General features: G+C 61.1%; 55 protein-coding genes and 4 tRNA genes (1 of these 59 cut by a window edge). 24 read left to right on the top strand and 35 right to left on the bottom strand.

Going from position 1 to position 56,014, the window contains the following annotated elements:
• The 5 genes from pgi to ACOZJV_RS28875 form a co-directional block, all read left to right on the top strand.
• Positions 1-1,458 carry the 3' portion of a glucose-6-phosphate isomerase gene (pgi, locus tag ACOZJV_RS28895; protein WP_078471785.1) on the top strand. It extends 207 nt beyond the left edge of the window, so the window shows 1,458 of its 1,665 coding nt (coding positions 208-1,665); the start codon falls outside the window, past its left edge; its stop codon occupies positions 1,456-1,458.
• Between the two features lie 218 nt (positions 1,459-1,676).
• Positions 1,677-3,614: an acetate--CoA ligase gene (acs, locus tag ACOZJV_RS28890; protein WP_421549021.1), complete on the top strand. Its 1,938-nt coding sequence runs from the start codon at positions 1,677-1,679 to the stop codon at positions 3,612-3,614.
• Positions 3,615-3,665: 51 nt separating this feature from the next.
• Positions 3,666-4,532, top strand: a complete 867-nt coding sequence (locus ACOZJV_RS28885) for an oxygenase MpaB family protein (protein WP_020296484.1) — start codon at positions 3,666-3,668, stop codon at positions 4,530-4,532.
• Between the two features lie 146 nt (positions 4,533-4,678).
• Entirely contained in the window at positions 4,679-5,695 is a 1,017-nt protein-coding gene (locus ACOZJV_RS28880) for a class I SAM-dependent rRNA methyltransferase (RefSeq protein ID WP_421549020.1), read from the top strand.
• A gap of 108 nt (positions 5,696-5,803) precedes the next feature.
• The gene (locus ACOZJV_RS28875; protein ID WP_078471781.1) at positions 5,804-8,725 is read left to right on the top strand and encodes a DUF748 domain-containing protein; all 2,922 of its coding nucleotides are present in this window, start codon (positions 5,804-5,806) and stop codon (positions 8,723-8,725) included.
• A gap of 184 nt (positions 8,726-8,909) precedes the next feature.
• Here ACOZJV_RS28875 and ACOZJV_RS28870 read toward each other — a convergent pair whose 3' ends face one another.
• Positions 8,910-9,266, bottom strand: coding sequence for a BON domain-containing protein (locus ACOZJV_RS28870; RefSeq protein ID WP_078471780.1), 357 nt, complete (start codon positions 9,264-9,266; stop codon positions 8,910-8,912).
• Positions 9,267-9,597: 331 nt separating this feature from the next.
• The gene (locus tag ACOZJV_RS28865) at positions 9,598-10,014 is read right to left on the bottom strand and encodes a pilin (protein WP_020296480.1); all 417 of its coding nucleotides are present in this window, start codon (positions 10,012-10,014) and stop codon (positions 9,598-9,600) included.
• A 346-nt stretch (positions 10,015-10,360) separates the two neighbouring features.
• Between ACOZJV_RS28865 and ACOZJV_RS28860 the strand changes: the two genes are divergently transcribed.
• From ACOZJV_RS28860 to yacG, 4 genes are read left to right on the top strand one after another with little or no spacing between them, the layout of a single operon-like run.
• The gene (locus ACOZJV_RS28860) at positions 10,361-11,578 is read left to right on the top strand and encodes a type II secretion system F family protein (RefSeq protein ID WP_421549019.1); all 1,218 of its coding nucleotides are present in this window, start codon (positions 10,361-10,363) and stop codon (positions 11,576-11,578) included.
• 2 nt (positions 11,579-11,580) lie between these two features.
• Positions 11,581-12,453 carry a prepilin peptidase gene (locus tag ACOZJV_RS28855; protein ID WP_201128034.1) on the top strand — a complete coding sequence of 291 codons (873 nt, stop codon included), beginning with the start codon at positions 11,581-11,583 and terminating at the stop codon, positions 12,451-12,453.
• Entirely contained in the window at positions 12,450-13,073 is a 624-nt protein-coding gene (gene coaE, locus ACOZJV_RS28850) for a dephospho-CoA kinase (protein WP_078471777.1), read from the top strand. The genes ACOZJV_RS28855 and coaE overlap by 4 nt, the downstream gene beginning before the upstream one ends.
• Positions 13,070-13,273: a DNA gyrase inhibitor YacG gene (gene yacG / locus ACOZJV_RS28845; protein WP_020296476.1), complete on the top strand. Its 204-nt coding sequence runs from the start codon at positions 13,070-13,072 to the stop codon at positions 13,271-13,273. The genes coaE and yacG overlap by 4 nt, the downstream gene beginning before the upstream one ends.
• Before the next feature lie 17 nt (positions 13,274-13,290).
• On the opposite strand, the gene ACOZJV_RS28840 is transcribed toward yacG, so the two are convergent.
• The 3 genes from ACOZJV_RS28840 to ACOZJV_RS28830 form a co-directional block, all read right to left on the bottom strand.
• Positions 13,291-13,506, bottom strand: a complete 216-nt coding sequence (locus ACOZJV_RS28840) for a hypothetical protein (protein WP_020296475.1) — start codon at positions 13,504-13,506, stop codon at positions 13,291-13,293.
• Positions 13,507-13,568: 62 nt separating this feature from the next.
• Positions 13,569-14,258 (bottom strand): energy-coupling factor ABC transporter permease, encoded by a 690-nt coding sequence (locus ACOZJV_RS28835; protein ID WP_078471776.1) that lies wholly within the window; start codon positions 14,256-14,258, stop codon positions 13,569-13,571.
• Positions 14,255-14,722 carry an FAD/FMN-containing dehydrogenase gene (locus tag ACOZJV_RS28830; RefSeq protein ID WP_421549018.1) on the bottom strand — a complete coding sequence of 156 codons (468 nt, stop codon included), beginning with the start codon at positions 14,720-14,722 and terminating at the stop codon, positions 14,255-14,257. The genes ACOZJV_RS28835 and ACOZJV_RS28830 overlap by 4 nt, the downstream gene beginning before the upstream one ends.
• Positions 14,723-14,839: 117 nt before the next feature.
• Between ACOZJV_RS28830 and ACOZJV_RS28825 the strand changes: the two genes are divergently transcribed.
• The 3 genes from ACOZJV_RS28825 to ACOZJV_RS28815 all read left to right on the top strand — a co-directional run bounded on the left by ACOZJV_RS28825 (position 14,840) and on the right by ACOZJV_RS28815 (position 17,107).
• Positions 14,840-15,469 carry a DUF1780 domain-containing protein gene (locus ACOZJV_RS28825; protein ID WP_020296472.1) on the top strand — a complete coding sequence of 210 codons (630 nt, stop codon included), beginning with the start codon at positions 14,840-14,842 and terminating at the stop codon, positions 15,467-15,469.
• A 105-nt stretch (positions 15,470-15,574) separates the two neighbouring features.
• Complete coding sequence (locus ACOZJV_RS28820; RefSeq protein WP_020296471.1) at positions 15,575-15,748, top strand: DUF3094 domain-containing protein; 174 nt, start codon at positions 15,575-15,577, stop codon at positions 15,746-15,748.
• A gap of 60 nt (positions 15,749-15,808) precedes the next feature.
• On the top strand, positions 15,809-17,107 hold the full coding sequence (locus tag ACOZJV_RS28815; protein WP_421549017.1) for an NAD(P)/FAD-dependent oxidoreductase: 1,299 nt from the start codon (positions 15,809-15,811) through the stop codon (positions 17,105-17,107).
• Positions 17,108-17,221: 114 nt separating this feature from the next.
• Here ACOZJV_RS28815 and ACOZJV_RS28810 read toward each other — a convergent pair.
• From ACOZJV_RS28810 to rluD, 7 genes are all read right to left on the bottom strand, one after another.
• A tRNA-Pro gene (locus tag ACOZJV_RS28810) sits at positions 17,222-17,298 on the bottom strand.
• Between the two features lie 95 nt (positions 17,299-17,393).
• A tRNA-Lys gene (locus tag ACOZJV_RS28805) sits at positions 17,394-17,469 on the bottom strand.
• A 5-nt stretch (positions 17,470-17,474) separates the two neighbouring features.
• Positions 17,475-17,551 (bottom strand) — tRNA-Pro (locus ACOZJV_RS28800).
• Positions 17,552-17,560: 9 nt separating this feature from the next.
• A tRNA-Asn gene (locus ACOZJV_RS28795) sits at positions 17,561-17,636 on the bottom strand.
• A 301-nt stretch (positions 17,637-17,937) separates the two neighbouring features.
• Positions 17,938-20,502 carry an ATP-dependent chaperone ClpB gene (gene clpB / locus ACOZJV_RS28790; RefSeq protein ID WP_020296469.1) on the bottom strand — a complete coding sequence of 855 codons (2,565 nt, stop codon included), beginning with the start codon at positions 20,500-20,502 and terminating at the stop codon, positions 17,938-17,940.
• Positions 20,503-20,632: 130 nt separating this feature from the next.
• Positions 20,633-21,358 (bottom strand): peptidoglycan editing factor PgeF, encoded by a 726-nt coding sequence (pgeF, locus tag ACOZJV_RS28785; protein ID WP_421549016.1) that lies wholly within the window; start codon positions 21,356-21,358, stop codon positions 20,633-20,635.
• Positions 21,355-22,317: a 23S rRNA pseudouridine(1911/1915/1917) synthase RluD gene (gene rluD, locus ACOZJV_RS28780; RefSeq protein WP_020296467.1), complete on the bottom strand. Its 963-nt coding sequence runs from the start codon at positions 22,315-22,317 to the stop codon at positions 21,355-21,357. The genes pgeF and rluD overlap by 4 nt, the downstream gene beginning before the upstream one ends.
• A gap of 150 nt (positions 22,318-22,467) precedes the next feature.
• Here rluD and ACOZJV_RS28775 point away from each other — a divergent pair, with 150 nt between their 5' ends.
• The 3 genes from ACOZJV_RS28775 to ACOZJV_RS28765 all read left to right on the top strand — a co-directional run bounded on the left by ACOZJV_RS28775 (position 22,468) and on the right by ACOZJV_RS28765 (position 25,581).
• On the top strand, positions 22,468-23,490 hold the full coding sequence (locus ACOZJV_RS28775) for an outer membrane protein assembly factor BamD (RefSeq protein WP_078471771.1): 1,023 nt from the start codon (positions 22,468-22,470) through the stop codon (positions 23,488-23,490).
• 128 nt (positions 23,491-23,618) lie between these two features.
• Complete coding sequence (locus ACOZJV_RS28770; RefSeq protein ID WP_421549015.1) at positions 23,619-23,852, top strand: PP0621 family protein; 234 nt, start codon at positions 23,619-23,621, stop codon at positions 23,850-23,852.
• A gap of 409 nt (positions 23,853-24,261) precedes the next feature.
• Positions 24,262-25,581: a sigma-54-dependent transcriptional regulator gene (locus ACOZJV_RS28765; protein ID WP_421549035.1), complete on the top strand. Its 1,320-nt coding sequence runs from the start codon at positions 24,262-24,264 to the stop codon at positions 25,579-25,581.
• Here the strand turns inward: ACOZJV_RS28765 and thiO are convergent.
• The 7 genes from thiO to ACOZJV_RS28730 are packed head-to-tail and all read right to left on the bottom strand — an operon-like array spanning position 25,578 to position 29,693.
• Complete coding sequence (thiO, locus tag ACOZJV_RS28760) at positions 25,578-26,678, bottom strand: glycine oxidase ThiO (RefSeq protein WP_421549014.1); 1,101 nt, start codon at positions 26,676-26,678, stop codon at positions 25,578-25,580. The genes ACOZJV_RS28765 and thiO overlap by 4 nt on opposite strands.
• A gap of 52 nt (positions 26,679-26,730) precedes the next feature.
• Positions 26,731-27,132, bottom strand: coding sequence for a type IV pilin protein (locus tag ACOZJV_RS28755; protein WP_421549013.1), 402 nt, complete (start codon positions 27,130-27,132; stop codon positions 26,731-26,733).
• Between the two features lie 13 nt (positions 27,133-27,145).
• A complete protein-coding gene (locus ACOZJV_RS28750; RefSeq protein ID WP_421549012.1) occupies positions 27,146-27,532 on the bottom strand; it encodes a hypothetical protein in 387 nt (128 codons plus the stop codon).
• Between the two features lie 58 nt (positions 27,533-27,590).
• Positions 27,591-28,067: a pilus assembly PilX family protein gene (locus ACOZJV_RS28745; protein WP_421549011.1), complete on the bottom strand. Its 477-nt coding sequence runs from the start codon at positions 28,065-28,067 to the stop codon at positions 27,591-27,593.
• A gap of 5 nt (positions 28,068-28,072) precedes the next feature.
• Positions 28,073-28,783, bottom strand: coding sequence for a PilW family protein (locus tag ACOZJV_RS28740; RefSeq protein WP_421549010.1), 711 nt, complete (start codon positions 28,781-28,783; stop codon positions 28,073-28,075).
• A complete protein-coding gene (gene pilV / locus ACOZJV_RS28735) occupies positions 28,780-29,223 on the bottom strand; it encodes a type IV pilus modification protein PilV (protein WP_421549009.1) in 444 nt (147 codons plus the stop codon). The genes ACOZJV_RS28740 and pilV overlap by 4 nt, the downstream gene beginning before the upstream one ends.
• Entirely contained in the window at positions 29,220-29,693 is a 474-nt protein-coding gene (locus ACOZJV_RS28730; protein WP_078471764.1) for a GspH/FimT family pseudopilin, read from the bottom strand. Before ACOZJV_RS28730 ends, pilV begins: the two co-directional genes overlap by 4 nt.
• 132 nt (positions 29,694-29,825) lie before the next feature.
• Here ACOZJV_RS28730 and ACOZJV_RS28725 point away from each other — a divergent pair, with 132 nt between their 5' ends.
• Positions 29,826-30,350: a GspH/FimT family protein gene (locus tag ACOZJV_RS28725; protein WP_421549008.1), complete on the top strand. Its 525-nt coding sequence runs from the start codon at positions 29,826-29,828 to the stop codon at positions 30,348-30,350.
• Here the strand turns inward: ACOZJV_RS28725 and ispH are convergent, their stop codons facing one another.
• The 6 genes from ispH to murJ all read right to left on the bottom strand — a co-directional run bounded on the left by ispH (position 30,351) and on the right by murJ (position 37,815).
• Positions 30,351-31,298, bottom strand: coding sequence for a 4-hydroxy-3-methylbut-2-enyl diphosphate reductase (ispH, locus tag ACOZJV_RS28720; RefSeq protein ID WP_020296455.1), 948 nt, complete (start codon positions 31,296-31,298; stop codon positions 30,351-30,353).
• Between the two features lie 109 nt (positions 31,299-31,407).
• Positions 31,408-31,845 carry an FKBP-type peptidyl-prolyl cis-trans isomerase gene (gene fkpB, locus ACOZJV_RS28715; RefSeq protein ID WP_178102971.1) on the bottom strand — a complete coding sequence of 146 codons (438 nt, stop codon included), beginning with the start codon at positions 31,843-31,845 and terminating at the stop codon, positions 31,408-31,410.
• Positions 31,846-31,852: 7 nt separating this feature from the next.
• Positions 31,853-32,365 carry a signal peptidase II gene (lspA, locus tag ACOZJV_RS28710; RefSeq protein ID WP_020296453.1) on the bottom strand — a complete coding sequence of 171 codons (513 nt, stop codon included), beginning with the start codon at positions 32,363-32,365 and terminating at the stop codon, positions 31,853-31,855.
• Positions 32,358-35,189 (bottom strand): isoleucine--tRNA ligase, encoded by a 2,832-nt coding sequence (ileS, locus tag ACOZJV_RS28705; RefSeq protein ID WP_421549007.1) that lies wholly within the window; start codon positions 35,187-35,189, stop codon positions 32,358-32,360. The genes lspA and ileS overlap by 8 nt, the downstream gene beginning before the upstream one ends.
• A 13-nt stretch (positions 35,190-35,202) precedes the next feature.
• Entirely contained in the window at positions 35,203-36,147 is a 945-nt protein-coding gene (gene ribF / locus ACOZJV_RS28700) for a bifunctional riboflavin kinase/FAD synthetase (protein WP_020296451.1), read from the bottom strand.
• 129 nt (positions 36,148-36,276) lie between these two features.
• A complete protein-coding gene (gene murJ, locus ACOZJV_RS28695) occupies positions 36,277-37,815 on the bottom strand; it encodes a murein biosynthesis integral membrane protein MurJ (RefSeq protein ID WP_078471759.1) in 1,539 nt (512 codons plus the stop codon).
• 252 nt (positions 37,816-38,067) lie between these two features.
• Between murJ and rpsT the strand changes: the two genes are divergently transcribed.
• A complete protein-coding gene (gene rpsT / locus ACOZJV_RS28690) occupies positions 38,068-38,346 on the top strand; it encodes a 30S ribosomal protein S20 (RefSeq protein ID WP_003215870.1) in 279 nt (92 codons plus the stop codon).
• Between the two features lie 116 nt (positions 38,347-38,462).
• Here the strand turns inward: rpsT and ACOZJV_RS28685 are convergent, their stop codons facing one another.
• From ACOZJV_RS28685 to rplU, 5 genes are all read right to left on the bottom strand, one after another.
• Complete coding sequence (locus ACOZJV_RS28685) at positions 38,463-38,927, bottom strand: CreA family protein (RefSeq protein ID WP_078471758.1); 465 nt, start codon at positions 38,925-38,927, stop codon at positions 38,463-38,465.
• 32 nt (positions 38,928-38,959) lie between these two features.
• The gene (gene proB / locus ACOZJV_RS28680; RefSeq protein WP_078471757.1) at positions 38,960-40,078 is read right to left on the bottom strand and encodes a glutamate 5-kinase; all 1,119 of its coding nucleotides are present in this window, start codon (positions 40,076-40,078) and stop codon (positions 38,960-38,962) included.
• A 123-nt stretch (positions 40,079-40,201) separates the two neighbouring features.
• On the bottom strand, positions 40,202-41,425 hold the full coding sequence (cgtA, locus tag ACOZJV_RS28675; RefSeq protein ID WP_421549006.1) for an Obg family GTPase CgtA: 1,224 nt from the start codon (positions 41,423-41,425) through the stop codon (positions 40,202-40,204).
• A 193-nt stretch (positions 41,426-41,618) separates the two neighbouring features.
• Complete coding sequence (gene rpmA, locus ACOZJV_RS28670; protein ID WP_003215862.1) at positions 41,619-41,894, bottom strand: 50S ribosomal protein L27; 276 nt, start codon at positions 41,892-41,894, stop codon at positions 41,619-41,621.
• A 35-nt stretch (positions 41,895-41,929) separates the two neighbouring features.
• On the bottom strand, positions 41,930-42,244 hold the full coding sequence (gene rplU, locus ACOZJV_RS28665; protein WP_003230856.1) for a 50S ribosomal protein L21: 315 nt from the start codon (positions 42,242-42,244) through the stop codon (positions 41,930-41,932).
• A gap of 241 nt (positions 42,245-42,485) precedes the next feature.
• On the opposite strand from rplU, the gene ACOZJV_RS28660 reads away from it, so the two are divergent.
• The 3 genes from ACOZJV_RS28660 to ACOZJV_RS28650 all read left to right on the top strand — a co-directional run bounded on the left by ACOZJV_RS28660 (position 42,486) and on the right by ACOZJV_RS28650 (position 44,370).
• Positions 42,486-43,454 (top strand): polyprenyl synthetase family protein, encoded by a 969-nt coding sequence (locus ACOZJV_RS28660; RefSeq protein WP_020296445.1) that lies wholly within the window; start codon positions 42,486-42,488, stop codon positions 43,452-43,454.
• 115 nt (positions 43,455-43,569) lie between these two features.
• Positions 43,570-43,911, top strand: coding sequence for a zinc ribbon domain-containing protein YjdM (locus ACOZJV_RS28655; RefSeq protein WP_020296444.1), 342 nt, complete (start codon positions 43,570-43,572; stop codon positions 43,909-43,911).
• 201 nt (positions 43,912-44,112) lie between these two features.
• A complete protein-coding gene (locus ACOZJV_RS28650; protein WP_020296443.1) occupies positions 44,113-44,370 on the top strand; it encodes a hypothetical protein in 258 nt (85 codons plus the stop codon).
• Between the two features lie 114 nt (positions 44,371-44,484).
• Here ACOZJV_RS28650 and ACOZJV_RS28645 read toward each other — a convergent pair whose 3' ends face one another.
• Positions 44,485-45,102: an FKBP-type peptidyl-prolyl cis-trans isomerase gene (locus ACOZJV_RS28645; RefSeq protein WP_020296442.1), complete on the bottom strand. Its 618-nt coding sequence runs from the start codon at positions 45,100-45,102 to the stop codon at positions 44,485-44,487.
• A 133-nt stretch (positions 45,103-45,235) separates the two neighbouring features.
• The gene (locus tag ACOZJV_RS28640) at positions 45,236-45,538 is read right to left on the bottom strand and encodes a DUF6482 family protein (RefSeq protein WP_020296441.1); all 303 of its coding nucleotides are present in this window, start codon (positions 45,536-45,538) and stop codon (positions 45,236-45,238) included.
• A 239-nt stretch (positions 45,539-45,777) separates the two neighbouring features.
• On the opposite strand from ACOZJV_RS28640, the gene ACOZJV_RS28635 reads away from it, so the two are divergent.
• Positions 45,778-47,559 (top strand): hypothetical protein, encoded by a 1,782-nt coding sequence (locus tag ACOZJV_RS28635; protein WP_421549005.1) that lies wholly within the window; start codon positions 45,778-45,780, stop codon positions 47,557-47,559.
• A gap of 92 nt (positions 47,560-47,651) precedes the next feature.
• On the opposite strand, the gene ACOZJV_RS28630 is transcribed toward ACOZJV_RS28635, so the two are convergent.
• On the bottom strand, positions 47,652-48,140 hold the full coding sequence (locus ACOZJV_RS28630; protein WP_020296439.1) for a TIGR00645 family protein: 489 nt from the start codon (positions 48,138-48,140) through the stop codon (positions 47,652-47,654).
• A gap of 162 nt (positions 48,141-48,302) precedes the next feature.
• Between ACOZJV_RS28630 and ACOZJV_RS28625 the strand changes: the two genes are divergently transcribed.
• Complete coding sequence (locus ACOZJV_RS28625) at positions 48,303-50,135, top strand: hypothetical protein (protein WP_421549004.1); 1,833 nt, start codon at positions 48,303-48,305, stop codon at positions 50,133-50,135.
• Positions 50,136-50,138: 3 nt separating this feature from the next.
• Here the strand turns inward: ACOZJV_RS28625 and ACOZJV_RS28620 are convergent, their stop codons facing one another.
• A complete protein-coding gene (locus ACOZJV_RS28620) occupies positions 50,139-50,480 on the bottom strand; it encodes a hypothetical protein (protein WP_020296437.1) in 342 nt (113 codons plus the stop codon).
• Positions 50,481-50,692: 212 nt separating this feature from the next.
• Positions 50,693-53,131 (bottom strand): Lon protease family protein, encoded by a 2,439-nt coding sequence (locus ACOZJV_RS28615; RefSeq protein ID WP_421549003.1) that lies wholly within the window; start codon positions 53,129-53,131, stop codon positions 50,693-50,695.
• A gap of 276 nt (positions 53,132-53,407) precedes the next feature.
• Here ACOZJV_RS28615 and ACOZJV_RS28610 point away from each other — a divergent pair, with 276 nt between their 5' ends.
• Positions 53,408-53,896: a DUF3015 domain-containing protein gene (locus ACOZJV_RS28610; protein ID WP_078471752.1), complete on the top strand. Its 489-nt coding sequence runs from the start codon at positions 53,408-53,410 to the stop codon at positions 53,894-53,896.
• Between the two features lie 94 nt (positions 53,897-53,990).
• Entirely contained in the window at positions 53,991-55,844 is a 1,854-nt protein-coding gene (locus ACOZJV_RS28605) for a DUF4105 domain-containing protein (RefSeq protein WP_020296434.1), read from the top strand.
• Positions 55,845-56,014: the final 170 nt, after the last annotated feature.

Genomic DNA, 56,014 nt, shown 5'->3' with positions numbered 1-56,014 from the left:
GTGGGCCTGGCTGACGAAGTCGGCCTGCAGGACGCGATCAGGGCGCTGTTCAATGGCGAGTTGGTCAACTCTTCCGAAGGGCGCCCGGCCCTGCATACCGCCCTGCGCCGCCCGGTAGGCGACAAACTGTCGGTCAATGGCGTCAACGTGATGCCTGACGTGCACAAGGTGCTGAATCAGATCACCGACCTGGTGGGTCGCATTCACGACGGCCTGTGGCGTGGCTACACCGAAAAACCGATCACCGACGTGGTGAACATCGGTATCGGTGGCTCGTTCCTGGGCCCGGAACTGGTTTCCGAAGCCCTGCTGTCCTATGCCCAAAAAGGCGTGCGCTGCCATTACCTGGCGAACATCGACGGCAGTGAGTTCCATGAGCTGACCCTCAAGCTGCGCGCCGAGACCACGCTGTTCATCGTCTCGTCGAAATCCTTCAATACCCTGGAAACCCTGAAAAACGCCCAGGCCGCACGCGCCTGGTACCTGGCCCAGGGTGGTTCGGAAGCCGAGCTGTATCGGCACTTCATTGCGGTTTCCAGCAACAACGCCGCTGCCGTGGCGTTCGGTATCCGCGAAGAAAACATCTTCCCGATGTGGGATTGGGTCGGCGGCCGCTATTCGCTGTGGTCGGCCATCGGGTTGCCGATCGCCCTGGCCATCGGCATGTCGAACTTCAAGGAACTGCTGTCCGGTGCCTACACCATGGACCAGCATTTCCAGAGCGCGCCATTCGAACAGAACATGCCGGTACTGCTGGCGTTGCTGGGCGTCTGGTACGGCAACTTCTGGGGCGCGCAGAGCCACGCGATCCTGCCGTACGACCACTACCTGCGTAACATCACCAAGCACTTGCAGCAGTTGGACATGGAGTCCAACGGCAAGAGCGTGCGCCAGGACGGTACCCCGGTGTCCACTGATACCGGCCCGGTCATTTGGGGCGGCGTCGGCTGCAACGGTCAGCACGCTTACCACCAGTTGCTGCACCAAGGCACCCAACTGATTCCGGCCGACTTCATCGTGCCGATCGTCAGCTTCAACCCGGTCTCCGACCACCACCAGTGGCTGTACGCCAACTGCCTGTCGCAAAGCCAGGCGCTGATGCTGGGCAAGACCCGCGCCGAAGCCGAAACAGAACTGCGCGACAAAGGCCTGAGCGAAGACGAAGTGCAGAAGCTTGCGCCGCACAAGGTGATTCCGGGCAACCGCCCAAGCAACACCCTGGTGGTCGAGCGCATCAGCCCGCGTCGCCTGGGCGCACTGGTGGCGCTGTATGAACACAAGGTGTTCGTGCAGAGCGTCGTGTGGGGCATCAACGCCTTCGACCAATGGGGCGTGGAGCTGGGCAAGGAGCTGGGTAAAGGCGTCTACAACCGCCTGGTTGGCAGCGAGGAAACACCGGCTGACGATGCCTCCACTCAGGGTTTGATCAACTACTTCCGCGGTCGCCACCGCGGCTGACGGGTTGTTCGGCGTGGCCTGTTCAACGGGCCACGCTTTCACCTCCTGTAACAAAGGCAACGGCCAACCGGCGATGCACCCGCAAGCCGCGCACGGCCTAACCTGCTGCGACCCAGGCCAACCCCGCCTCGACCTCGACGGCGGGCCTGCCTCTTGAACCCTCCCCCCGCTCGGCGCATCTTTATTACTTGTCGCAAAAACAAGAATAAGGAACCGTCATGTTCGATATCAGCACGTTCCCCAAAGCCGATGCCGTCCGCCGGGCAGCACAACTGAGCCAGGACGATTACCAGCGCCTGTACCGACAATCCATCGAACACCCCAGCGTCTTCTGGGCCGACCAGGCCAACCGTTTTCTCGACTGGAGCAAACCGTGGCAGACCGTCCAGCGCTATGACCTGAAAACCGGTGCCGCCAGTTGGTTTGCCGGTGCCGAGCTGAACGTCAGCTACAACTGCATCGACCGTCACCTGGAACAGCGTGGCGACCAGGTGGCCATTCTCTGGGAAGGCGACGATCCGGCCGAGTCGCTGCAGATCACCTATAAAAAGCTCCACCACTACGTGTGTCGCCTGGCCAACGTGTTGAAAAGCCGTGGCGTGAAGAAGGGCGACCGGGTGTGCATCTACATGCCGATGATTCCCGAAGCCGCTTACGCCATGCTCGCCTGCACGCGAATCGGCGCCGTGCACTCGGTGGTCTTTGGTGGCTTCTCCCCGGATGCCTTGCGCGACCGGATTCTGGATGCGGATTGCCGCACCGTCATCACCGCCGATGAAGGCGTGCGCGGCGGCAAGTTCGTACCGCTCAAAAACAACGTCGACCAAGCCCTGCTCAACTGCCCCGGAGTCAGTACCGTCGTGGTGGTCGAGCGCACGCAAAACCCGGTGAACTGGGTCGAAGGCCGCGACCTCTGGTATCACCAGGCCCTGCGCAGCGTCGACGATGACTGCCCGCCAGAGCCCATGGACGCCGAAGACCCGCTGTTTATCCTCTATACCTCGGGCAGCACCGGCAAACCCAAGGGCGTGCTGCACACCACCGGCGGTTACCTGCTGCAGGCGGCCATGACCTTCAAGTACGTGCTCGACTACCGCGACGGAGAAGTCTTCTGGTGCACTGCGGATGTCGGCTGGGTCACCGGCCACAGCTACATCGTCTACGGCCCGCTGGCCAATGGCGCCACGACCCTGATCTTCGAGGGCGTGCCCAGCTACCCGAGCAGCTCGCGGTTCTGGGAGGTCATCGACAAACACCAGGTGAATATTTTCTACACCGCGCCAACCGCTCTGCGGGCCTTGATGCGCGAAGGCCCCGAACCCTTGCAGCAAACCTCGCGCAGCAGCCTGCGCCTGCTTGGCAGCGTCGGCGAACCGATCAACCCGGAAGCCTGGGAGTGGTATTTCAATGTGGTAGGCGAGCAACGCTGCCCGATCGTCGATACCTGGTGGCAGACCGAGACCGGCGGCATCATGCTCAGCCCCCTGGTAAGCGCAACCCGGATCAAGCCCGGCTGCGCCACCCAGCCCATGTTTGGCGTACAACCCGTGCTGCTGGACGAACAGGGCAAGGAAATCACCGGCGCCGGCAGCGGCGTGCTGGCCATCAAAGCCAGCTGGCCTGGGCAGATCCGCAGCGTCTATGGCGATCCGCAGCGCATGGTCGACACCTATTTCAAACCTTACCCCGGCTACTACTTCACCGGTGACGGCGCACGCCGCGACGAGGACGGCGATTACTGGATCACCGGGCGCATCGATGACGTGATCAATGTCTCCGGCCATCGCATCGGCACCGCCGAGGTCGAGAGCGCGCTGGTGCTGCATGACAGCGTTGCCGAAGCCGCCGTGGTCGGTTACCCCCATGACCTCAAGGGCCAGGGCATCTATGCCTTCGTCACCCCAATGAACGGGGTCGAAGCCAACGATGACCTGAAGAAACAACTGCTGGCCCTGGTCAGCAAGGAAATCGGCAGCTTCGCCAAGCCGGAACTGCTGCAATGGGCGCCGGCCTTGCCGAAAACCCGGTCGGGCAAGATCATGCGGCGTATCCTGCGCAAGATCGCCTGCAACGAGCTGGACAGCCTGGGCGACACCTCGACCCTGGCCGACCCCAGCGTGGTCGAGGGGCTGATCGACAAACGCCTGAACCTCTGAATCGGCGCGGCCCAGGCCGCGCTTCTCTCATGAAGACATCACCGAGCTGTCATGGAATTCATTCGTAGCCGCATCGAAAACCAAGTCATGAGCCTGTCCGGCCTGTCGCTGGGCAAACTCGACCTGGAAAACCCCAAGGGCGACCCGGGCCTGTTCGGCCCGGACTCGGTCAGTTGGCAAGTGCATGGCGATTTCAGCAGCATGCTGATCGGCGGCATCAGTGCCCTGTTGATGCAGGCTCTGCACCCACTGGCCCTGGCCGGGGTCTGGGACCATTCAAACTTTCGCCAGGACATGCTCGGCCGCCTGCGCCGCACCGGCCAGTTCATTTCCGGCACCACCTTCGGTTCGCGCCAGGATGCTGAATGGCTGATCGACAAGGTGCGCACCATTCACCTGCAGGTGGTTGGCACCGCGCCCGACGGCCGCCCCTACGCCGCCAGCGACCCTGACCTGCTGACCTGGGTGCATGTGGCTGAAGTCAGCAGCTTCCTCGCGGCCCACTTGCGCTACCGCAACCCGAACTTGTCGCCCGCCGATCAAGACCGGTATTACGCCGAGATCGCGCTGGTTGCCGAACGCCTCGGCGCCCGCGATATCCCGCGCTCGCGCCGGGAGGTCGGCGATTACCTGGCCCGCATGCAACCGCAGTTGTTGTGTGACGAACGCAGTCGAGAAGTGCTGCGCCTTTTACTGGCGGCCCCCGCTCCCAGCCGTCTGGCCAAGCCTTTTGGCGCACTGATGATGAAGGCCGGAATCGATCTGCTGCCGGACTGGGCCAGTGCGATGCTCGACGTCAGCCAGAACCCGCTGCAACGCCAGTTGATCCGCGCCAGCGTCAACCGCAGTGCGCCCATGCTGCGCTGGGCGGTGCGTAATGGCTCGGTACAACGGGCGAAACGGCGCATGGGGCTGTAAGACCGAAGCAGTGAAGGACGCAGAACTGATGGGTTGCCCGGGGGCGGTTGAATAGGTTGCGCTCCCAGGGCGCAGGCCAGCAGGAACAAGCCCTCTGGCGACATAGCTGGTAAACTGCCGCGCCCAATCATTCGCAAGGCGCCCGCATGTCTTCCTTGAATCAGGCGCTGCGCGCCGCCCTCGATCATCGCCAGGAACTGCTCGCCGAATTGCATCAGCAAGGCACCGATTGCTATCGCCTGTTCCACGGCAGCCAGGAAGGGGCCGGCGGCCTGACCGTCGACCGCTATGGCCCGCAACTGCTGGTGCAGAGCTTTCACCAGAGCCTGGAACGCGACACGCTGCTGGAACTGCACCAGGCCATCAACCAACACCTGGGCCTGGACACCCTGCTGGTCTACAACGACCGCTCTCGGGGCAACTCGCGGATCGACCGCGAAGACACGGTGTATCGCGCCGATGAGGCCGCGCTGCAAGACCTGGTGGGCCATGAATGGGGCCTGAACTACCGGGTCCGCGGCCGACATGCGGGGCAGGATCCCCTGCTGTTTCTCGACCTGCGCAACGCCCGCGGCTGGGTCAAGGCACACAGCGCCGGCAAAAGCGTGCTCAACCTGTTTGCCTATACCTGTGGCGTCGGCCTGAGTGCCGCAGCCGGTGGCGCCCGCGAGGTCTGCAACCTGGACTTCGCCGAAGGCAACCTGGCGGTGGGCCGGGAGAACGGTGCGCTGAACCCGCAGTTGCCGACCATGGAGTTCGTGCAGTCCGATTACTTCCCGGCCATTCGCCAATTGGCCGGACTGCCCATCAGCCAGCGTCGCGGGCAGAAACTGCCCAGTTATCCGCGCCTGGAACAGCGTCAATACGACCTGGTATTGCTCGACCCGCCCGCCTGGGCCAAGAGCGCCTTCGGCACCGTCGACCTGTTGCGCGATTACCAGAGCCTGCTGAAGCCGGCGTTGCTGGCCACCGCCGAGGATGGGGTGCTGATCTGCTGCAACAACCTGGCAAAGGTATCGATGGACGACTGGCGTGGACAGGTGCTGCGTTGCGCCGAAAAGGCCGGGCGCCCGGTGCGTGACTGCCAGGTACTGACCCCCGGCGCGGACTTCCCGTCGCAGGACCAACAGCCACCGCTCAAGACCCTGGTCCTGCAACTCTGACCCGGTAGCGGCAAATCTGAACAATCCTGTATCCACCGATTGTTTCGGAACCGGAAACGCGTGCCATACTCCAAGGCACTTCCGATATCAGATAGATGAAGCCCTCGCATGACCAAAGGATTGATTCGCGCTATCGGCGCCCTGTTGACTGCTCTTGCCCTTTACAGTCTGTTGGGCTTTCTGATCTTGCCGGGCATTGCCTTGCGGGTGGCCAATCAGCAACTCGCCAACTACGCCACCACCCCGGCCCATATCCAACGTATCGAATTCAATCCGTACAGCCTGGAGCTCACGCTCTGGGGGCTGAATATCGGTGCGCCAGGTAAAGAGCAGGTAGGCTTCGAACGCCTCTATCTGAACCTGCAACTGGACAGCCTGTGGACCCGCGCGCTGCATCTGGCGGATATCGAACTGGATAAACCCAAGACCGAGATCCTGTTTGACAAGGAAGGCAAACTCAATCTGCTGGGGCTATTCAAGATCCCCGCCAGCGAACCGACCCCTGCCGATCCCGACGCCAAGCCGTTCCCACTGCGTATCGAGCGCATCAAGCTGGCGAGCGGTTATGTGCACTTCCAGGACCTGCGCCCGAGCGAGCCGATCGAGTTCCTGTACGACAAACTCGACTTCGAGTTGAAGAACCTCAGCACCCTGCCCGATGACAACGCCGACATGACCCTGGTCGCGGCCGGGCCCGAAGGCGGACAGATCGACTGGTCCGGTAACTTCAGCCTGATCCCGCTGACTTCCGAGGGCAACCTGAAGGTCACTGACGGCAAGATGAAAGTCTGGTGGCCCTACGTTCGCGACGCCGTGCCGCTGGTTCTCGAGGACGGCATCCTCAACCTCAGCACGCACTACACGCTCAACCTGTCCAAGGAAACCGAGTTGCTGCTCAGCGATACTTCGCTGAGCGTCGCGCCCTTCGCCATCAAGGCCCCGGACGGCCGTCCCCTGGCCCGCCTGGAGCGCCTGGATGTCAGCGAAACCACGATAGACCTGGCCAAGCAGCAGGTGGTGGTCGGCAAGATTCGCAGCCAGAAGCTGGAAACCTGGGCCGCCCTCGAAGCCGATGGCCAGCTGGATTGGCAAAAACTGTTCGCCAGCCAACCGGCCAAACCGGCACCGGCCCCAGCGCCCGCGACTGCCGACACCCCCAAGGCGCAGCCGGCAGCACCGAGCAAACCCTGGCAGGTGTTGCTCAAGGATGTGCAACTGCGCAACTACCAGGTGCACCTCGCAGACCGTAAAGCCAAACCTGCGGTGGCCCTGGAAGTCGGTCCGCTGAACCTGGACCTGCAAAATTTCGACAGCCTCAATCAGTCGCCCTTTACCCTCAAGCTCGACAGCGGGCTGGGCAAACAGGGCAAGCTCCAAGCGAACGGCGAGGTCAACCTGAACCCGGTCACGGCCAAGCTCCAGGTGCAGACCCGGGATATCGACCTGCGGGTCGCGCAGTCCTATATCAGCCCGTTCATTCGCCTGGAACTGCGCAGCGGCATGCTCGACAGCGACCTGGCGGTCAACCTGAAAAAAGTCGACCCGCTGACACTCGCCATCACCGGCCGCGCCGAAGTGAACCAGTTGCACACCCTCGACACCCTGAAAACCCGCGACTTCGTGAAGTGGCAAAAGGTCGTGGTCGAAGGTCTCAACTATCAACACGGCGACAGCCTGTCGATCGACAAGGTCAACCTGTACCAGCCTTATGCGCGGTTCATGATCAACGATGACCGCACCACCAACGTCGACGACTTGCTGATTCCGCAACCGGCCAACAGCGGCGCCAAGCCTGCTGCCAAACCCGCGCCAGGCAAGGACAAACCGCTGGGGATTCACATTGGTGCGATTGCCATCAATGACGGTTCGGCCAACTTTGCCGACTTCAGTCTGACGCCCAACTTCGCCACCGCGGTGCAACAACTCAACGGGCAGATCGGCACCATCGACAGTCGCCAGGCAAAACCGGCCAGTGTCGACGTCAAGGGCAAGGTCGATCGTTATGCGCCGGTCACCATCAAGGGCAGCGTCAACCCGTTCGACCCCATGGCCGCGCTGGATATCGCCACCAGCTTCAAACGCGTGGAGTTGACCACCCTCACCCCCTACTCGGGCAAGTTCGCCGGCTACCGCATCCGCAAGGGCCGACTCAACCTCGACCTGCACTACCTGATCACCAACGGCCAACTCAAGGCCGAGAACAAGGTGGTGGTCGAGCAGCTGCAACTGGGTGAAAAAGTCGACAGCCCGGACGCGGTGAGCCTGCCGCTGAAACTGGCGATTGCCTTGCTCAAGGACGTCGATGGCAAGATTTCCATTGAGCTGCCCGTGACCGGCGACCTCAACAACCCACAGTTCAGTGTCATGCCGATTGTCTGGCAGACCCTGCGTAACCTGATCGTCAAGGCTGCCGCTGCGCCCTTCAAACTTATTGGCGGGCTGATCGCGGGAGGCGGTTCGGAAGACCTGGGCAGCGTGTCGTTCGCCCCTGGCTCAAGCGATCTGGGCAAGGACTCGGAAGCCGCGCTGGTAAAACTTGCCAACGCACTCAAGGAGCGTCCGGCCCTGCGCCTGGAGATCGAAGGCACTGCGGCGCAGAGCAGCGATGGCCCACTGCTGGCCCAGCAACGACTGGAACGGGAATACCAGTACAACTACTACAAGATGCTCCAGCGTCGTGGGGACAAGGTGCCCGCCCAAGCGTCGCTGCTGCAAGTACCCGACAGCGAGAAGAGCCCGCTCCTCGAAGGCATTTATCGCACTCGCCTCAAGACCCAGCCGCCGGCCGAGTGGAAGGACCTGGGCAAGGAAGAACGCAGCGCAAAAATGCGTGAAGCGGTGATCAAGTTCTGGAGTGGCAGCGATGTACTGTTGCGCCAACTGGGCCAGGAGCGCGCCAGCAGCATCAAGGACTTCCTGGTGGACAAGGGCCAACTGGCCGATGACCGCGTCTACTTCATCGACGCCAATCTCGGTGAAGCCGAAAGCGATGGCCGAGTCATCACCCCGATGCACCTGGATGCGGAATAACCCCTGACTGCGCCGCAGCCTGAAGGCCGCGATCTTTTCCCGCCGCAATAGAACAGGCCCCGACACAAAGTGCCGGGGCCTGTAATGACCACATCCTTGTGGTCTTCCGCATGAACCTTCAGGAAGCGCCAGGCGTGTTACTCAGCTCGCCCTACACCTCATCTCCCAGTCCAGGCAAGAACTCTTACTGGGCTTTCAGGCCGTCAGCGGAAACCGCTTTAACGCCTTTGATTTTCTTGGTGATGGCAACAGCGGTGGCTTTCTGCGCATCGGTCACCGCGACGGTGGACGACAGCGACACTACACCTTTGTTGGTTTCGACTTTGATGTCGGTGCCTGGGATGCCTTTTTCGGTAACCAGGTCGCTTTTAACTTTGGTGGTGATCCAGGTATCGGAGGTAGCTTCTTTAGCCTTGGTCACTTCACCGGCAGCCACAACCATCGGTGCCTGGGTGTTTTGAGTGGTCTGCGCAAATGCTGCGTTGGCCATGGTCAGGGTCAGAGCGGTAGCAGTTGCGGCAGCGATAGCGAACTTCTTCATACGAGTAACTCCTGTTTTTCTGGAAAGCCTGCGCCGTGTCCTGGCAACAGGGTTACCAGAGATATTGCAGGCGCTGTGCCAACTTCTGATAACAGATAAAACCCTTATAAAACAATAAGTTATTAAAACAGCAAAAATCCGGAATCATGCAATTTGCATGACACCCTGCGGATCTGCGTGCAAGTTGCGGTTTCTCGCTCAACCTTAACCGTCTGAAATCGCGAAACTTTCCCTGCGCCCTGGATTCCGGCCGTATCTGAACCGGAAGACCGGCTTGGCGCGCCCCACACCCCAGCGGGCGCGACATCCGCAGTTCGTTCCCGGCGTTACATCATGCGCCGCCGGCCGTGCAGCCCTTGGGCGCGTAGTCCGCCCCTACCGTGGTGTTGCACAGCCACCCGGACGTGTTGGTACGACTCAGGGTCAGGGTCTGGTTCAGTACCGGGCCCGGCGCGTTGAGGATGGTGCAGGCAATCACGCCCTCGCCGCTGGCCGCCGTGCCGCTGGCGGTCATGCGGCAATTGGTGGTCAGGGCCGTACCGCCGACCAGTTCAAGGGTCGGATCACTGCCCTGGTTGAGCTGATCTTCGAAATTGACCTTCAGCGCCGAGGCTTCGGCCAATGCCGCCACCACCTTGGCCCGAGCCTGGTATTTGGAATACAGCGGCAGGGCAAAGGTGGCGAGGATGCCGATGATGGCGACCACCACCAGCAATTCAATCAGGGTAAAGCCCTTCTGACTCTTCATGGACAAGCTCCAAGCATGAACGGGAATGTCATGACCTGAAGTGCTTGAAGCATGGCCTGTGCCAGCCCCTGAAAGCCCGTAGATCAAGGCTTGCAGCGGAGATGGCCGATGGCTTTCATCACAAGGAGTCGCACAAACTGACAATTTTCGTCAGCCGCCAGCCTGGGGCCGAGGGTATTTGCTGGCTAGGCTTGTACAGGAAAACGGCCCAGGGAGGCGCCGTTCCCCAGCGCTCAGGAACATCTCGGGGCAATCACGATCTATCAGGCGGTCGGCGCGACCTTAAAGGCGTCAAACCATTGCCTGCGGCCCGGAATAGTCCAAAGGCGCCAGCAAGGACCGAACCATGGCGGTAAAAGCAGCAAGAGTCAGTGTCTACGCCTGGGAAGGCAGCGACCGAAACGGACGCAAGCTGAGCGGCGAATTGACCGGACACAATCCGGCACTGATCAAGGCGCAATTGCGTCAGCAAGGAATCAACCCGGGGCGGGTGCGGAAAAAGCCAGTGGCGCTGCTCAGCAGCGGCAAAGCCATCGTTGCGCGAGATATCGTGCTGTTCACCCGGCAGATGGCGACCATGATGAAAGCCGGGGTACCGCTGCTGCAGTCGTTCGATATCATCGCCGAGGGCTTCGACAAGCCGCGCATGCGCAATCTGATCCACGCGCTCAAGCGTGAAATCGAAGCCGGCAACAGCTTTGCCGGGGCCCTGCGCAAACATCCCCGGCAGTTCGACGAGCTGTATTGCAACCTGGTGGATGCCGGCGAGCAAGCCGGCGCCCTGGACACCCTGCTGGAGCGGGTAGCCACCTACAAGGAAAAAAGCGAAAGCCTCAAGGCCAGGATCAAAAAGGCCATGACCTATCCCTTGGCGGTCATCTGCGTCGCCTTGATCGTCAGCGGCATTTTGCTGGTCAAGGTGGTGCCGCAATTTCAGTCGATGTTCGCCGGGTTGAATACCCAACTGCCGGCTTTTACCCAGGCCGTCATCGGGCTCTCGCAGTTTATGCAGGAGCGCTGGTGGCAAATGCTGCTGGCTGGCGCCCTTGCGTTGCTCGCGGCGCGCTACGGCTATCGGCGTTTCCAGGGGCTGCGCGACTGGTTGGATGTCAGCCTGCTAAAGCTGCCACTGGCCGGGCCGCTGTTGTACAAGTCGGCGGTGGCGCGTTACGCCCGGACCCTGGCCACCACCTTTGCTGCCGGCGTGCCCCTGGTGCAGGCCCTGGATTCGGTAGCCGGCGCCACCGGCAACAGCCAGTTCAAAAAAGCGGTGCAGCAGGTCAGGGAGGATGTGGCCAGCGGCATGCAACTGAACTTCGCCATGCGCACCTGTGGAATGTTCCCTACTATGGCGATCCAGATGACGGCGATCGGCGAAGAATCCGGCGCCCTGGACTCCATGCTGGAAAAAGTGGCGACCTACTATGAAGCCGAGGTCGACAACTTGGTCGACACCCTCACCAGCCTCATGGAGCCCTTTATCATGGTGATTTTGGGCAGCATCGTCGGCGGCCTGGTGGTGGCCATGTACCTGCCCATCTTTCAACTCGGCACAGCGATCTGAGCATGTCTTTGACTGAAGTTCTGGCCATCTACCCATTGGCCTTCGTGTTATCCGCGCTGATTCTCGGGCTGCTGATCGGCAGCTTCCTCAATGTGCTGGTCTGGCGCCTGCCCAAAATGCTCCAGCGCGACTGGCAGGCCCAGGCCCATGAAGTGCTGGGTCTGCCCGAGCAGTCGCCAGCGCCGACCTATAACCTGCTGTTGCCGCACTCCCACTGCCCGCACTGCGCCCACCAGATCCGCGCCTGGGAGAACATCCCGCTGCTCAGCTACCTGCTGCTGCGCGGGCGTTGCTCACAGTGCGCAGCCAGGATCAGCCCACGCTATCCGCTTACCGAGCTGGCTTGCGGCCTGCTGTCGGCCTTTATTGCCTGGCATTTCGGGTTTGGCTGGCAGGCTGGTGTGGTGCTGCTGCTCACGTGGGGGCTGCTGACGCTGAGCCTGATCGACGCCGAGCATCAACTGCTGCCTGACGTGCTGGTATTGCCTCTGTTGTGGCTGGGGCTGATCGTCAACAGTTTCGGGCTGTTCGTCAGCCTGGACGATGCGCTGTGGGGCGCCGTGCTTGGTTATATGTGCCTGTGGTCGGTGTACTGGCTGTTCAAACTGCTGACCGGCAAGGACGGCATCGGCCATGGCGACTTCAAGCTGCTGGCCATGATTGGTGCATGGGGCGGCTGGCAGAGCCTGCCACTGACCATCATGCTGGCGTCGCTGGTGGGAGCCTTGGTGGGGGCGCTGATGCTGCGCTGGCGCAATGCGCAAACCTCGACCCCGATCCCCTTCGGGCCTTTTCTGGCAATTGCCGGCTGGATTGCCTTGCTCTGGGGTGGTCAAATAACCGACCTCTATTTGCAGTTTGTCGGGCTCCAATGACTAACCCTGTAACCAAACCCTGGATTCTTGGCCTCACCGGCGGCATCGGCAGTGGCAAAAGCGCTGCGGCGCAACATTTTATCGACCTGGGCATCCATGTCGTGGACGCCGATCACGCCGCTCGTTGGGTGGTGGAGCCCGGACGTCCGGCCCTGGCGCGCATCGCTGAACATTTCGGCGCAGGCGTGCTGCAGGCTGACGGCCAGTTGGACCGAGCCGCCCTGCGCAAGCTGATTTTTGAAGTCCCGGAGCAGCGACGCTGGCTCGAAGCCCTGCTGCACCCGTTGATCGCCGAGGAAATCGTCGTCCACTTGGCGCGTGCACAATCGCCCTATGCAATCCTGGTGTCGCCGCTGCTGATCGAGTCCGGCCAGGCGGCAATGACTCAGCGGGTGCTGGTGATCGATGTCCCGCAACAGCTGCAAATCGAGCGCACCCTGCAGCGCGACCAGATCAGCGAACAGCAGATCCAGGCGATTCTCAAGGCCCAGGCCAGCCGCGAAGAGCGTCTGCGCCATGCCGACGATGTGCTGGCCAACGACCGCGACCTTGCCTGGTTGCACAGTGAGGTCGAGCGCCTGCACCACTTTTATCTAACTTTGCGTGGAGGCCAGTCATGAGCCAACCCCTGACCGTAGAATGCCCAACCTGTGGCGCCCCCGTTGAATGGACCGCCGAGAACAGCAACCGGCCGTTCTGCTCGGACCGTTGCAAACTGATCGACCTGGGTGCCTGGGCGTCCGAAGAACACAAGATTCCGGTCAGCCCGGACGCCGAAGACGAATTGTTCTCCGAAGACCTGCCGCCCCGCGCCCACTGAACCCCGGCTGCATCGTTCTAAGGACGCATAAACCCGTAATCCTGCTGGTCGTCGAGGTTCTCCGCGAGAAACTGCAATTCGTCGGCCAGGTCCTCAATACTGCGTACGCTCTTGCTCTGCTGCACCACCGCGCTGAGCAGGGCGCGCAGGCTCAGGCCCGGCTCAAAGCCCTGCTCCTGGGCCTGCTCCAGATTCTTGCGCATTTCCTGCCTTGCCCATTCGTAGACACTCATGACCGTACTCCAGAAATTTTCCAGAGCATGAGACGGCGCCTGGCCGACGTAATTGATATGGATCAAGAACGTGGATCGTCGTCCTTCCACGGTGCCGAGAGGTAGCGGGTACGGTTGAAGGTTTCCAGCCACTCGGGGCAGAACACCACCAGCGCGCTGATCACCATGCCGTTGATAAAGGCCTCGGGGAAAATGATCAGCCAAAGGTAGCCGACGAAATCCTCCAGCCACTCAGGCATGGCAAAACGCTCGTCGAACCACAGCAGGCCCAGCCCGACCAACAGGCACAGCAAGGCCGAGAGTGCCGCAGCAAAAAAGCCGGAGCAAAAGATGTACACAAAGGGGTTACGCGGTTGCGCCCGCTCCACGAGGATCGCGCAGCATTCGGTGACCAGCACCGGCAACAGAATCAGCAACGCCCCGTTGACCCCCATGGCGGCCAGGTCCTGACGCCCGAGCAGCACCAGCCCCAACTGGGCCACCAACCCGCCGACCACTGCCAGCGGCCAGTCCAGAAGCAAGGTCACGGCGGTCATGCCGATAAAGTGATAAGACACGCCGGTGTCGAAGTCCCGGCGCACCAGCCACAACATAAACAGCGCGAACACCGTGCCAAACAGCAAATGCTGACGTCGACGGTCGGAGAACAACTCGACCCAGGGCGACCGCGCTATCGCCCAGATCAACACCGGCACATACAGCAGCCAGCCGACCACCAGGGTCGGCGCCGACAGCACGGCCGCACTGATCATGGCTGCAGTTGCTCCAGCGCCTCGCGCAGTTCGGCAGCGGTGGCGTACTCACGTTGCGCAACCAGCCGCCCTTCATTGAGCTGCAACCACAAGACCTTATTCTCGGCGCCGGGATAACGCGGTGCGACTCGTCCTTCGCGGTCGAGCAGAACCCGGTAGGAGTAATCGCGCATGGCCGGGACCGCGAACATTTTCGCGATCAGCGTCGGCATGCGCTGGATATCCGCGACGAATACCGTGTGTCGCGCCTCCAGATAGCCCTTGGGGCGATCTTCCAGCGCGGCCTTGACCAGCTTGGCCGCGTCCATGCCGCGCGCCACCAGCAACGTATGGGTCTGCTGATCCAGGCTGTAGGGTTGGTCGAACTGGTCGAGCAGGGTCCAGGGCGCCAGGCGCTCCCCGATTTCAGTCGCCTGTGCCCCCAGGCACAGCACACTCAGCAACAGCATCACGCCATACTTCACCGCATTCTCTCCTCTGGGCATCGCACATTGTTCAGGCCAGCAGTCTACACCGCCCTTCGCAGCCCTCCAGTCAAACGAACCTTTCAGCAATCGGCGTTTGGACGCTAAGCTTGGCCTATGGATGACTCAGATTACTTGCGCCTGCTCACCATTCAGGCCGAACAAGCCAATGCGTTCCTGTCCAATGCCCGCAAATGGGAGCGTGAGCGTTGGGTCTGCCAACGCCTGCTGCAAGGCTTGAACATCAGTTACCGCGCCGACGAGTTCACCCCAGCCGGGCAGGAACCGCCGGACGTATTGTTTCGCGAGGCCAGCTTCGAGGTGTTTTTCGTCCTCGATGAAGGCCGGCGCCTCAACGACGAATGGCGGGACGAACTGCAACGGCGCCGCAGCGCTTTCTCCCTGAGCCAACTGGTGCGTCGCGAAGCCAAGCCCAAGCGCATTCCGGCCAGCGAACTGCTGCTGCGCCTGGCGCCTACCCTGCGCAAGAAAGCCCACAACTATAAAGAGCGCGGCATGGACCTGGGCGAGCTGGACATCATTGCCTTCGCCAGCCTCAAGCGTGAAGTGCTGGACCTCAACAGCCACTTCCCGCCGCCCACCGAGTATCTGCGCCAAGGCTGGCGCTCGCTGTCGCTGGTCGGCCCGACCTTCGCCCGAGTCCTGTTTGCCCACCCGGACGCCCCGGACTTTTTACGCAGTAACCTGGGACGCAGCATCCTGTTCGACGTCGGGATCAGCCTGTGAGAACCTGGCACCCTGCGGCACGCACCTGTTCCCGGGGGCCCTGCAAACCTTCGGCTGGAGCTGTAGCTTCCCCACATTTCGCAACGTCTACCTGACGAGGCCTTTATGAGCAGCCGCCTGAACCCCGACGACCAAAAACATGTCGAAGAGTATCTGCAACTGACCCAACACCGTGTCGAGCGCCGGCCCTTTCGGCCGTGGATGCTCCTGGTGGTGGTGCTGGCAGTGACCATCGGCCTGGGCCTGCTGAGCCGTTTTATCAGTTACCTGACGCTATGAGCTGCCTTGCGCTCGCTCGGGTAACTGCACCGATTTCTTTTAGCCTTGCGAGATATCCCCATGACCCATCGTATTGTTATCGTCGGCGGCGGCGCCGGCGGCCTGGAGTTGGCTACCCGCCTGGGTAAGACTCTGGGCAAGCGCGGCACCGCCAGCGTAATGCTGGTCGACGCCAACCTCACCCACATCTGGAAACCGTTGCTGCATGAAGTGGCCGCCGGCTCCCTGAACTCCTCCGAAGATGAACTCAACTATGTTGCCCAAGCCAAATGGAACCACTTCGAGTTCCAGCTGGGCCGCATGAGCGGGCTCGACCGCGAGCGCAAGAGAATCCAGCTGGCCGCCACCTACGATGAAAGTGGCGTAGAGCTGCTGCCTGCCCGGGAACTGGGCTACGACACCCTGGTGATCGCCGTTGGCAGCACCACCAATGACTTCGGCACCCAGGGCGCGGCCCAGCATTGCCTGTTCCTCGACACCCGCAAACAGGCAGAGCGCTTCCACCAGCAATTGCTCAACCACTACCTGCGCGCCCACGCAGGGCAAACAGATGCGATTGAACAGATCAGCGTGGCGATCGTAGGTGCCGGCGCCACCGGGGTCGAACTGGCCGCCGAACTGCACAACGCCGCCCACGAGCTGGCCGCCTATGGCCTGGACAAGATCAAGCCGGAAAACATGCACATCACCCTGATCGAAGCCGGCCCACGGGTGCTGCCTGCCCTGCCGGAGCGCATCGGCGGGCCTGTGCATAAAACCCTGGAGAAACTCGGGGTCAGGGTCATGACCAACGCTGCCGTGAGCGAGGTCACCGCCGAAAGCCTGATTACCGCCGACGGCCAGGTGATCCCCGCCAGCCTGAAAGTCTGGGCTGCCGGGATCCGCGCACCGGGGTTCCTCAAGGACATCGACGGCCTGGAAACCAACCGGATCAACCAACTGCAAGTGCTGCCCACCCTGCAAACCACCCGCGATGAAAACATCTTCGCCTTCGGTGACTGCGCGGCCTGCCCGCAACCCGGTAGCGATCGCAACGTGCCACCGCGGGCCCAGGCGGCTCACCAGCAGGCCTCACTGCTGGCCAAATCGCTCAAGTTGCGCATCGAAGGCAAGGCCCTGCCTGAATACAAGTACACCGACTACGGCTCACTGATCTCGCTGTCGCGCTTTTCGGCTGTGGGTAACTTGATGGGCAACCTGACCGGTAGCGTCATGCTCGAAGGCTGGTTGGCGCGGATGTTCTACATCTCGCTCTACCGCATGCACCAGATGGCGCTCTACGGCGCGTTCCGCACCGCCATGCTGATGCTCGGCAGCCGGATCGGACGCGGGACGGATCCGCGGTTGAAGTTGCACTGATCCATATAAAAAATGCCCCGAACTGATCGGGGCATTTTTTTGCCTGCCGGTAGATGGCGAGCAAATTCGAGGCAAAAAAAATCCCCGTATCTTGCGATACGAGGACTTTAAATATGGTCGGGGTAAGGGGATTCGAACTCCTGACATCCTGCTCCCAAAGCAGGCGCGCTACCGGACTGCGCTATACCCCGGTAAAAAAAAGGCGACCTATCAAGTCGCCTTCTTCGATCATGGCTTTTGGCCTCTGATCTTAAGATTCGATTCCAGTGTTAGCTGGTCTCAAAAATGGTGGGTCGTGTGGGATTCGAACCTACGACCAATTGGTTAAAAGCCAACTGCTCTACCAACTGAGCTAACGACCCAAAAATGGTCGGGGTAAGGGGATTCGAACTCCTGACATCCTGCTCCCAAAGCAGGCGCGCTACCGGACTGCGCTATACCCCGGTTTGAAATTGGCTCCGTGACCAGGACTCGAACCTGGGACCCAATGATTAACAGTCATTTGCTCTACCGACTGAGCTATCACGGAACTACATATTTCAATTTGAAACATTTACTGCGTATTTCACTCTCTTCGACCCTGTCAGCATCGCTGCGTTCATGTCTCTGAGGCGCGCTATTCTACAATCTTAAAAACCCCTGTCAACCCTTTAAATTGCTTTTAAGACAATGATTTGCGACTTGTTTCAGATTTCTTCTTGGGGAGAAGGAACCGTTGGGCTGACATACTGCGGGGCGCACTTTACAAGCCTTTGCCTTTCAGTTCAACGCCCTATCGAAAAAAAAGGCCTCGCAATGCGAGGCCTTTTTCACAGCAACGTCCGTGTCGGTCAGGCAAAGACGATTTCGTCGTTTTCCACCGTTCCCTTGACCGTTGCTCCCGGCAAGAAGCTGCCAGAGAGAATCAACTGCGCCAGCGGGTTCTCGATCCAGCGCTGGATCGCCCGTTTCAACGGCCGTGCACCATAGACCGGGTCGTAACCCACGGCGATCAGCTTGTCCAACGCCTCGTCGCTCAGTTCCAAGGTCAGCTCGCGCTCGGCCAGGCGGCTGCGCAGACGGCCCATCTGGATCTGGGTGATGCCAGCGATCTGATCCCGGGCCAATGGCTCGAAGATCACCACTTCGTCGATCCGGTTGATGAACTCCGGACGGAAGTGGGTCGACACCGCATCCATCACCGCTGCACGCTGCGCTTCACGATCACCGACCAGTTCCTGGATCTGCGCCGAGCCCAGGTTGGAGGTCATGACGATCACCGTATTGCGGAAGTCCACGGTACGGCCATGGCTGTCGGTCAAGCGACCGTCTTCGAGCACCTGCAGCAACACGTTGAAGACATCCGGGTGGGCCTTCTCGACCTCGTCCAGGAGGATCACCGAGTAAGGCTTACGCCGTACCGCCTCGGTCAGGTAACCGCCTTCTTCATAGCCCACATAGCCTGGTGGCGCACCGATCAGGCGAGCGACCGAGTGTTTCTCCATGAATTCGGACATATCGATCCGCACCATGGCCTCTTCGGTATCGAAGAGGAACTCGGCCAAGGCCTTGCACAGCTCGGTTTTACCCACACCGGTCGGGCCGAGGAACATGAACGAGCCGCTTGGCCGATTCGGGTCGGACAACCCGGCACGGGAACGCCGCACTGCGTTGGCCACTGCCACCACCGCTTCGTTCTGGCCGATCACACGTTGGTGCAACAGGCTTTCCATTTTCAACAACTTGTCACGCTCGCCTTCGAGCATTTTCGAGACCGGAATCCCGGTCCATTTGGAAACCACTTCGGCGATTTCTTCCTCAGTGACCTTGCTGCGCAGCAACTGATTTTCGCTGTGACCGTGCTGGTCGACCATCTGCAGGCTGCGCTCCAGGTCCGGGATGACCCCGTACTGCAACTCGGCCATGCGATTCAGGTCACCCTTACGGCGTGCGGCTTCCAACTCCTGACGCGACTGCTCGATCTTCTGCTGGATCTGCGCCGAACCTTGCACTTCGGCTTTCTCCGAGGTCCAGATCTCCTCCAGGTCCGCGTATTCGCGCTCCAGCCGGACGATTTCTTCCTGGAGTTTCTCCAGGCGCTTGATCGCGGCTTCGTCGTCTTCTTTCTTCAGCGCCTGGGACTCAACCTTGAGTTGAATCAAGCGCCGCTCCAGACGGTCCAGCACTTCCGGCTTGGAGTCGATCTCCATGCGGATGCGGCTGGCGGCCTCGTCGATCAGGTCGATGGCCTTGTCCGGCAATTGCCGATCAGTGATGTAGCGGTGGCTGAGCTTGGCCGCGGCAATGATCGCACCATCGGTAATCGCCACTTTATGGTGAACCTCATACCGCTCCTTGAGGCCACGCAGAATGGCGATCGTGTCTTCTTCGCTCGGTTCTTCCACCAGTACTTTCTGGAAGCGCCGCTCAAGGGCTGCATCCTTCTCTATATATTGGCGGTACTCGTTGAGCGTGGTGGCGCCGACGCAATGCAGCTCGCCACGGGCCAGGGCCGGCTTGAGCATGTTGCCCGCATCCATGGAGCCCTCGCCCTTACCGGCGCCCACCATGGTGTGCAGCTCGTCGATAAACAGAATGATCTGCCCTTCCTGTTTCGACAGCTCATTGAGCAGGCCTTTGAGGCGCTCCTCGAACTCGCCGCGATACTTGGCACCGGCAATCAGCGCGCCCATATCCAGCGAGAGCAGACGCTTGCCTTTGAGGCCGTCCGGCACTTCACCATTGATGATGCGCTGGGCCAGGCCCTCGGCGATGGCCGTCTTACCCACGCCTGGCTCACCGATCAGCACCGGGTTGTTCTTGGTCCGCCGCTGCAGGACCTGGATGGTCCGGCGAATTTCGTCATCACGGCCGATTACCGGGTCGAGCTTGCCTTCTTCGGCACGCTTGGTCAGATCGACGGTGTATTTATCCAGGGCCTGGCGCGACTCCTCGACATTGGCGTCATTGACTGCCTCGCCGCCGCGAAGATTGTTGATGGCGTTTTCCAGGGCCTTTTTGCTCACGCCCTGGCCAAGCAACAACTTGCCAAGCTTGCTGTTCTCGTCCATGGCTGCGAGCAGCACCATCTCGCTGGAGATGAACTGGTCGCCTTTCTGCTGCGCCAGGCGATCGGCCTGATTGAGCAGACGCGCCAGATCCTGGGACATATTGACGTCGCCAGTAGGATTTTGGATTTTCGGCAGTTGGTCGAGCTCTTTGCTCAACTCCTTGCGCAGGCTGTTGATGTCGAAGCCCACTTGCATCAGCAGGGGTTTGATCGAACCACCCTGCTGCTCAAGCAATGCTTGCATCAAGTGCGCCGGCTCGATCGCGGGATGATCGAGACCGACCGCCAAAGATTGAGAATCGGACAGCGCCAACTGCAATTTGCTGGTTAAACGGTCTATACGCATTAGTCACCTTCCTTTTGAGCAGGCCGGAGCGATGGACACACCTAAATAAAGAAACCTGCCAGATACCCCTATAGATGCGGTCGATTCTGGGAGTTTCAAGCGCCTGACAATTGACGCAGGTCAGAAGAGTCTAGCGCTCGAGCCAGATAAGGGAGGCAAACCGTCCTGTACGAGGACTGCGACGGTAAGAATAGAAACGCGCGTCACTGACTGTGCAGTAATCGCCACCGTACACCGCCATGACGCCGCGAGCCGCCAGGCGCAAGCGGGCCAGACTATAGATGTCGGCCATGAACTTGCCGGGATTGTGGCTTGGGACAAATGCCTGCTCGGCTTGCGCCAGTTGGCTGACGAAGGTTTCCCGCACCTCGGGGCCGACCTCGAAAGCGCGCGGACCGATAGCCGGTCCAAGCCAGACCAGCACCTCGGCCGGCGCAACGTCCAGCGTGTCGAGGGTGGCTTCCAGCACGCCGGCAGCCAGCCCGCGCCAACCGGCATGGGCCGCCGCGACACGGGTCCCGGCGCGATCGCAGAACAGCGCCGGCAGGCAGTCAGCGGTCATCGAGGCGCAGGCGATACCTGGCGTGGCCGTCCAGCTGGCATCGGCAGTGGCGATGACGGACGGATCCGCCTCGACCACGTCAATACCGTGGACCTGTCGCAGCCAGGCAGGCCTTATAGAAAAGTGATCTGTCAGGCGACGACGATTCTCGGCAACGGCTTCGGGGCTGTCATCGACGTGGTCGCCCAGGTTGAGGCTGTCGAACGGCGCCAGGCTGACGCCGCCCGCACGGGTGGTGACACAGGCTTTCACCCCGGCCGGCGCAGGCCAGTCAGGAATCAGCCATTCACTCATCCGATGAACGCCTCGCGGTCTTGCTTGAGCAGGGTCAGCAACCAGACGAAGTCGTCCGGCAGTGGCGACTCCCAGCTCATACGCACGCCGGTGGTCGGATGATCCAGCTCCAGGAACCGCGCATGCAGCGCCTGACGCGGGAACGCCTTCAACGACTCGACCATGGTCACACTGGCCGCAGGCGGAATGCGGAAACGACCGCCGTAGGCCGGATCCCCGACCAACGGGAAGTTGATGTGAGCCATGTGCACCCGAATCTGGTGGGTACGGCCGGTTTCCAGCTTGACCCGCACGTGGGTGTGGGAGCGGAAACGCTCGAGCACGCGGTAATGACTGACCGCCTGCTTGCCGCCTTCCATCACTGCCATGCGCTGGCGCTGCTGGCCGTGACGACCGATGGGCGCGTTGATCTTGCCACCCGCCGTCACTACGCCAATCACGATGCACTCGTAGATCCGGCTGACGCTGCGGCTTTGCAGCTGGGTCACCAATTGGGTCTGGGCCTGAATGGTCTTGGCCACCACCATCAAACCGGTGGTGTCCTTGTCCAGGCGGTGGACGATGCCGGCGCGCGGCACATTGATGATGTCCGGGACATGGTGCAGCAAGGCATTGAGCAAGGTGCCATCAGCGTGCCCGGCAGCAGGGTGTACCACCAGGCCCGCGGGTTTGTTGATGACCAGGATATCGTCGTCTTCATAGACAATATCCAGCTCGATGTCCTGAGCGACCCATTCTCCCTGAGCTTCCTGCTCGGCGGTCAGCTCAAGAATCGCACCGCCATGCACAATGTCACGCGGCCGAATAACGGCTCCGTCCACAGTCAGGCGGCCGTCTTTGATCCAGGCGGAAAGGCGCGAGCGTGAATGCTCAGCGAATAATTGGGCGGCGACTTGATCGAGGCGTTGGCCGCCCAGTTCGGACGGCACCTCTGCGCGAAGTTCAATTTTATCGGACATGCTCAGACTAGGCGTCGGCACAGCCTTTGGTTTCGGCTGCGCGCTTGTGGTTAAATACGGCGTCTTTTGCCCCGAGGCTTTCAACGGGGCGCTCATCATAACAGGACGGCCCCGCCCAAGACAGCGGCCGTCATAGGGACGCAAGCCGCCATGCAAGTGAAACACCTGCTGCTGATCGCCATCCTCGCACTGACCGCTGCTTGCTCATCGAAGGAAGTCGTTGACGAAAACTTGAGCGAAGTCGAGCTGTACCAGCAGGCACAGGCCGACCTGGACAACCACAGCTATACCAGCGCTACCGCCAAGTTGAAGGCCCTGGAGTCGCGTTATCCGTTTGGTCGCTATGCCGACCAGGCACAGCTCGAGCTGATCTACGCCAACTACAAGAACGCCGAGCCGGAAGCCGCCAAGTCCGCCGCCGAGCGTTTCATTCGCCTGCATCCACAGCATCCGAACGTGGATTACGCCTATTACCTCAAGGGTCTGACCTCCTTTGACCAGGACGTCGGCCTGCTGGCTCGCTTCCTGCCCCTGGACATGACCAAGCGTGACCCGGGTGCTGCCCGCGACTCCTACAACGAGTTCGCCCAACTCACCAGCCGCTTCCCGAACAGCCGTTACGCTCCAGACGCCAAGCAGCGCATGATTTATCTGCGCAACCTGCTGGCCGCCTACGAGATCCACGTGGCTGACTACTACCTGACCCGTCAGGCCTATGTAGCGGCTGCCAACCGTGGCCGCTATGTGGTGGAGAACTTCCAGGAAACCCCTTCGGTCGGTGACGGCCTGGCGGTGATGACTGAGGCTTACCAGCGTCTGCACCTGGACGAACTGGCCGCCACCAGCCTGGAAACCCTGAAGCTCAACTACCCGAACCACCCGAGCCTGGTTGATGGCCAGTTCGTGCCGCAAGTGGCCGAAGCCGACAACCGTTCGTGGCTGAGCAAGGCCACCCTGGGCCTGATCGAGTCGCGTCCGCCGCTGCCGCCGGGCGAAACTCGCGCCAACCAGGACGTGGTCAAGCAGTTCCAGGACGCCAAGGACGCGATCCCTTCCGACCTCAAGCCTAAAGATGCCAACGGCGACGTGATCGAAGAAGAGCAGCATGAAGCCGAAGGCAACAACGACGATCGTTCGTGGTTCAGCTACATGACCTTCGGTGTGTTCGACTGATAGCACCGAGGCCGTCAAGAAAAGGGAGACTTTCGAGTCCCCCTTTTTCATGCCTGTGTTTTATTGTTCTGTGCGCCCGCAAGGTCCTTGGCTAAACTGCGCCATCTTTCCTGATAAAGCTGGTTGCCATGGTTCGTCTACTGTTCTGGATCGCCCTGATTGCCGCTGCGGTATGGTTCTGGCGCAAATTCAAGCGCCAGGCATCCACTGACAGCCCTCCCCCTGAGCAAAGCGCCACCCCCATGGTCCGCTGCGCCCAGTGCGGCCTGCATCTGCCCCGTGACCGAGCGCTGAGCCAACAGCAACAGTGGTACTGCAGCCAGACTCATCTGGAACAAGGGCCTGGACCCGGCCACCGCTGAGGCCTCTGCGCCAGGGACAGTGCCGGTTCGCTGGCACAATGCCTGCGCAGCCACTGGTCCCACCCCGCCCTATTTGAGGAACAAAGCACCCGAATGGGCGTCTGACGCTGATTATTCAAGGCCTTAATCAGCGCATGAATCGGGTGATCGATAACTTTCCCACGCCTTCTTACCCATTACCTGACGAGCCCCAGAGCATTGGCCTGACGAGTCAGCGGCAACGCGCTGTCAGCCCCCTCTGGCCATCGAACAATTGGCTACACAAAAGCCGCCTCTGCCCCCGCCTCCCGAGCGTTTACAGGGCCTCGCCCCCCGGCGAACCCCGCAAGCAGCTCCTAGACTTCAACTCTCGCCAGGATGGCGAGCGCCCATGCCCTACCTGCGTTCACGGATGAAGTTTCAAGCAAACATGAGCCCACGGCACAAAGTACTGGTGGTCGATGATCAAGCGGAGGTTCGCGCGCTCCTGGAAATCAATCTGGGCCGCATGAACCTTCACACTCAGAGCGCCTGCAGCCTCGGCGAAGCTCGTCGGTGGCTGGCCGCCGGCCCCTTCGACCTGTGCCTGAGCGCCAGCCAGCTGCCGGATGGCACCGGCCTAGAGTTGTTGCAACACATTCAACAGCATCACCCCCAGGTCCAGACCGCAATGATCAGCGCCTGCGGCACCCCGGCCACTGTCATCGAGGGGGTCAAAGGCTCCAACAGCGATGGCTTGCCTACCCCGCTGGACCTCACACACCTGCGCGCCCTGATCAATCGCACCCTGCACCGAGCCGGTGACAGTGGCGACAGCCCATTGCTTGGCGATTCGGAGCCCATGCGCACGCTGCGCCGACACATCGGCAAACTGGCCCAGAGCCAGGCTCCGGTTTATATCAGCGGCGAATCCGGCAGTGGCAAAGAGCTGGTGGCCCGGCTGATCCACGCCCAGGGTCCGCGGGCCGAGCAGCCGTGGGTGCCGGTGAACTGTGGCGCGATCCCGACGGAGCTGATGGAGAGCGAGTTTTTCGGCCACCGCAAGGGCAGCTTCAGCGGCGCTGTCAGCGACCAGCCCGGATTGTTCCAGGCGGCCCATGGCGGCACGCTGCTGCTGGATGAGGTGGCCGACCTGCCGCTGTCCATGCAGGTCAAGCTGCTCCGGGCACTTCAGGAGAAGGCCGTGCGTCGGGTCGGCAGCCAACAGGAGGTGGCGGTCGATGTGCGGATTCTCTGCGCCACCCACAAGAACCTGCAGGCCGAGGTCAGCGCTGGGCGCTTTCGCCAGGACCTCTATTACCGATTGAATGTGATCGAATTGCGGGTCCCGCCCCTGCGGGAACGCAAAGACGACATCGAGCCACTGGCCAGGCGTGTTCTGCAAAGACTGGCCGCCGAGCACGGCGCGCTAACGACGCAGCTGCACGCCAATGCGCTGGCAGCGCTCAAGGACTATCACTTTCCCGGCAACGTGCGAGAACTGGAAAACCTGCTGGAGCGCGCCTACACCCTGTGCGACAACCGGCTGATCGAGCCACGGGACCTGGGACTGGATGACCACCGGCCAGCCGGCGCCAGAACTGACCTGGCCCAGGTGACCCACCTTGACCAGCACCTGCAACAGGTTGAGCGCGAGCTGATCCTCCTGGCCCTGGAAGACACTCGCTGGAACCGCACGGCAGCGGCCCAGCGCCTGGGCCTGTCGTTTCGTTCGATGCGCTACCGGATGCAGAAACTCGGTCTGGATTAAAGCCGTCCGCTTGGCGCGTACGGCGCAGGATCGATGATCGGCTCGCGACCCAGCATCAGGTCGGTGAACAGCTGGCAGGAAGCCGGTGCCAGCACCAGGCCATTGCGGTAATGCCCGCAATTGAGCCACAAGCCACTGAACCCCGGCACCGGCCCGATGTAGGGAATACCTTCCGGCGACCCTGGCCGCAGGCCCGCCCAATGCCCCACCACCTCAGCCTCGGCCAGGGCGGGAATCAGCTCGACGGCAGACGCCTTGAGGCTCTCCAGCGCTGACTCGGTCGGGGTCTTGTCGAAGCCTTCATGCTCCAGCGTGCTGCCGATCAGGATATGCCCGTCCCGCCGCGGGATCGCATAACGACCCTTGGCCAAGACCATGCACGACAGGAAGTCCTCAGCGCACTTATAGAGGATCATCTGCCCCTTGACCGGCTCCACCGGCAGCGTCAGGCCCAGGCTGCCCAGCAACTCGCCGCTCCAGGCACCGGCGGCCAGCACCACCTGGTCGCCATGAACATCGCCGTTGGCGGTATGCACGCCGACAATCCGCTGCCCATCACGAATAAAACCACTGACCGCGCACTGTTCATGCACGGTGACGTCGGGCAGCGCCAGCAACGCCGCCCGAAGCGACTTCAGCAGGCGCGGGTTGCGCACATTGGCCACGTTGGCCATATAGATCGCCCGCGAAAAACCGGGGCCCAGCACCGGCACCGCACTATGGGTCGCGTCGATGTCCACCACGCTCAACGGCCGATTTTCACGCCGCGCCCACTCCAGCGCAGCGCTTTCATCATCCAGGTCCAGCCAGTAGAGCCCGGTGGTGTGAACTTGCGGATCAACGCCAGTACTGGCGAACAGACGCTCGGCCAGCTGTGGATAAAAATCCTGGGACCAGTGGGCCAGCGCGGTGACGGCAGGGCTGTAGCGCCAGGGATAAAGCGGCGAGACGATGCCGCCACCCGCCCATGACGACTCCTGCCCCAGGTTCGAACGGTCCAACAGCACCACTCGCTGCCCGGCCGAAGCCAGATTGAACGCTGTCAGCAGGCCGATCACCCCGCCCCCAACCACCACCACTTGCTGTTGCTTAGCCATAGCCGATCCAGTCATTAAAAAGACGCCGGGCGCAGCACGCCCACCCAAAGGCTCAACGACCCCAGCAATCCTTGGCCGTTACACCCTCGGCCTGATTGCTGATGGTGGTGGCGCCGGTTTCGCTGATGCTGAAGCTGCCGCATTTATCCCCGGCCATTTTGCTCTCGGCCTTGGGCGTCGCGGTCAGCAGGAAGGTTTTGTCGGCCAGGGTCGCGGTGATGCTGTAGTCATCGTTACCGCTACTCAGGTCAGCAGCACCGGTATAGACGCCGCTTTTCGAATAGAAACGCTCAAGCAACTGCGCCTGGTCGGAGAGCAGGCCGGCGATCTCAGTGCGGTGCGGCTTCTTGGTGTATTCGGTAATGGCCGGAAGGCTCAAGGTGAGGACTAGCCCGATGATCGCAATCACGATCATGATTTCGATCAGGGTAAAACCTTGGTTGGATCTGCGCATGGGTGAATCTCGCTTACTGTATTTGTCGCCACATGATGCGGCGGCCGGCACTTCCCGGCGGTTGCGGCTGCGAGGCCAAAGGGTCATCGGCGCGGTTCAGGGGCTCGCCAGACGTGCCCGGGGCACTGCCATCCGGGCCTGGAACCTCACCCACAAACACCACCTCATCAGAGAGCCGGTCCGGGTCGCGAACTGCGTGGTCGAGCATCTTACCGCCGAACGGGCCGAGCTCCAGCAGTTTCCCGCGATCATTAGTCGAACAGGGGTCAACGGGATCAGGCAGACGGCGATGCTGCCCGCGCTCATAGGGCATCGGTACCGACCAGCCACTCGGCACCGGGTCCAGAGGCTGCACGCAAGGCGCAGCAGCGCCGCGCGCCTGAACAGGCAGCGCAAGCACCAGGCAGCAACCTGCCATGACCCGCCAGCGCGCCTTTCGCCAGCTCCGCACATGAGGCTCAATATTTGGCATAAATACTCTCCAGCACCGTGCGCGAATGCCCGGCCACACCCACCGCCGTGACCCGATACAGGGTGGCTGCGGTATGGGGCGGCAGGTTGACTGCATCAAGGGTTGCCCCCAGGTTCTGCACCCCGTAAAACCCCTGGTCGGTGGCAACCCAAGTCACGCCGGAATGGCTGTTGGCACCAGCGGCGGTCACGCCGGAAGACTCCGCAGGGGGTGGGCAACGTGCACAGGCAGGCAGCGTGTAATGCCCTTGCTGGACCGCCCCCTCACCGACCCGCAGGGCCGACTCCGCGGCCTGGAACGACTGATTGCGCAAACTCAGGCTGGCGGCCATTTTTTCCTGCAGCGTCGCGTTACGCAGGGACGACACCCCGATCAAGGTGAGCAATAACAGGAACACCAGGCTGACCAGCAATGCCATGCCCTGCTGACGGCCACGCCCAAGCCGTGGTGGCTCTCTGCGCATCGCCATCACCGCAGCCGGTTGCGCAAGGCAGCCACCACGGTGAACGTCTGGCTAGCAACCCGCTGCAAAGGATCAGCGAGGGTCAGGCTCAGGCGCACACTGCGAATCAACTGCGGGTCTTCAGGGTTGGGACTGTAGCGGGAAGCGCCTGTGTCCGACGCCGAACGGGCCATGCCAAAGCTGACCTCGAACGCTTCGACATCGCTCACCAGTACCGCCTGATCGTTGCCGGTACCGGTGCCCATCACCAGTTGGCGGTTGTCCAGGCGGTAGGACAGTCGACGGATCGCAAACGCCTGCTGCCCCACTCCCGCGACCCGGGCCCCGCTGTACGCGGTGGAGGTGTCACGGCAGTCGGACAGCACCGTCCAGGTCGGCACCCCGCCATCCAGGCCGACGTCAGCGGTGACTAAAGTCAGGCGCCGACTGGCATTGTCCCAGCGCACCGGAGTCGCCGCATTGGCGGTAAAGTCCCCAGCCGCACTGGCATCAACCACCGTTGCCAGGCATCCGAACATCCCGACCATACGCACCTCCTGCATCAGCTTGCTCAGGACAAAACGCCCATCCTCCTGCAGGGTCGCCGCGGCGTTCTGGCTGAGGTAGGTGTTCTTGGCCGAAATGAAAATCCGTGTCACACCCAGCACCACCACCAGGCTCAGGGCCAGGGCCAGCATCATTTCGATCAGGCCGAAGCCGCGCATCGGCCCCTTCATGGCTGACCAGGCTCGTCGGCCGCGACTCGGCTGCTCAGGACGAAGCTGCGTTGCGCCTCGTCAGCACCGCCCGCGCGGGTGTCATCCCAGGTCACGGTGATGGTGTACAGCCGCTGGTTTACGCTGATGCTGCCAGTGGCCGTCGGCCCGCCAAAACTGGCGATATTGCTCGCGAAGTCATAGAGGTCCTGATCCCGGGCCTGCTCCAGGTTACCCGCGGCCGGCGTCGGCACGCTGTAGTCGGCGCCGGCATTGGCGCGAATCCGGTCCAGCATGTCGTAAGCCACAAAGCTGGCCTGGCTGGCCATCCGTGCACTATCGGTGTACTTCAGCGCCTTGAGTTGGACCGCTGCCGCTCCCAGCAGCCCCACGCCCAGAATCAACAGCGCAACCAGCACTTCGATCAGGCTCATGCCGCGTTGCACACGCCTGTCAGTCATTGGCAGCTCCCTGCAAAAATAATCCGTCCATTGAGGCAGACGCTGATCGAGCGCTGCAGCGCCCCGCGTTCATAGCGGATCAGCAACGGTCGATCCGCCCCAGCCAGCCCCCCAAGCGGACTGAAAGCCACAGCGTCGATGCCTGAGGGTAGCGCCAGAATCGCACCCCGAGAGAGCGCGGGAACAACCCGCAATACATTCGCCTGGGGCGCTGCGCCGTCATACACGCCGAGGGCAGCCGCCCATTGCCGCGAATCATCCATGGGCCGGAGGTGGGTGGTAATACCGCGCTCAATGGCCTCGAAACGCGCGTAATTGAGGGCTCGCAGTAACTCATTGAGCTCGCTGTCGGCCTGGCTGCGCTGCAACGATTGGCTGAATGCCGGAAGGATCAAGGTCAACAACAGCCCACCAATGGCCAGGGTCACCAACATCTCGATCAGGGTGAAACCCTTTGTACGCAAATTCATTGCCTGTCCTGCAAACGCCTTCGGCTATAACGGGCTACAACCTCGAACACTCATAGACCGGCTGTTTGCCGTTTTGCTCAATGCTCGCGCACGGATAGCGTTGGCATTCACCTTTCCAAGGAGGGAAAACCCATGGATCAAAGAGGTTTCAGTTTGATGGAGCTGCTGGCGGCGCTGGCCCTGCTCGGCATGCTGCTGCAGTTTGGCGCCGCGTCATTGGGCCAGTTGTTGATCTCGAACCGCCAACAGGAGATGGCTCAAGGGCTCGCCAGCGGCCTGCGCCAAGCCCGCAGCGAGGCCATCCTGCGTCATACCACGACGGTGATTCAGGCACAGGACGACGACTGGGGCCAGGGCTGGCGGATCATCCTGGATGTCAGTGGCCGAGGGCCGCAGGACAGCGACAACCCGGTGCTGGTGGAGCACCTGGCGGGAGGAAAGGTCGTGGTGGTGGGCAATCGCCCGGTGAAGAGTTTCGTGCGTTTCAGCAGCCAGGGCCAGCCACTGTTACCCAGCGGAGCCTTCCAAGCCGGCACTCTGCATATCTGTGCCAGCGAGCAATCGACCAGCCAGTATCAGGTGGTGCTAGCCCGAACCGGGCGAGTCAGCCTGCGCAGCGAACAGGCCGGGCAGGCCGTGTGCGCAGGCAGCGACTGATCAGAGCAGCGAGCGAACCCGCAGTTCCTTGGGCATGGAGAACGTGATGTTCTCCTCGCGGCCGGCCAATTCATCGGCACCGGTGGCGCCCCAGGCCTGCAACTGCTGGATCACGCCCCGTACCAGCACTTCCGGGGCCGATGCACCGGCGGTGATGCCGATCCGCTCGACACCGTCGAACCAGCTGCGCTGCATGTCTTCGGCACCGTCGATCAGGTAGGCCGGGGTGGCCATGCGCTCAGCCAGCTCACGCAGGCGGTTGGAATTGGAACTGTTGGGGCTGCCCACCACCAACACCACATCGCACTCGTTCGCCAGTTGCTTGACCGCATCCTGGCGGTTTTGCGTGGCGTAGCAGATGTCGTCCTTGCGCGGGCCACCAATAGCCGGGAAACGCGTACGCAGCGCGTCGATCACCCGACTGGTGTCGTCCATGGACAGGGTGGTCTGGGTCACGAAGGCCAGTTTCTCGGGGTTGCGCACCTGCAGGGCGGCGACGTCCTTCTCGTCTTCGACCAGGTAGATCGCGCCGCCATTGCTGGCATCGTACTGGCCCATGGTGCCCTCGACTTCCGGATGCCCGGCGTGGCCGATCAAGATGCACTCACGGCCGTCGCGGCTGTAGCGCGCGACCTCGATATGCACCTTGGTCACCAACGGACACGTGGCATCGAACACCTTGAGGCCACGGCCGGCGGCTTCGGTGCGCACGGCCTGGGAAACACCGTGGGCACTGAAGATCACAATGACGTCGTCCGGAACCTGTTCCAGCTCTTCGACAAAGATCGCGCCGCGAGCACGCAGGTCTTCGACGACAAATTTGTTGTGCACCACTTCATGACGAACGTAGATCGGCGGTCCGAAAACCTCCAGGGCACGATTGACGATTTCGATCGCGCGGTCCACGCCGGCGCAGAAGCCACGGGGGTTGGCGAGTTTGATTTGCATGCTGTGCCTCGTGTCTTGCGCGCAAGAAGTTAGATCGTTGCCACTGTAGCGATGAATCCCCGGCAAGCGGGCGCCTAAAGCATAGGCGCCCACTTGCCGGGGATTACGTTTAAAGCGCCTTGACGTCGATGATCTCGACATCAAAGGTCAAGGTCTTGCCCGCCAGCGGGTGGTTGAAGTCGATGGTCACCTCAGTGTCATCGAAAGCTTTGACCACGCCGGGTAGCTCGGTATTCGCCGCATCGTTGAAAATCACCAGCAGCCCTTCAGACAGCTCCATATCCTGGAACTGCGAGCGCGGGATGATCTGCACATTCTGCGGGTTCGGCTGGCCGAAGGCGTTTTCCGGCTCGATCGCCAGAGTCCGCTTGTCGCCCGCCTTGAAACCGAACAACGCCGCTTCGAAACCTGGCAGCAGGTTGCCGTCGCCGACCTTGAAGGTCGCCGGGGCCTTGTCGAAGGTGCTGTCTACCGTATCGCCATTCTCCAGGCGCAATGCGAAATGCAAAGTGACTTCCGTGTTCTGGCCAATGCGTTGTTCAGCCAATACCTGCTCAGTCATGAACGGCTTCTCCGGTCTTCTTGCCTTTGAACATATCCAGCGCAAGCATCACTGCACCGACGCTGATGGCGCTGTCGGCAAAGTTGAACGCTGGGAAATACCAGCGGTTTTGCCAATGCACCAGGATGAAATCGATCACATGGCCCAGGGCAATGCGGTCGTAGAGGTTACCCAGGGCGCCGCCGAGTACCAGCGCCAGGGCCACGGCCAGCCAGGTTTCATTACGCCCCAGACGCTTGAGCCAGACCACCAGCACCGCACTGACCACTACCGCGATCAGGGCGAACAGCCAGCGCTGCCAGCCGGAGCTGTCAGCCAGGAAGCTGAAGGCCGCACCGGTGTTGTAGGCCAGGGTCCAGCTGAAGTAATCCGGGATCACCACGATCTGCTGGTACATCGACAACGAGCTTTCGAAGTGGAACTTGCTGGCCTGGTCAATGACCAGGACCAGCAGGCTCAACCACAGCCAGCCCAGACGGCCGAAACGGCCCGCGGCGTTAGGCATAGTGACGAACCTCGCCCGCACCGCTGATGTTGTCGACGCAGCGACCGCAGATTTCCGGGTGCTCAGGGTTCACGCCGACGTCTTCACGGCAGTGCCAGCAACGGGCGCACTTGGCGAAGGCCGACTTGACCACCTTGAGTTTCAGGCCAGGTACTTCGGTGGCCACCGCATCAGCCGGAGCCTGGGCGAAAGGTGCCAGGCTGGCGGTCGAGGTGATCAACACGAAGCGCAGTTCGTTGCTCAGTTTGCCCAGGTCAGCGGTCAGGCCGTCCTCGGCATACAGGGTGACTTCGGCCTGCAGGTTGCCACCGACGGCCTTGGCTGCACGCTGGTTCTCCAGTTCCTTGTTCACGGCGACCTTGACGGCCATCACGCCTTCCCAGTACTCGCGGCCCAGTTCGAAGTCGGCTGGCAATTCGCTCAGGCCTTCGTACCAGGTGTTGAGCATGACCGATTCGTTGCGCTCGCCCGGCAGGTACTCCCACAGTTCGTCGGCGGTGAAGGCCAGGATCGGTGCGATCCAGCGCACCAGCGCTTCGGAGATGTGATACAGCGCGGTCTGCGCCGAGCGGCGTGCCTTGCTGTTGGCGCCGGTGGTGTACTGGCGGTCCTTGATGATGTCGAGGTAGAAACCGCCCAGCTCCTGCACGCAGAAGTTGTGGATCTTCGAGTACACGTTCCAGAAGCGGTATTCGCCGTAATGCAGCTCCAGCTCGCGCTGCAGCAACAGGGTGCGGTCCACGGCCCAACGGTCCAGGGCAAGCATGTCCTCGGCCGGCAGGATGTCGGTGGCCGGGTTGAAGCCGGTCAGGTTCGACAGCATGAAGCGCGCGGTGTTGCGGATCCGCCGGTAGGCGTCGGCACTGCGCTGCAGGATCTGCTCGGAAACCGCGATCTCGCCGGAGTAGTCGGTGGAGGCCACCCACAGGCGCATGATGTCGGCGCCCAGGGTGTCGTTGACTTTCTGCGGCGCGATCACGTTGCCCAGGGACTTGGACATCTTGCGACCGCTTTCATCCACGGTGAAACCGTGGGTCAGCAGCTCGCGATACGGCGCGTGGCCGTCGATGGCGCAACCGGTCAGCAACGACGAGTGGAACCAGCCACGGTGTTGGTCCGAGCCTTCCAGGTACAGGTCGGCACGCGGGCCGGTGTCGTGGCCCATCGGGTGCGAGCCGCGCAATACGTGCCAATGGGTGGTGCCCGAGTCGAACCAGACGTCGAGGGTGTCGCTGATCTTGTCGTACAGCGGCGCTTCGTCGCCCAGCAGCTCGGCGGCGTCCAGCTTGAACCAGGCTTCAATGCCCTCTTCTTCAACGCGCTGGGCCACGACTTCCATCAGCTCGACGGTACGTGGGTGCAGCTCACCGCTTTCCTTGTTCAGGAAGAACGGGATCGGCACGCCCCAGTTGCGCTGGCGGGAGATGCACCAGTCCGGACGGTTGGCGATCATCGAGTGCAGGCGCGCCTGGCCCCAGGCCGGCACGAACTGCGTCTCTTCGATGGCCTCAAGGGCACGCTTGCGCAGGGTTTCGCCGCTGGTCGGTTCCTTGTCCATGCCGATAAACCATTGCGCGGTGGCGCGGTAGATCAGCGGGGTCTTGTGGCGCCAGCAGTGCATGTAGCTGTGGACGATGGTTTCGGTGTGCATCAGCGCGCCGACTTCCGAGAGTTTCTCGACGATCGCCGAGTTGGCTTTCCAGATGAACTGGCCACCGAAGAACTCCAGGGACGGCACGTAGACGCCGTTGCTCTGCACCGGGTTGAGGATGTCGTCGTTGACCATGCCGTAGGCTTTGCAGGTCACGAAGTCGTCCACGCCGTAGGCAGGCGCGGAGTGAACCACGCCGGTGCCGGCGCCCAGTTCGACGTACTCGGCCAGGTACACCGGCGACAGGCGGTCGTAGAACGGGTGGCGGAAGTTGATCAGTTCCAGTGCCGAGCCGGTAGTGGTGGCAATCACCGAGCCTTGCAGGTTGTAACGTGCCAGACACGACTCGACCAACTCTTCAGCCAGCACCAGCAGCTTGTCACCGACGTCCACCAGGGCGTAGGTGAATTCCGGGTGCACGTTGAGCGCCTGGTTGGCCGGGATGGTCCAGGGGGTCGTGGTCCAGATCACGATCGAGGCCGATTTGGCCAGGGTCGCCAGGCCAAAGGCTTCGGCCAGCTTGTCGGCGTCGGCGATCGGGAAGGCGACGTCGATGGTCGAGGACTTTTTGTCTTCGTACTCGACTTCCGCTTCAGCCAGGGCCGAACCGCAGTCGAAGCACCAGTTCACGGGCTTGAGGCCCTTGAACACGAAACCGCCCTTGACGATTTCGGCCAAGGCCCGGATTTCACCGGCCTCGTTCTTGAAGTTCATGGTCTTGTAAGGGTTGGCGAAATCGCCCAGCACGCCCAGACGGATGAATTCGGACTTCTGGCCTTCGATCTGCTCGGTGGCGTAGGCACGGCACAGTTCGCGGGTTTTATCCGCGCCCAGGTTCTTGCCGTGAGTCACTTCGACCTTGTGCTCGATCGGCAGGCCGTGGCAGTCCCAACCCGGAACATAAGGTGCGTCGAAACCCGCCAGGGTCTTCGAGCGGATGATCATGTCTTTCAGAATCTTGTTCAGCGCATGACCGATGTGAATCGTGCCGTTGGCATACGGAGGACCGTCGTGCAGAACGAACTTCGGACGATCCTTGCCAATCTCGCGCAACTTACCGTACAGGCCAATGCTGTCCCAGCGCTGCAGAATCTGCGGTTCGCGCTGAGGCAGGCCGGCCTTCATTGGGAAGGCGGTGTCCGGAAGGTTTAGCGTGGCTTTATAGTCGGTCATTTAAGGCTCTTCATTAGCGATTGGCGCTATGGATACGTGCAACTTGGGCACGGGCGGCGGCAACATCCGCATTGATCGCCGTCTTCAACGCCTCCAGAGAGGCGAAACGCTGCTCTTCACGCAGCTTGTGGTGGAAAACCACCGTCAAACGCCGGTCATACAAATCGCCGGCAAAATCTAAAAGATGGACTTCCAGGTGGGCCTTGCCATCACCTGCAACCGTAGGCCGAACGCCGATATTGGCGACGCCGGGCCAAGGCTGGCCGTCGATTTCGACACTCACCAGGTACACCCCGGAAAGCGGCACGCGACGGCGCTTGAGCTGCACATTGGCGGTAGGCGTACCCAATTGGCGCGCCAGCTTCTGACCATGCAGAACCCGTCCGGCAATACGGAACGGGCGACCCAGCAAACGCTCGGCCAACTCAAAATCAGCCGCGGCCAGGGCGTTACGGACCTGGGTGCTGCTGACACGTAAACCGTCCAGTTCCACGGTCTGCGCCGCTTCGACGGTAAACCCCCGGGCGCTCCCGGCCTGTTGCAGGAAATCGAAATCCCCTACCCGGTCGCAGCCAAAACGGAAGTCGTCGCCGACTTCCAGATGCTGCACTCCCAGGCCATCCACCAGAATGGTATCGACGAATTCACTGGCGCTGAGCTTGCTGAGGCGCTGATTGAATGCCAGGCACAACACGCGGTCGACGCCCTCGTCAGCCAGCAGCTGCAACTTGTCACGCAGGCGTGCCAGGCGGGCTGGAGCGGTGTCCGGCGCAAAGAACTCGCGGGGCTGCGGCTCGAAAATCACCACGCAGCTGGGCACGCCCAACTCGAGCGCGCGCTCGCGCAGCCGGCCCAGGATAGCCTGGTGGCCACGGTGAACACCGTCAAAGTTGCCAATAGTGGCGACACAGCCCCGATGCTGGGGGCGCAGGTTGTGGAGACCTCGAACCAGCTGCATAACGCGCTTCTTGCTCATAAAGTGGTCGATTATAACCACACCCGGCGGTCGGCGACAGGCAACACCACCACCCAAAGTGATCGAACCGATAAAACCAGGGCCCGATCACGGCTCAACGCCAGGCAGGCGTCAGTTCAAGCCCTTGCGATTGAAGTCCCGCAGGCGAAAGCCCAGCAGCGCCAGCATGCCGAAATACGTCACCACCCCGGCCAGCACCAACGCCCCAAGGCGCAGAAAGCGTTGCAGCATATGCCCCTGGTCCCAGGCCGGCATCACGTACATCAACCCCAGCAGTACCGCCGACATCACCAGCACCGCGATCACCAGCTTGAGGGCGAACAGCCCCCAGCCCGGCTGCGGCTGGAACATCTTCTGCTTGCGCAACTGATAGAACAGCAAGCCGGCGTTGATGCAGGCACCACCGCTGATCGCCAGGGCCAGCCCGGCATGCTTCAAGGGACCGATAAATACCAGGTTGAGCAACTGCGTGACGATCAGGGTAAAAATCGCGATTTTGACCGGCGTCCGAATGTTTTGCTGGGCATAGAAGCCCGGCGCCAGGACCTTGATCACAATAATCCCGAGCAGGCCAATAGAGTAGGCAACCAGCGCCCGCTGAGTCATGGCGGCATCCAGCGCGCTGAATTCACCGTACTGGAACAGCGAAACCGTCAGCGGCTCGGCAAGAATTCCCAGGGCCAGGGCACAAGGCAGCACCAGCACAAAACACAGGCGCAAGCCCCAATCGAGAATTCGCGAATACTCGTGGCGATCCTGGCTGGCGTAGGTCTTGGCCAGGGTCGGCAGCAGAATAGTGCCCAATGCCACCCCCAGCACACCGGACGGCAACTCCATCAGGCGGTCGGCGTAGTACATCCAGGACACGGAGCCTGCGACCAGGAACGAGGCAAAAATAGTGTTGATGATCAGTGAAATCTGACTCACCGAGACCCCGAGAATCGCCGGCAGCATCTGCTTCATCACCCGCCAGACCCCAGTGTCATGCAGGTTCAGCCGTGGCAGCACCAGCATGCCGATCTTGCGCAGGTGCGGCAGCTGGTACAGCAACTGCGCCAGGCCACCGGCCAATACGGCCCAGCCTAGAGCCATCACCGGCGGGTCGAAGTAAGGCGTCAGAAACAGGGCAAAGATGATCATGCTCACATTGAGCAGGGTCGGCACAAAGGCCGGCACCGAGAAACGGTTCCAGGTATTGAGGATCGCCCCCGCCAGCGAGGACAGGGAAATCAGCAATATATAAGGGAAGGTCACCCGCAACAGGTCAGAGGTCAGGGCGAACTTTTCCGGCGTATCGGCAAAACCCGGCGCCGTCGCCCAGATCACCCAAGGCGCGAAAATCATCCCCAGGGCCGTGACCAGCGCCAGCACCAGGGTCAACAGACCCGACACATAAGCGATGAAGGTCCGAGTCGCCTCCTCGCCCTGCTGGCTTTTATATTCCGCCAGGATCGGCACGAACGCTTGGGAGAAAGCCCCCTCGGCAAAGATCCGGCGCAGCAGATTGGGCAACTTGAAGGCAATGAAGAAGGCATCGGTAGCCATGCCGGCACCGAAGGCACGCGCGATGATGGTGTCACGAACAAACCCCAACACCCGGGAAATCATGGTGATAGAGCTGACAGCAGCCAACGATTTGAGCAGGTTCATTGAAAGGTTTTTTGCCTGTAGATAAACAGCAGGCGAACAATGCGCCCACTTATGCGATACTCCGCGCCGCAACAGCACAGAGCCAAAGCTCGCGAGTTTACAGGTCAAGCGCCGGAAATAAATATCCCGCCTCTTCAGATCGACCACTCAGCGGAACGCATCACCCGCCCTTGACAAGACTTCAACTCATCGGCATGATTCGCGGCCTATTTTGTTTGCTATTTCCCAAAAAGTCTTTCGAGGAGCTCGACGGTGGCCAACACACCTTCCGCCAAAAAACGTGCAAAACAGGCTGAGAAGCGTCGCAGCCACAACGCCAGCCTGCGTTCCATGGTTCGTACCTACATCAAGAATGTAGTTAAAGCCATCGACGCAAAAGACGCTGAAAAAGCGCAAGCTGCTTATGTTCTGGCCGTGCCAGTTATCGACCGTATGGCCGATAAAGGCATCATCCACAAGAACAAAGCTGCTCGCCATAAAGGTCGTCTGAATGGCCACATCAAGGCGTTGAACCTTGCTGCTGCAGCCTAAGCGACACGCTTGTTAAAAAACCGACCCTAGGGTCGGTTTTTTATTGCCTGCGATTCAGCAGTAGCACCACCAACCCGCTCACCCCTTGCAGAGGGCGAGCCGGTCGGCAAAAGCAGTTACTGTGGCTGGACCCACGGCAGGATCGGAATCGCCGTCACCGCATTCTGCGGGCTGCCCTCGATCAAGCGATCGCTGTAGACCAGGTACACCAGCGTATTGCGCTTCTTGTCGAGGAAGCGCACCACCTGCATGGTCTTGAACACCAGCGAAGTACGCTCCTTGAATACCTCCTCGCCATCCTTGAGCTCGCCCTTGAAGCTGATAGGCCCGACCTGACGGCAGGCGATCGACGCCTCGGCACGATCCTCGGCCAGACCCAGACCACCCTTCACCCCACCCGTCTTGGCTCGCGACAGGTAGCAAGTCACACCCTCGACCCGAGGATCATCGAACGCCTCGACCACAATGCGATCGTTCGGCCCGACAAATTTGAACACCGTGGACACCTGGCCAATTTCCTCAGCGGACGCCAGGAGCGGCATCGCCAACAGCACACCCAACAACCCTTTTGCTACGCGCATTGGTTTTTTCCCTAAATGACTCGAATCACTGCTTAAACCAGGATCAGGTTATCGCGATGCACCAGCTCCGGCTCAGCCATGTAGCCCAGCAGACCGACAATTGCATCAGACGACTGGCCAATGATCTTCTGCGCCTCAAGCGCACTGTAGTTGGCCAGGCCGCGAGCGATCTCCCGCCCGTCCGGCGCCACGCAGACCACCATCTCGCCCCGACGGAAACCGCCCTGGACCTGCTTCACACCCACCGGCAACAAACTCTTGTTGCCCTGGGACAGCGCCGAGACCGCTCCCGCATCCAACACCAGAGTGCCGCGGGTCTGCAAGTGCCCAGCCAGCCATTGCTTGCGCGCCGCCAGCATGCCGCGCTCCGGCGAGAGCAAGGTACCGATGCGCTCACCCGCCTTCAGACGGTCCAGGACTCGCTCCAGACGCCCACCAACAATAATGGTGTGCGCCCCGGAGCGCGCCGCCAGACGCGCCGCGCGCAGCTTCGTCTGCATACCGCCACGCCCCAGCGCACCGCCGGTGCCGCCGGCCACCGCATCCAGCGCCGGATCATCGGCCCGCGCTTCGTAAATCAGCTGGGCGTCCGGGTTATTGCGTGGATCAGCATCGAACATGCCATCACGGTCGGTGAGGATCACCAGCAGATCAGCCTCGACCAGGTTCGCCACCAGCGCCGCCAGGGTGTCGTTGTCGCCAAAACGGATTTCGTCGGTCACCACGGTGTCATTCTCGTTGATCACCGGGATCACCTTGAGCTCGACCAGGGCACGCAAGGTACTGCGAGCGTTGAGGTAGCGCTTGCGATCGGAGAGGTCGTCATGGGTCAGGAGGATCTGCGCAGTGTGCCGGCCATGCTCGGCAAAGCTCGACTCCCAGGCCTGCACCAAACCCATCTGGCCAATGGCAGCGGCCGCCTGCAACTCGTGCATCGCACTGGGTCGCGAGGTCCAGCCCAGACGGCTCATGCCAGCCGCTACCGCCCCCGAAGAAACCAGCACCAACTCGACGCCAGCCTCGTGCAAGGCCACCATCTGCTCGACCCACACACCCATTGCCGCACGATCCAGGCCCTTGCCATCCGCCGTCAGCAGCGCACTGCCGATCTTCACGACCCAGCGCTGCGCACCCGTCACCTTGCTCCGCATCTTCTTCAACCTTAGCTTGAGGACAGTACGACCCAGCACTGCCCGTAACGTTATTCGTGACTATCGATTTCCGGATACTAAAACGCCGCTCGATTGAGCGGCGCTTAAGTTTACTGCAAGGAATCAGTCACGCACGTAAATGATTTCCGGACCATCTTCGTCATCCACATCTTCTTCGTCCCAGTCATCGTCACCGATGTCATGGACCGACTTCACGCCGCTACGGCGCAGGGCACGCTGGTCATCCAGGGCCTGCAACTGAGCACGGGCTTCGTCTTCGATGCGCTGGTCGAGCTCGGCCAGTTCTTCCTTGTAGGCCGGGTCATTGGCCAGGCGATCGGCACGATCTTCCATGTAACGCATGATGTCGTGACACAGACGCTCGGTACCCAGCTTGGAGATGGCCGAGATCACGTAGACCGGACCGGTCCACTCCAGACGATCAACGACTTCCTTGACCCGAGCATCGTGCTCTTCTTCAAGGATCTGGTCGCACTTGTTCAGCACCAGCCAGCGATCACGCTCAGCCAGCGACGGGCTGAACTTGGTCAACTCGCTGACAATCACCTCTGCAGCATCCGGCGCACTGGAGTCATCCAGCGGCGCCATATCCACGAGGTGCAGCAGCAGGCGTGTACGGGACAAATGCTTGAGGAAACGAATCCCCAGGCCAGCGCCATCGGAAGCGCCCTCAATCAGGCCCGGAATGTCCGCAACCACGAAGCTTTTCCAGCGATCGACACTGACCACACCCAGGTTTGGCACCAGAGTGGTGAACGGGTAGTCGGCCACTTTTGGCTTAGCAGCCGAAACCGAACGGATAAAGGTACTTTTACCGGCGTTCGGCAAACCCAGCAGCCCCACGTCCGCCAAGACCTTCATTTCCAGCTTGAGGTCACGCGCCTCACCCGGCTTGCCCGGAGTGGTCTGGCGCGGCGCACGGTTGGTGCTGGACTTGAATCGGGTGTTACCCAGACCGTGCCAGCCGCCGTGGGCCACCAGCAGTTTCTGACCGGCCTTGGTCAGGTCACCAATCACTTCCTGGGTAGCGGAATCGATGACCGTGGTGCCAACCGGCACGCGCAGCACCAGCTCTTCACCCTTTTTACCGGTGCAATCGGTGCTGCCGCCGTTGGAGCCACGCTCGGCATCGAAGTGCCGGGTGTAACGGTAGTCCACCAGGGTGTTGAGGTTTTCGTCGGCAACCATATAGACCGAGCCGCCATCACCACCGTCGCCGCCGTTCGGGCCGCCGTTTTCAATGAATTTTTCGCGACGGAAGCTCATGCAACCGTTGCCGCCGTCGCCGGCCTTTACTCGAATCGATACTTCATCAACAAACTTCATAACAGAACGCCTCTCGCCATACGGACGAGCCGAAAAATCAAGACATAAGACTCTTGCAAAAATGAGCGCAGCGACCTCAAGCAACGACCGCAAATCCAGCTGCTTTCGCCCATCACAAACAGCTTTGCAAGAGACTCACCCCACAAACGAAAAAGCCCCGTCGCGAGACAGGGCTTTTCCAGCAACTACGCAATTATGCCGCGACGACTTCAGTCTTCGGGACAATGCTCACGTAACGGCGGTTGAAAGCGCCTTTTACTTCGAACTTGATCACGCCGTCGATTTTAGCGAACAGAGTGTGATCTTTGCCCATGCCAACGCCGTAGCCAGCGTGGAATTGGGTGCCGCGCTGACGCACGATGATGTTGCCCGGAATGATGACCTGGCCGCCATACATCTTCACGCCAAGGCGTTTGGCTTCTGAGTCGCGACCGTTACGGGTACTACCACCAGCTTTTTTGTGTGCCATGAGTTCAATTCTCCTAGTGAGGAATTAGGCTGAAATTAAGCCTGAATACCGGTGATTTTGATCTCGGTGTACCACTGGCGGTGGCCCATACGCTTCATGTGGTGCTTACGACGACGGAACTTGATGATGCGGATTTTATCGTGACGACCTTGGGAGATCACTTCAGCCACAACGGTAGCGCCAGCAACAACTGGAGCACCGATATTCACGTCATCGCCATTGGCGACCAACAGAACGCGATCAAAAGTTACGGATTCGCCGGTAGCGATTTCCAGTTTTTCAATCTTCAGGTATTCACCTGGGGCGACTTTGTATTGCTTGCCACCAGTAACGATTACTGCGTACGACATGGTATTTCTCCGATAATCCTGCTCACCCAGCTCTTTATAAGAAGAGGTATTGGCTGGCATGGCTGCATGGGGCTGGAACGGCCCAAGTGCAATTGCGTAAGGCAGGTGCTGCCCAGGAAGTTCAGGGTGCGCGATTGTACGCAAGGAGCAAAGCCGATGCAAGTGCCTGTCCATAGCGCCTTGACAGGCCCGGACGCGGGTCCTAGCATGCCGCGCAACCCTTCTGGAGCGACTCTCGCTGATGCAACCCCAAGCTTTCTACCGCGCGGTGGCGGACGATTTTAGCGCCGTCGACGGCATCATCAAGAAGCAGCTGACTTCCCGGGTGCCGCTGGTATCGAAAATCGGCGACTACATCACCTCGGCCGGGGGCAAGCGCCTGCGTCCTTTATTGGTGCTGTTGTGTGGCAAGGCCCTGGGTCGCGAAGGCGACGACATGCGCCTGCTGGCCGCTACCATCGAATTCCTGCACACCGCCACCCTGCTGCATGACGACGTGGTCGACATGTCCGGCATGCGCCGTGGCCGCTCCACGGCCAACGCCATGTGGGGCAATGCGCCGAGCGTACTGGTGGGCGACTTCCTGTACTCGCGCTCGTTCGAAATGATGGTCGAGCTGGGCTCGATGCCGGTCATGAAGATTCTTTCCCAAGCCACCCGCATCATCGCCGAAGGCGAAGTGCTGCAGCTGTCGAAAGTCCGTGACGCCAGCACCACCGAAGAAACCTATATGGAAGTCATCCGCGGCAAGACCGCGATGCTCTTCGAAGCGTCGACCCACAGTGCCGCGGCCCTGGCTGGCGCCACGCCGGAGCAAAGCGAAGCGCTGCGCACCTTTGGCGATCACCTGGGGGTGGCCTTCCAACTGGTCGACGACCTGCTGGACTACCGCGGCGACGCCGAGACCCTGGGCAAGAACGTCGGTGACGATCTGGCCGAGGGCAAGCCGACCCTGCCGCTGATCTACACCATGCGCGAAGGCACCGCCGAACAGGCCGCGCTGGTTCGCCAGGCGATCCAGAAAGGCGGCATCGAAGACCTGGAAAGCATCCGCGCTGCCGTGGAAGCCTCGGGTTCCCTGGATTACACCGCACAACTGGCCCGCGACTACGTAGCCCGCGCCATCAGCTGCCTCGAAGCCCTGCCGCCAAGCGAATACCGCGATGCGCTGGTGGAGCTGAGCGAGTTCGCGGTCGCCCGCACGCACTGACCCCCCGCATGCACTGGAGCCGGCCAGCCGGCTCCAACGGGCATCCCGCCCCTCTCCCGGCTAAAACCCTATACAATGTGCGCTTTTTAGCCATCCTGAAACTCAAGGAGCTTTAGTGAGCACGTTGCCACCCTGCCCAAAATGCAATTCCGAATACACCTATGAAGACGGCGCACAGCTGATCTGCCCGGAATGCGCCCACGAGTGGTCCGCCAGCGGCGAAGCCGAAGTAGCGTCCGATGAAAGCGTGAAAAAAGACTCGGTGGGTAACGTCCTGCAAGATGGCGACACCATCACCGTGATCAAGGACCTCAAGGTCAAGGGCACGTCCCTGGTGGTCAAGGTCGGCACCAAGGTCAAGAATATTCGCCTGTGCGATGGCGACCATGACATCGACTGCAAAATCGACGGCATCGGCCCGATGAAACTCAAGTCAGAGTTCGTGCGCAAGGTCTGATCCCCCTGCCCATCCCGCGTACTACGCGGGATGGCGCCATCTCCCCGCCTCATCCCCCACTAATCCCCTCCCAATAGCAAAAGGCCAGTCGAGTTGATCGACAGCAATTTCTGCCTAGAAAAAAGCAGAAACCGCCAATAGGTACTTGCTATTCATTGAATAAGAATTATTCTCATTGAACCCATCAAGGAGATGAGAACCATGACTTATTTGATCGACGCGTGGCTGGATCGCCCACACCCTTACCTGAGAATCCTTCATCGGGAAACCGGGGAAGTCTGTGCGGTGCTGGAAGAAGAGGCTCTGAACGAGCTGCAGGACCAGGGTGACCTGGATTTCAACGGCTTGAGTTCCAGCGAGCCGATGGTGCTCAAGGAACTGGTGCGCAACCTGTTTTTGTTCTGTTACGCCAGAGCCTTGCGCCCGGCGTCAGAACTCAGCAGCAAGTTTCAGGTATGAGCGTCACTGCAAAACCTGCGGGGGCTGGTTTGCCAGCGATGGCATGCGCACGGGTTCAAGGCTGAACCGCGCCGCCTGCATCGCCGGCGAACCGGCTCCCGCATTCGCTACGACTTAGAGTACGTCGAGCAGCTCGACGTCAAACACCAGGACGCTGTGCGGCGGGATGCTGCCTACGCCTTGCGCGCCGTAAGCCAGTTCGCTCGGCACGTACAGACGCCATTTGCTACCGGCGTTCATCAGTTGCAGGGCTTCGGTCCAGCCGGCGATCACGCCACCCACCGGAAACTCTGCAGGCTGGCCGCGCTCGTAGGAGCTGTCGAACACAGTGCCGTCGATCAGGGTGCCGTGGTAATGAGTACGCACGCTGTCTTCACGGGATGGCTTGGCGCCCTCGCCCGCAGTCAGCACTTCGAATTGCAGGCCGGAAGCCAGGGTAGTGATGCCATCGCGCTTGGCGTTTTCAGCCAGGAAAGCCAGGCCTTCGCCTGCAGCTGCTTCAGCCTTGGCGGCCGCTTCGGCCTGCATGATTTCGCGAATGACCTTGAAGCTGGCGGACAGCTCGTCCTGGCCTACACGGCTTGGCTTGCCGGCAAAAGCGTCGGTCAGGCCGGCCAGGATCGCGTCCAGGCTCACGCCCGGCGGCGGGTTGTCGCGCAGCTGGTCGCCCAACTGACGGCCGATGCCGTAGCTGACGCGGGTTTCGTCGGTGGACAGATTTACTTCGGACATGGAACTGCTCCGCTGTGCGGACGGCTCGGGAACTTGCCGTGTGTGCACAGCGCATCCCGGGGCGCCCGGAACCAAAAGGGCGAGCAGACTAGCACAGAAGCCCTGGCGAAGATCAGGGGGGCGTATGGCGCTATCAGGCCGAACGCAACGCCAGTGGCACCTTCAGGCTTTCCTCGGCGCTGGCAGATAGGCCGCACATTTCGTCATGCACCGAGGTGTGCACAAGGTTGAACGGCAATGTCGGAAACGCCTGCAACACCTGACGCGCATGTTCCACCGAACGCAGGTGGAACATCTGCCCATGGCCGTCGCTGAGGGGGTAGGCCGCCCCATGCATGCGCGCCTCCAGCAGATAGATGCCGCCTTCCAGAGAAATCAGGTTCAACTCATCGACCTTGCCGGCGATGGCGTAGGCATTCATTTCTTGCAGGTTCATAAACCCACCTCGTGCAATTCAGGCCCGTGACGCTACAGGCATATGCCTGGCGCGATAAAAGCACAAGCGCCGGTCTCTCGATCTGGACCAACGGCGCAGCACTTGGAGCAGGCATCGGCAAAAGGAAAAGGCCCGGGTTTTCTGTTAGTGTCGCCGCCGCTTTCCAGCCCTTTCTACGCCAATGGATCTCTGCAAATGGATGTTGACCTGCCACGCGCCCTGAAAAAGTGCGCCCGCCCATGAAACTCATGACCTGCGTCGCCACCGGCATCGGCCTCCTCGCAGCAGGCGTCCTGGCGCTGTACCTGAGCGTCGAGCTCAGCCCCGAAAAACGCCTGGAACAAACCTTCGATCAACGCATCGCCCAGGCCAGGGAGTTGCCCAACTCGACACTCGAAAACCTGGCCATCACTCAGTTGCAGGCCTGGTACGACGAGCGGCGCGGTTTGCTGAGGATGAACTCAGCCTGGAAGGTCGAACACAGCCTCGACGCCAATGACCTCATCGAGCAATACCCGGTTCCCGCCGATGCGGCCGGGCACTGGCTGGCCAGCCTGTTCTTCAAGAGTTATGACGCTATCGTCTTCCGCAAAATCGACATGGATCTCAGTTCGCCGTTCAACAAAGGCCCACTCGAACCGTTGTTCCCGACCGAGCTCGACTGGCAGTCGGCCAGTTTGAAGGACGGATCGGTGATCGCCCTGCAAGCCGACAAGGAGCCCCCAGGCGGCCCTCAGTCCCGGCGCCTGGAACAGCACAAGCCCGGACACTATCAACTCATCTACCCGGATAAAGAGCGGACCGAGAACACCCCCGAAGTCGTGGCCTTGAACGGTACTGCGCAAACGGTGGTTCCCGGCCAGGTCAAGGTGTTCAGCTTCACCCGTGGTGACGTCGGCAGTACCCAGAGCCAGGGCAATCTGAGTGTGAAGCTGCTCAAGGCCGAGCCAAACTTTGCCGAGTTCGAGCTGGTCAACAGTGCCCCGCTGAGTGCCGAGTTCGCAGACATGCAGCTGGACCCGCTGCTGATCCAGGCTCAAGACCGGGGCGGCAACTACTTGAAAGCCTCCCACGCGATCACCAAGCCCCAGGCACAGTTGGACTTCGAGGACGAGCAACTGCTGGCACTGTTGCAACAGAAAAAATACGACCCGGCCTTTATCAACCAACAACAGCAGCAATTGGACGCCTGGCGCCAGGCCCGGGGCAGTCACTACAAGAAGGTGTCCTTCTACGGAGAACTGGAAAGCCTCAAGGTCACCGCCCTGGACTTCTCCACCGCCCAGGTGCAACGCCAGGCATTGAAAACCCCGGTCTATTCGTTCAAGGAATGGATCACTGGCAACGCCTTGCAGCCCATGCCGGGTCACGCCGTGGTGCATGACGACAGCATCGCCGAGCAGACCCGTCGCTATGCCATAAGCCAGGAACAGATGCGCCAGAGCGTTCGTGTCAGCTCAGAAGCGGTCAGCGCCCAATACGCCCGAATCCTCTTTCACTCCGACGCGCCCTTCGCCTGGTCGGCGGCTGGGTACGACTTTCAGCGCTCATTGGAGTTCTATACCCAGGGCGCACTCAACACCCGTGGCGAACTGCTGGATATGGGCTTGCGCACCTTCGATTTCGACCCTTTCCGCGGCAGCATTACTTACAGCCCCTCTGAGCTGCCTCGGCAACCAGCCTATGCCACCGGCACCATGACCCTGCTTCACCCCAAGGTTGAAAAAAGCCTATTCGAAGCCAGCGCCCTGCCCCAGGGTCTGAGCGTGCGGGACAACGCCCTGATCATCCAGAGCACGCCGTTCCCGCAGGTTGCCTGGCGCTTCTTCGCCAAGGACAGCAGTGGCCGCTACCTGAAGAAATTCCACCAGGTCCAGCATCAAGGCAAGCAGAGCGAGGAGCTGTTCCAGGTGCAGTACTACTACGGGCAACCCACCACCGTCGAAGCCTATCAACTGGTAGACGTCACGCCCTTTGAGTATGACTTCGAGGTCAAGCTGCACGCTCCGGAAGTCCCCTGATCCCCACTGCCTGAAACTCGCCAGCCCCATAAACAAAACCGCCCGGACGTTTGCAACATCCGGGCGGTTCGGTTACTGCGGCGCTTGAGCGATCAGTGCTTGGTCAGCTTGTCCAGGTAACCCATGGCGAACGCCGAGATCACGAAGGTCATGTGGATGATCACGTACCACTTCAGATGCTCGGGATCGACGTTCTTGGCGTCCATGAAGATGCGCAGCAGGTGAATCGAGGAAATCGCCACGATCGACGCCGCCACTTTCATCTTCAGCGACGACGAGTCCATGGTGCCCAGCCAGTTGAGCTTTTCCTTGCTCTCATCAATGTCCAGTTGGGAAACGAAGTTCTCGTAACCGGAAATCATCACCATCACCAGCAGGCCGCCCACCAGTGCCATGTCGATCAACGACAGCAGCACCAGGATCAGGTCCGACTCGGCCATGGAGAACACGTTGGGGATAACGTGGAAGACTTCCTGGAAGAACTTCAATGCCAGCGCCAGCAAGCCCAGCGACAGCCCGAAGTAGATCGGCGCCAGCAGCCAGCGTGAGGCATACATTGCATTTTCGATAAAACGTTCCATTGGATCTCACACGAAGTTTGAAAACGGCGGCGAGTATATCAGCCGTCCCCGAGCCCATAAACCACCGACAAATCCGCAACCTGCGGGTCTGTCGCCGTGTTTTTTCTGCTAGTGTCGAAACCATTCACGCCGCTCACTGACATCGGACAGGAAGACTGGAAAATGGATTTGCGATTGCCTCTGGCGAGTATCGGAATGTGCATGGCGCTGTTGCTCGGCAGCGGCTGCTCACCCAGTGAAGAGAAGCGCCAGGTCAGCCTCGAAGAGAAAACCGCGCAATTCGAGAAGTCCCTGGACGCTATCCAGGACCCGAAACTCAAAGGCGCCATTGCCGACCTGGGCGGCTCTCTGCTGCTGTTGGAGCGCGCCCAGCTACGACTGCAAAGCAAACCCATCGATACCGAGTACGCCGACGACGCCCTGGCGCTGCTCAAGCACTATCCCAGCCCGCAAGCCCTGGTCGACACCTACATCAATGGCCTGTTCGTGCTGCGCAAACCCACCAGTTCCGACTACCTGACCGACCTGCAACCGGTGTTCCCCTTCAGCTTCACCATGCCCGCCGAATTCCCCTTTCCCCATGGCCTGGAATGGCAGTCCGTAACCTTGAGCAACAAAAAAGTCATCCCTTTCCAGCCTGAATGGTCGGAAACCGACCCCGGTATTCAGCTCAGCCCGTCGAGTTCCAACCTCACCAACCCCGACGATCTGACGGTGACCTACCCGTTCATCGAGGGCCTGGAAGTCGCCAACAAGAACCAGCCTCAACCGGTCAGCCTGCAGGGCAAGGTCGAAGTCATAGCGCCGCGCCGGGTACAGACTTTCGAGCTGAGCAAGGCCGACCTGGGCAAGACCCGCACCGAGGACAATATTCAGGTCACCCTGCTCAAACTGGACAAGAACTGGGCCGAGATCGAAATGCGCAACAGCACCGCGCTGCCCGAGCAGATCAGCGATACCTCGCCGAATCCGTTGCTGGTCCAGGCCCGAGACACCAGCGGGCAGTTTCTGGCGCGCGCCGGCTCACTCAACGAAAGCGCCCAGCAAGTGGCCTTTTATGAGCAACAACTGGCGCAAATGAAGAAACAGAAAGCCTGGAGCGACGATTTCGAACGGCAGCTCGAAACCGAGCAAAAAGCGTTCGACGAACAGCAGACCAGCCATTACGCCAAGGTCTATTTCAACGGAGTAATCGACAAGCTGGAGGTCAGCGTTTTCGACTTTTCCCAGGCCAGCATTACCCGCAAGGATCTCGACCTGCCGGTTCAGCGCTTCGACCACATGAGCACCGACAAGAACATCCGGCCGCTGCCGATGCCGGTCGTGGTCTATGACGACCAGGCCGCGACCTACCTGAAAGCCGCGGACCTCGACGAAGACACCCTGAAGAAAAGTGTCAGCATCAGCCAGTCGGTGGAGGATGCCAGTGCCGCGCGCATCGAATTCGATCACCCACGCACGTTCAATGACGAACTGCTGGGTTCGTCCTTCAATACCGGCGATACCCCAGTGACATTTTTCACCCAGGGCGCCCAGGGCAAGCGCGGCGAACCCATCGAACTGCCCACCGAAGCCCTCGAGATCGACCCGTTGCGCGGCACCATCACCTACGACCTCAACCTGTTCCCGGAGACCCCGGCCTACGCCGTCGGTTCTATACCGCTGTTCCTGGCCAGCATCGAGAAAAACACCCTCAAGACCCAGCAATTGCCCAAGGGCCTGGAGCTCAAAGGCAATGCGCTGATCGTCGACCAGGCGCAGTTTCCCGCCGACGCCTGGCGCTTTTACGCCAAAGACGACACGGGGCAATACCTGAAGGAAATTTTTGCCGTCAGCCACGGCGCATCGGCCACCGGCCCGGCGCTGTTCGACGTGCACTATTTCTATGGTCAGCCAACAGAACTGGAGACCTACCAACGCACCGAGCTCAACCCCGTCGAGTATGGCTTTGAGGTCAAGCTCGACAAAGTCGAACCGCCTCGGGCCGATCAGTAGGGTTCAGTGCTCGGGGTGGAACTGGAAGTCGCCGGAGTTGCGCCCGCGATCACCGTTGATCTGGCGCAGTTGGGCTTGCAGGTGCAGGCACCAGATCTGCGGGTCATCGGCCAGTTGGTAACCGTGGGTGGTGAGGCTCTCGACAATCGAGTCGAGTATGGATTCAGCCACCACCGGACCGCAGAAAGGCCCCTGGGATTTGATGGCAGAAGGTTGTTCACCGGCCATTCCGGCGGCGAACAGCAAGGTCCACATTCCGGTATCGCCGGCCAGCGGACGAACGCTGCATTCGATACGGGTGACCAGGCCCAGGCATTGGCGGGTAAGGCAGAGGTTGCGCGACATGGCGGCGACCCTCGTTAGATCCGGTGTTCAGCCTTCGTCGGAAGACTGTTGCGATCCAGTGACGACTGTCGTTCTCCTTGCCCTGAGAATAGAGGAAAAGCCCGATAAGCAAAGTTGACCGGATAAACAGGCGCCGAATGGTCTGTTGGCGAAAGTTGACGCCAGCCGACTGACGCTGCGACGCGGGACAAAGCCCGCGACGCAGGTCTGGGTCAGACCGGTTTGGCTTCAGCCAGCGCCTGTTGCGCCAGCTCTTTTTCGGCTTCCTTGAGGTCTTCTTCGCTGATCATTTCCGCGATCACCCGCAAGCGCTCCACCACCCGCGCGTTGACGCTGCCTTCCGGGAACTGCCCATCTGCATCCGGCTCGCCGGCAGGCTCGCCGACCAACAGGCTCAACGCCTCGTCGGCCTGGCGCACCGCATACACATGAAACTGCCCGGCACGCACCGCTTGCAGCACTTTCTCATCCAGCATCAGGGTCGCGACGTTGGCCTGAGGAATAATGGCGCCCTGCTCCCCGGTCAAGCCGCGCGCCTCGCAGAGACGGAAGAAGCCTTCGATCTTCTCGTTGACCCCGCCCACCGCCTGCACTTCGCCAAACTGGTTGATCGAGCCGGTAATGGCGAAGCATTGCTTGAGCGGCGTCTTGGACAGCGCCGAGATCAGCGTGCAAGCCTCGCCCAGGGACGCGCTGTCGCCATCGACGTAACCGTAGGACTGCTCCAGGGCAATACTGGCGGAGATCGCCAGGGGGAATTCCTGGGCATAACGACTGCCCAGGTAACCGGTGAGGATCATCACCCCCTTGGAGTGGATCGGCTGCCCGAGGTTAACCTCGCGCTCGATGTCGACGATACCGCTGCCGCCCGGATAGACCGTCGCCGAAATCCGCGCGGGAACCCCGAACGCCGAATCGCCCACTTCCAGCACCGTCAGCCCGTTGCACTTGCCGACAGCGGCACCGTCGGTATCGATCAGGATGATCCCGGCCAGCATGTCATCGAGAATCCGCGCCGACACTCGGCCGGTGCGAGTGGCCTTGGCCTTGAGGGCGCGTTCGATATGCCCGGCATCGGTCATTTCATCGGCGGCCAGGTGGCGAATGAAGTCGGCCTCGCTGACCAGCTGGAACAGATCGCCAATGCGCGCCGACAAACGCCCCTGGTGCTCGGCCAGGCGTGCGCTGTAAGTCGCCAGGCGCGCCACCGCATCGGCAGTCAGCGGCGCCATGCCTTCTTCCGAGGTACGGGTCTTGAGCAACTGGGCGAACTGCTCAAGGCTCTCGTCGACCATCGGGATGTCTTCGTCGAAGTCCACCAGCACCCGGAACATCTCCTGGAAGTCCGGATCCAGGTCCTGCAGCGTGTAGTACAGCTGCCGCGCACCGATGATGATGACCTTGACCTGCAGCGGGATCACTTGTGGTGTCAGGGTCACCGTGGCCAGGCGCCCGAGCTCGCCCAATGGCGACTCCATCTTCAGCTTGCGCGATTGCAGGGCACGCTTGAGGGCATCCCAGACGAAGGGCTCGCTGAGCATCTTCTCGGCTTCAAGAATCAGGAAACCACCGTTAGCCCGGTGCAAGGCGCCCGGCCGCAGTTGACGGTAAGTGGTGTAAAGCGCGCCCTGGTCGGTGCTGTACTCGATCCGGCCAAACAGGTTGTCATAGGTCGGATGCGGCTCGAACACCACCGGTGCGCCACCGCTGGCCGGGTGACCGACCACCAGGCTCGGGCAGTACTGTTCTTCCAGGAGCTTGCGGGCCACGGCGTCGGTCTTGCTGTCGTCGACCAGTTGCTCGACCACGGTTTTCAGCAGGTAAACCTGCATGGCTTGCAGGTACCCGCAGACCGCTGCGTTTTCCGCGTACTTTTCCGACAGTGGCGCCAGCAAAGGTTGCAGGGCCAGGGTGATGGTTTCTTCGTTGAGCTGGCGCAACTGGTTGCTCGACTCGCGCTTCCATTGCGGCAGGCTCGCCAACTCTTCGTTGAGGCGTTCTTCCAGCGCTGAAATGTCCTCGTGGAAACGCTCGCGCTCAGCCTCGGGCAACTGGGCGAATTCCGCTTCGTCCAACGCCTTGCCCTCGCTCATCGGGGTAAAGGCGATGTTGCTGCTGTCGCGGTACAGCGCGACTTCCTTTTCCAGGGCCAGGCGTTCGATCACATCCAGAGCGCGGTCGTAGCGTTGGTTGAACGCACGGTCGATGGCGCTTTTCTTCTGTTGGTAGGACGGGTGTTCGAACACTGCCGGAAAGGTCGACAGCAGGTTGTCGATCAAACCGTTGATGTCGCCGACGAAAGCACCGGCAGTGCCCGACGGCAATTCCAGGGCTCGGGGCTCGCGCGGCTCATCAAAATTATTGACGTAGACCCAGTCCGCCGGGGTCTGCAGGCGCTTGCCTTCAGCCTTCAGGTAGCGTTTGACGAAAGAAAACCGGCCAGTGCCGGGCTCACCCATGACAAACACGTTGTAACCGGGGCGTGGCATGGCCACACCAAATTGCAGCGCTTCAACAGCACGTTCCTGGCCAAGCACACCGCGAAAGGGCTCCAGATCATTGGTGGTCGAGAAGCTGAACTGTTCAGCGGAAAACGGACGGGTCAGCGCTTCGGGCGCTAGACGCAAGCTGGCAGCAACAGGATCAGGCATCGGGCTTCCTTACATCAGGCGGGGCAGATGGCGGCATTCTGGCGCCGGGTATACCCGGCTGGCAAGGCGCGCCTCAGGCGAAAGCATAGACAAACGTAAAAGCCTGGGTGAACGGGAAAAAAACCTTCATATGCATGAATGTTTTGTAAAAAGTAACGGAACCCTTGGAACCTGCCTAAACTCCAAACTGCGCGGCTGGACTAATAACCGGCCCACTGGCGCAGAAATGGGCCAGACCCCCTTGTCCATTGGTTTGCACACAAAGAGAACAAAGCTATGAAACGGATTCTTCTCGGTACTCTCTTCACCGCTGTTTCCATCAATGCCATGGCTCAGGCGCCAGGCGGTCCGGATTGCGGCTGGGGCAACATGCTGTTCGAAGGTCAGCGTGGGACCCCAGCACACTTCCTGGCATCCACCACCAACGGCACTTCCGGTAACGCCACGTTCGGTATGACGTCCGGTACCAACGGTTGCTCGACCAACGCCGCGCTGACGTATGGCGGTAAATCCTGGATTGCCATGAATGGCATGATGAACGAACTGTCCGAAGACATGGCAAAAGGCCAAGGCGAAGCCCTGACCACTTACGCTGTGGTACTGGGTGTCGCTCCGGAAGATCGCGCGCACTTCGCCGCAGTCACCCACGAGCACTTCCAGCAGATCTTCAGCAAAGCTGACGTGACGGCGGACGATGTGCACACCAATACCCTGGCCGTGCTGAAAAGCGACACGCGCCTGGCTAAATACGCTACCCCGGCTTAAGCTCGCAACGCCCGCTCCCCCTGGGGGCGGGCTTTTTATTTTTTCGACCTAACCCCCTTTGGGTCTTTGTTTTTTTCGACTTAAGTTGCCCACCATGCTCAAACGCCTTGCCTATCTGGCGCTGTGTGCCTGCGCCCCGCTGTATGCCGCGCCTCATATCGACAATCAACGTTTGCAGCAACTGGCCAATGATCCGTTCTGGATCTCCCTGGGGCACTACGAGAGTGGCAAGCTCGGCGGCTGGCGCAGCTATGTCAGCGACCAGAAGTTCTTTCTCGCCGCCGATGGCGCGCACCATCCCGATGCAGAACTCAAGGCCACCCTCGAGGCGATCTACGCCCCCGCGAGCGCCGGCGAGAAACACGCCCAATGCGTTTATCCGGCCCGCACCCGCTGGCTCAAGGCGCAGCTCAAGCTGGACGATCTGCCGGCGGTGGACTGCAGCGAGTTCAAGCAGTGGTTCAAGGATGTCGCGCCCCACAGCGCGGTGATGATCTTCCCGGCGGCCTACCTCAATAGCCCATCCTCGATGTTCGGCCACACCCTGCTGCGCATCGACCAGGCCGACGTGCAAAGCAACAACACGGCCCTGCTCAGCTACGCGATCAACTTCGGGGCCTATATCGAAGGCTCGGACAACAGCATCCTCTACGCCTGGAAAGGCCTGATGGGCGGCTATCCGGGCCTGTTCGCCCTGGTCCCCTACCAGGAGAAACTCTCGGAATACCGCAGCCTGGAAAACCGCGACCTGTGGGAATACCGGCTGAACCTGACCCAGGTCGAGACCGAGCGCATGGTCGAGCATGTCTGGGAGCTGAAGCAGATCCAGTTCGATTACTTTTTCTTCGACGAAAACTGCTCCTATCGCCTGCTGGAATTGCTGCAGGTGGCGCGCCCCGGCCTGAAACTGACCGAGCAGTTCCCCCTGACCGCGATCCCTACCGATACGGTCAAGGCGGTGAAAGAAGCCGGGCTGGTGGAGAAGATCGACTATCGCCCGTCCCGCGAGCGTGAATTGCTGAGCCGCGCGCAACCGCTGTCGGGTGCCGAGCAGGATTGGGTGCTCAAGGTCAGTGCCGATCAGAAGCAACTGCAGGACCCAGCCTTCAAGGCCCAACCACGGGACCGCCAGGCCCTGATCATCGACGCGGCCTACCGCCTGGAGCGCTACCGCGCCAACGGCCAGGAGCGCGACCCACAGCGTTCACAACGCAGCTTCGAGCTGTTGCGGGCGATCAATCAGAACCCGGCGCCGGAGCTTGAGATCGAGCGGCCGGGGCTGCCGGAAGATGGCCACGAGTCGCGCACCTGGCAGGCCGGCATCGGCACCCGGGGCGACCAGGCGTTTGGCGAGTATGGCCTGCGCATGGCCTACCACGATCTGAATGACAACGCCGAAGGCTTCCCCCTGGGCGCACAGATCGAGATCCTGCAGATGAAACTGCGCCAGTACGAAGGCAATCACTGGCAACTGCAGCAACTGGATCTTGCGACCATCCGCTCCCTGACCCCGCGCAACGAGTTGCTGCAACCCTGGTCGTGGCAGGTCACCGGCGGCCTGGAGCGAGTGCCCGGCAAGCATGACGATGAAACCCTGGTCAGCCACGTCAATGGCGGTGCCGGCGGCACCTGGCAACTGGGCGAAAACACCCTGGGCTTTGCCCTGGGCACCGTGCGCATCGAACACAACAACGACTTCGCCGGTTTTATCGCCCCCGCGGCCGGGTTCAACTCCGGGCTCCTGTGGAAAAACCCGCTGGGCAACTTCAGCGTCGAGGCCAAGGGCGACTACTTCACCAACGGCGAAGTGCGCCGTAGCTTGAGCCTCAACCAGCAATGGGAACTGTCACGCAACCTCGGCCTGCGCCTGAGTGCCCAGCGCGAATTCAGCCAGCTGGCCACACCGGTCAACGAAGTGATGCTGGAACTCAAGTGGTATCACTACTAAGAAGCTCCCAATCCGCCGGCACCAACACGGCGCCTGGAAGACCCAGCGCCGCCCGGGGGGGGGGGGGGGGGGGGGGGCCGGGGGGGGCGGGGGGGGGGGCGGGGGGCGGCACAGAAGCAAGAGTGCAGCAACACCCCGCACCCACCCCCCCCCCCCCCCCCCCCCCCCAC

It is taken from the genome of Pseudomonas sp. QD4 (genome assembly GCF_049199125.1).
Lineage (GTDB): Bacteria > Pseudomonadota > Gammaproteobacteria > Pseudomonadales > Pseudomonadaceae > Aquipseudomonas.
The sequence above is the reverse complement of the archived record's forward strand: the minus strand, read 5'-3'. Positions and strand labels throughout refer to the sequence as shown.

Bases quoted from the DNA above. Each gene is read 5' to 3' on its own strand.
- acs (WP_421549021.1), top strand. From the start codon at position 1,677: ATGTTCGATATCAGCACGTTCCCCAAAGCCGATGCCGTCCGCCGGGCA.
- ACOZJV_RS28885 (WP_020296484.1), top strand. From the start codon at position 3,666: ATGGAATTCATTCGTAGCCGCATCGAAAACCAAGTCATGAGCCTGTCC.
- ACOZJV_RS28880 (WP_421549020.1), top strand. From the start codon at position 4,679: ATGTCTTCCTTGAATCAGGCGCTGCGCGCCGCCCTCGATCATCGCCAG.
- ACOZJV_RS28875 (WP_078471781.1), top strand. From the start codon at position 5,804: ATGACCAAAGGATTGATTCGCGCTATCGGCGCCCTGTTGACTGCTCTT.
- ACOZJV_RS28870 (WP_078471780.1), bottom strand. From the start codon at position 9,266: ATGAAGAAGTTCGCTATCGCTGCCGCAACTGCTACCGCTCTGACCCTG.
- ACOZJV_RS28865 (WP_020296480.1), bottom strand. From the start codon at position 10,014: ATGAAGAGTCAGAAGGGCTTTACCCTGATTGAATTGCTGGTGGTGGTC.
- ACOZJV_RS28860 (WP_421549019.1), top strand. From the start codon at position 10,361: ATGGCGGTAAAAGCAGCAAGAGTCAGTGTCTACGCCTGGGAAGGCAGC.
- ACOZJV_RS28855 (WP_201128034.1), top strand. From the start codon at position 11,581: ATGTCTTTGACTGAAGTTCTGGCCATCTACCCATTGGCCTTCGTGTTA.
- coaE (WP_078471777.1), top strand. From the start codon at position 12,450: ATGACTAACCCTGTAACCAAACCCTGGATTCTTGGCCTCACCGGCGGC.
- yacG (WP_020296476.1), top strand. From the start codon at position 13,070: ATGAGCCAACCCCTGACCGTAGAATGCCCAACCTGTGGCGCCCCCGTT.
- ACOZJV_RS28840 (WP_020296475.1), bottom strand. From the start codon at position 13,506: ATGAGTGTCTACGAATGGGCAAGGCAGGAAATGCGCAAGAATCTGGAG.
- ACOZJV_RS28835 (WP_078471776.1), bottom strand. From the start codon at position 14,258: ATGATCAGTGCGGCCGTGCTGTCGGCGCCGACCCTGGTGGTCGGCTGG.
- ACOZJV_RS28825 (WP_020296472.1), top strand. From the start codon at position 14,840: ATGGATGACTCAGATTACTTGCGCCTGCTCACCATTCAGGCCGAACAA.
- ACOZJV_RS28820 (WP_020296471.1), top strand. From the start codon at position 15,575: ATGAGCAGCCGCCTGAACCCCGACGACCAAAAACATGTCGAAGAGTAT.
- ACOZJV_RS28815 (WP_421549017.1), top strand. From the start codon at position 15,809: ATGACCCATCGTATTGTTATCGTCGGCGGCGGCGCCGGCGGCCTGGAG.
- clpB (WP_020296469.1), bottom strand. From the start codon at position 20,502: ATGCGTATAGACCGTTTAACCAGCAAATTGCAGTTGGCGCTGTCCGAT.
- pgeF (WP_421549016.1), bottom strand. From the start codon at position 21,358: ATGAGTGAATGGCTGATTCCTGACTGGCCTGCGCCGGCCGGGGTGAAA.
- rluD (WP_020296467.1), bottom strand. From the start codon at position 22,317: ATGTCCGATAAAATTGAACTTCGCGCAGAGGTGCCGTCCGAACTGGGC.
- ACOZJV_RS28775 (WP_078471771.1), top strand. From the start codon at position 22,468: ATGCAAGTGAAACACCTGCTGCTGATCGCCATCCTCGCACTGACCGCT.
- ACOZJV_RS28770 (WP_421549015.1), top strand. From the start codon at position 23,619: ATGGTTCGTCTACTGTTCTGGATCGCCCTGATTGCCGCTGCGGTATGG.
- ACOZJV_RS28765 (WP_421549035.1), top strand. From the start codon at position 24,262: ATGAGCCCACGGCACAAAGTACTGGTGGTCGATGATCAAGCGGAGGTT.
- thiO (WP_421549014.1), bottom strand. From the start codon at position 26,678: ATGGCTAAGCAACAGCAAGTGGTGGTGGTTGGGGGCGGGGTGATCGGC.
- ACOZJV_RS28755 (WP_421549013.1), bottom strand. From the start codon at position 27,132: ATGCGCAGATCCAACCAAGGTTTTACCCTGATCGAAATCATGATCGTG.
- ACOZJV_RS28745 (WP_421549011.1), bottom strand. From the start codon at position 28,067: ATGCGCAGAGAGCCACCACGGCTTGGGCGTGGCCGTCAGCAGGGCATG.
- ACOZJV_RS28740 (WP_421549010.1), bottom strand. From the start codon at position 28,783: ATGAAGGGGCCGATGCGCGGCTTCGGCCTGATCGAAATGATGCTGGCC.
- pilV (WP_421549009.1), bottom strand. From the start codon at position 29,223: ATGACTGACAGGCGTGTGCAACGCGGCATGAGCCTGATCGAAGTGCTG.
- ACOZJV_RS28730 (WP_078471764.1), bottom strand. From the start codon at position 29,693: ATGAATTTGCGTACAAAGGGTTTCACCCTGATCGAGATGTTGGTGACC.
- ACOZJV_RS28725 (WP_421549008.1), top strand. From the start codon at position 29,826: ATGGATCAAAGAGGTTTCAGTTTGATGGAGCTGCTGGCGGCGCTGGCC.
- ispH (WP_020296455.1), bottom strand. From the start codon at position 31,298: ATGCAAATCAAACTCGCCAACCCCCGTGGCTTCTGCGCCGGCGTGGAC.
- lspA (WP_020296453.1), bottom strand. From the start codon at position 32,365: ATGCCTAACGCCGCGGGCCGTTTCGGCCGTCTGGGCTGGCTGTGGTTG.
- ileS (WP_421549007.1), bottom strand. From the start codon at position 35,189: ATGACCGACTATAAAGCCACGCTAAACCTTCCGGACACCGCCTTCCCA.
- ribF (WP_020296451.1), bottom strand. From the start codon at position 36,147: ATGCAGCTGGTTCGAGGTCTCCACAACCTGCGCCCCCAGCATCGGGGC.
- murJ (WP_078471759.1), bottom strand. From the start codon at position 37,815: ATGAACCTGCTCAAATCGTTGGCTGCTGTCAGCTCTATCACCATGATT.
- ACOZJV_RS28685 (WP_078471758.1), bottom strand. From the start codon at position 38,927: ATGCGCGTAGCAAAAGGGTTGTTGGGTGTGCTGTTGGCGATGCCGCTC.
- proB (WP_078471757.1), bottom strand. From the start codon at position 40,078: ATGCGGAGCAAGGTGACGGGTGCGCAGCGCTGGGTCGTGAAGATCGGC.
- cgtA (WP_421549006.1), bottom strand. From the start codon at position 41,425: ATGAAGTTTGTTGATGAAGTATCGATTCGAGTAAAGGCCGGCGACGGC.
- rpmA (WP_003215862.1), bottom strand. From the start codon at position 41,894: ATGGCACACAAAAAAGCTGGTGGTAGTACCCGTAACGGTCGCGACTCA.
- rplU (WP_003230856.1), bottom strand. From the start codon at position 42,244: ATGTCGTACGCAGTAATCGTTACTGGTGGCAAGCAATACAAAGTCGCC.
- ACOZJV_RS28660 (WP_020296445.1), top strand. From the start codon at position 42,486: ATGCAACCCCAAGCTTTCTACCGCGCGGTGGCGGACGATTTTAGCGCC.
- ACOZJV_RS28650 (WP_020296443.1), top strand. From the start codon at position 44,113: ATGACTTATTTGATCGACGCGTGGCTGGATCGCCCACACCCTTACCTG.
- ACOZJV_RS28645 (WP_020296442.1), bottom strand. From the start codon at position 45,102: ATGTCCGAAGTAAATCTGTCCACCGACGAAACCCGCGTCAGCTACGGC.
- ACOZJV_RS28640 (WP_020296441.1), bottom strand. From the start codon at position 45,538: ATGAACCTGCAAGAAATGAATGCCTACGCCATCGCCGGCAAGGTCGAT.
- ACOZJV_RS28635 (WP_421549005.1), top strand. From the start codon at position 45,778: ATGAAACTCATGACCTGCGTCGCCACCGGCATCGGCCTCCTCGCAGCA.
- ACOZJV_RS28630 (WP_020296439.1), bottom strand. From the start codon at position 48,140: ATGGAACGTTTTATCGAAAATGCAATGTATGCCTCACGCTGGCTGCTG.
- ACOZJV_RS28625 (WP_421549004.1), top strand. From the start codon at position 48,303: ATGGATTTGCGATTGCCTCTGGCGAGTATCGGAATGTGCATGGCGCTG.
- ACOZJV_RS28620 (WP_020296437.1), bottom strand. From the start codon at position 50,480: ATGTCGCGCAACCTCTGCCTTACCCGCCAATGCCTGGGCCTGGTCACC.
- ACOZJV_RS28615 (WP_421549003.1), bottom strand. From the start codon at position 53,131: ATGCCTGATCCTGTTGCTGCCAGCTTGCGTCTAGCGCCCGAAGCGCTG.
- ACOZJV_RS28610 (WP_078471752.1), top strand. From the start codon at position 53,408: ATGAAACGGATTCTTCTCGGTACTCTCTTCACCGCTGTTTCCATCAAT.
- ACOZJV_RS28605 (WP_020296434.1), top strand. From the start codon at position 53,991: ATGCTCAAACGCCTTGCCTATCTGGCGCTGTGTGCCTGCGCCCCGCTG.